We start from the raw sequence: 48925 nt of genomic DNA, 5'->3' as shown, positions 1-48925 counted from the left end.
CTGTTCGTACCCTTGAGGATTTCCCGATCGATAATGTATTAACATTAAATAACCTGGGCTGGGATTATCTCGCAAAACTAAACTACATCAACCAAGAAAAACCAGAAGACACAAACCAAAAAGCAGCAACTCTCCAAAGTGCCTACGATACCTTTAAAAATGCCATAACCGTCGCCGCCCAACTGCGGAAGTTGGAATCGCAAAATGAAACCAAGCAAAAACATGACTTGCAGTGGGATAGGCTTTACATGGGTATGGTGCAGGTATGTCTCGATCGCGAAAGCAACCAAGAAGCACTAGAATATGCCGAAGCCAACAAAGCCCGCAACCTTGCAGAAGTAATCGCCCAGAAACAGGAAATCCCCAAAACCCTAGAACCCATCACATTCAGCGAAATCACCCAACTCCTCACCCCAAACACCGCCCTCATTGAGTGGTACATCACCAACGAAGAAATCATCACCTTTGTCGTCACTTACCCCGACGTGCTGACAGTGCACCGCCACCGTCAATGGGATGAATTAACCGATTTAGTTGCTGAATACCGGGCAAACTACATAGTAAGCAAAACCGACTGGCAAAAACAACTTGCTACCTATCTCCAGCGCCTCGCAGATATCCTCGAAATCACCACAATTCTGCCGCCATCAAGTACCAGCTTAATCCTAATTCCCCACTGGTTGCTGCACCTGTTCCCCCTCCACGCCCTACCCCTAAGTGACGGCGAATTCTTATTAGATAAATACCTCGAAGGCATTCAATACAGCCCCAGTTGCCAACTCCTGCAACAGATTACCATCCACCCAAATTTTGACCAACTCCTCGCCCTGCAAAACCCCACCTCCGATCTGCGCTACACCGATTTAGAAGTCGCCAGCATCGCCCCCAAATTCGCGCTCAGTCAAATTCTCCCCGGCGATGAAGCGAGTAAAACAAATCTCCTAGAAAAGTATCTAGAACAGTTAGAAAACGCCCACTGCGCGCACTTTTCCTGTCACGGCTCCTTCAATCCCGACGATCCCCTAAAATCGTTTTTAATCTTGTCTGGCGGCATCATCGGCGGAGATTCCCAGTCGAGGGCGGGATCGGATTTAGATGAATCGAATCGTTACGTGGAATGGCGCGACGGCAAAACAGCCGACATTAACAAATGCCTGACATTAGCAGATATCTTGTTACTGCAATTCAAATATTGCCGCCTAGTCGTGCTTTCCGCCTGCGAAACCGCGCTAATTGACACCAACAATCGCTCCGATTATATTGGATTACCGACAGGATTTATCCACGCGGGAGCAATGGGAACCCTAGCCAGTCTTTGGGCTGTCAACGACCTCTCCACCGCCTTGATGATGGTAAAATTCTATGAATTGCTCAAACCAGGAGTGAGCATCGGTAAAGCCCTCCACGATACCCAGCGCTGGTTTAAGTCTGCCGCGACTTCCGATTTGCTATCATGGGTGCAGGAATCGGACAGTTTCGAGGCCGATAGAAAAAAACCGATCCTCAAGGAATTAAAAGGCTACAATGATGACGAACAACCCTATGGCGATGTTTATCATTGGGGAGCGTTTTGTGCGATAGGCTTATAATCCCAGGAAAGATTTAATTTAATCGATGAAAACCGATAGCATATTTTACAACATTTTCCAAGAATTCCCCTTTGTATTCTTTGCTCTTTTGGGCATACCCGCCGAGAGTGCCAACCAATACCAATTTACATCCCAAGAAGTCAAACAATTAGCTTTTCGCCTAGACGGTTTATTTCTACCAATTATTCCCGATCATCAACTACCATTCTACGTTGTAGAAGTCCAATTTCAACCAGATCCAACTCTCTACTACCGTCTCTTTGCCGAACTATTCATCTATCTCAAACAATACCAACCGCCGCACCCTTGGCAATTGGTAGTCATCTACCCAAATCGGCAAACCGAAAGACAAAGCAACATCCACTTTCAGGAAATGCTCGCCCTCCCACAAATCACCCGTATTTACATCAATGAACTAAGTGCATCAGAAACAGCATCTCTACCCATAAAATTGATTAAACTGGTAATCGAACCAGACAACACCGCCGAAAACTTTGCCATAGATTTAGCCAGACAAGCCGAAACCGAAATATCGGATACCACAGCCAGAAAAAACTTCATCAACTTACTAGAAACCATCATTGTTTACAAATTACCCCAAAAAACCAGAGAGGAAGTTGCCGCCATGTTTAGCCTAACTGACTTAAAACAAACCCGATTTTATCAAGATGTTTTTGCAGAAGGACAAGCAGAAGCAGAAGCCAAAGTACAAGTTGAAAAACAGCGACAAAAAGTTGCTATGTTCAGACTGTTTGGTCGAGGATTAACTACAGAAGATATTGCTACAATCTTTAACTTACCCCTAGCTGAAGTAACAGCGACTATCGCCGAATCTCAAAAAGAACAAGCTGAACAAGCCGAGCAAAATTAATCAAACTACGCTAAAATTAGTAGGGTGCGTCAGTTGCGAAAACCCTGATTTTTCGACCAACCTAAGACTGACGCACTTTACAAGTCGATCAAAGTGTGACACTTGCCTAATTGCTCATTCAAACAACATCCATTTGTGAGATAAAATTATGAACGAAGTCGATATTTAGTCCCAAATCTATAACGCCATTACCACCGCCCCGGCAATTTTGACTCCCCCTTTCATCGAAAGATTGCTCGCCGAAGTTCTCCCTTTAGCAGAATCTGGTGCTGATAATGATACTGTAGAAGATGCTATAAATACACTCTACAAACAATTTAAAGATGTTAGAGATGCCATCAAAAATCTGGTCATAAAAAATCTCGATGATGTAGAAGCAGAAGCCACGCCCGGTTATGAAACAATCGTCAATACCTATCCCGACATCAAAAAGCTAGAAGCAAGCTTGAAAAAACGCATTGACAAAGCCGATGCTAAAAATTGACCATCCCCAAATCTACATCTACAGCTACCAACTCAGCCAGGAAAGCAAAACCAAAGCTAACTCAATCTGGACTTGGGCTAATAGTATCTGGCAACATTTTAGCCCAGAAAAAGAGATAATTTTTTCCCAAGCCAACCTCGGTTATCCCCTCACTAAAGTCAAAAAATTCTCGCATTCCGATAAAATTGATGGTTCTTTTAAGTTTTGCCTTCTGGAGGATAGCGAAGGCATTTTAGCGAGAATTGGCAGCCCAGAAACCGAGGAAAATAAAAGCCTAGAAATTACAGAATTACAACAATTTAATCAAAATAATCTCCTAATTTCTGATAATTATCAAGATTGGCTAGGACAGACTATTTTTATTACCTACAAATTACAAACTGATTCATATCCAACCAAAGATTCCATCCGCCAAGTTGCAGATGAATGTTTAAAGAATCTGTTCCCCGAAGCATCTGTGCGTCCACCTTTTTACCGCGATACTGAGTTACTGGGTTCTCCAATTTTTGAGTATAGTTCGATAAAAAGTCAACTGCAAGTCTTTGTTTCTCTGGTTGATGATGATATTGAGGACAAATTAGGGCAAATTATTCAACCTTTGTTTGAACTGTTTTATTACCGCCATAAAATCACTAAAGCTTTTCTGGATAGCCGCAGCAATTATGATTTACTTAAGAAACTATATGTAGAAATTGAGGTGACAATCGCTAGCTTACAAACAAAAATCGCTGAGTTTGAATCGAACAATGATGTTGATTCCCAGGAAAATGTTAATCTAGATAAGTCTTTAACCTATCTCAAAATCAAACTAAAAGAGTTACTGGGAGAAAGTTTGAATTATGAAAGAGCCTTAGAATATCTCGAAGATTTTAATAATACGATAAATATTCATGTTTACAATTATCAGGAACAACTGTCTGAGATTTCTTATAAATGGCAATTTTCAACGGATAAATTGAGCGCATTTAATTTTTTTATTGAGAGAAGTTGTCCGTATTTTCAACGACAAATTCAGGGCGATTTAGGCTATTTTAAACATGGTACTGATTTGATTAAGATTGCGGTGGATTTGGTAGCGGGGATTGTGGATATCGAACAAGCAGAAATCGATCGCTCTTTAGAAAGAACTATTCAAATATGGGGTACTGGATTAGGGGCTGGAGGCCTTGTGGTGTCTGCGGTTTCAAATTATATCCAGACACCCCTAGTGTTCAGAATACCTCAAAAAGGGGATGTGCTTCATCCGGCTGTAGCTAGTCTGTTGTTGAGTCTTTTGGTTGTAATTCTGGTTTCTGGATTGATGGGCTGGATTAATGGTGCGTGGAAGATTAATCATTTGAGATGGTTTCGGCGCAAGTCTGAACCTCGGAGATTGCCCGATTCCCAACGTCCACCAGTTAATGATATTGTACAGGAAGCGGCAGAAGAAAGACTCGGCGGTTGAAACCGCGTCTATACAAAGAAAAACTCGGCGGTTGAAACCGCGTCTATACAAAGAAAAACTCGGCGGTTGAAACCGCGTCTACACAAACGATGTCCGCCTCCGCGGACTAAGAAATAAGAGAGAATTCAAAAGTGTTGAAATCCTCGATCGATCTTTAAGCCCACATCAGGACAAATACCGCTGCTATCACTCAACAAAATATCCTTGCTTTCGGTAGTGATTCCCACGATCGCAGCACCATCACCAATTCGATCGACCAATAGCTTAGCACGGGCGATCGGCAAAAACAACACTAACTCAAAATCTTCGCCGCCGTACAACGCCCAATCCAGAGCCTTTTCAGTAGATACGATTTCGCTTAAACTATGGGGAATTGGTATTTTCGTGCGATCGACTTTTGCACCCACACCGCTAGCCCGACAAACTTGCACAATCGCATCAGCTAAACCGTCGCTGCTATCCATTCCGGCGATGGAAAATTCACCCGCAGCATCTAAAATTTCCCAAACAACCGGCAAAACATCCAGTCTCGGTTTAGGCCGCTGATGAGCGAGAATTAGAGAAGTTCGATCGCCATTTTCCAGATTGAGTCCAAATTCTGGATTCAACAACAATTCTAATCCCGCGCGGGAGGCTCCGTGCACGCCAGTCGCCACAATCCCCCAATTCGATCGCGCATTAGACCGACAGATGGTACGATCGCACTCAACTTGTCCAAAAGCAGTAATCGCAACTGTCACCACGGGCGATCGCACCACATCCCCACCGACGATCGGCGTATGATAAACTTCCAAACAAGCCGTCATCCCCCGATAAAACTCTTCCACCCAATCCACAGCCGTATCCGCACTCACAGCCAGGGCTACCGTCACCGCCAGAGGGGTTGCTCCCATTGCCGCGAGATCCGACAAATTTGCCGCTGCGGCGCGCCAGCCTGCATAATAAGGGCCTGTGGTGCGATCGCTAAAATGCACACCATCCACCAACATATCCGTCGTCACCGCCAGAGATTGGTGAGGATTTGTCGGAAGTACCGCACAATCATCTCCCACAATTTCGGCGGGGCAGAATTTTTGCAGTATGCTTAAAAGACCTTGTTCTCCGATATCCTTAACTTTCATAATTAGCAATTAGTCTATCGAACTTTCGCACTTTAAATAAATCCACTTAATTAAATATAAAATATGACTCCCACTCAAGCTTACTGTGTATCTCTTCTGACTTCACGGCGCTAGATAACTAAACCTTTCTTCCTTCTTCCTTCTTCCTTCTTCCTTCTTCCTTCTTCCTTCTTCTTACCATTCCTTACCCGAACTCGGCGGCAAGCGCAACCTAGGAAATCGATAAAAAGTATCTCCTTCATCATCCACTTCTAAAATAGCCGAAAAAACTTTAACTTGCCGGTTTAAATACTCCTGAGCAACTTCAGCCTCCACCCTAGCGCTGGCGGCCAACTGAATCAGCGACATCTGACTGTTTTGATTTTCCAATAACTGATAAAAAGCCTCATCCAACTGTCGCTTTTGCTTGCTTTCATTCAGATTATTGACAATCAACAAGCCTGCGAATCCGCCCAAACCAATTACCAATAAAAATTCTAAAATTGCCATAAAATCGATTGCATTGCGAGTTTGAATAACGCTGAATAAAACTAAATGAAATAATGATGTTAATTCAACTTCTACTTATCTAATAAATTTTTGCAGCCTACGGAGGCAGGCTTTGTTTTTGTAGAAGCGATTTAAATCACCGTCTTAATTGATTCTTGCAGCCCGCAGAAGCGGGCTTTGTTTGTGCGATCGCGTTGCTAGCGATTTAAATCGCCGTCTTTGTTTGCGTGCCGATCAAACTTGAGGTTGAACTAAATTTTCCTTACCTTTAATCACCTTAGCAGATACAATCTTGTCTCCCTGCTTCAGTTGCTCCAAAACCTCTTTTCCTTCAGTCACGTAACCAAAAACAGCATATCTACCGTCCAACAGATTCAAACCAGCGGGCGTAAGTTCAGGTTCAAACAAGAAAAAGAAAAATTGAGAAGAACCGCTGTCGGGCTCGGCTTCTTCCCTAGCCATCGCCACAGTACCAAAAGCCGAAAAAGGCAAAACAGGTTCGTCGCGATAGCGCCCCGCATCTTCTAGAGTAATCCCGTAAACAGGTTCTTGGTCGTCTCTAACGAGCACTTCTAGCGGAATATTCCGATATTTGCCAGTAGCTGGGTCAATAAAACCCACTTCCTTGCCTTCGGGGTCTCCAGTTTGCAAAACATAGGATTCTTCCGATCGAATAAACGATAAACCGTCATAAAAACCTCGATCGACCAAATCCACAAAATTACCAGCAGTCACCGGCGCGCTGTAACCGTCAACCACAAGAGTCATTTTCCCCTTTTGAGTTTCCACAGCCACAGTAGCGCGCCCTTTCAGTTGAGGCAGATTAGCATACTTTGCCGGTACTTCAAACGGAAACTTTGTCACCATCAACTCTTGGATTTCGCCTACCGAACCGAGGATTGTGGCTTTCAAATCAATCACTTTTTCCCTGTCTTTAGCCTCAACAGCCTTTTCCAGTTGGGCAACTCCCTCCTTGACTCGCACGACTAGCGCCTCAGCTTCCGGCTTTTGCGCCTCGGGAATACTCGCTAAAATATCTGACTCCCGCAGGTTGAGAATCCTTGAAGCCTTGCTGACATCGCTGCTAATGGGCCCCCAACGCTTAGAACGTATGTGGTTGCCAATATCTTCGAGACTGATTTGCAATTCTCGCACAGTCTGATTGTCAATCGGTAAAGCTAAGCGCAGCAGCGCCCGGCCGTCGGTAATCGCATTCCCCGCAGGCATACTGCTGGGGCGTTTGGCATGGGATACTTCACTGAAACTCAGGGAGAGTGAGAACAGCAGGAGTGCTAAAGCGACGGTTTTGACCAAGCGCTTGCACCTATCGATCGAGAAATTCTGCAAATGCAACATAACTTTAACTTTTATTGCCTCTTTTATCTTCCCACAGCGCTGCCCGCCTTCTAACCGTTACATCCGTTCCCAAACTTCGTTCCTGAGAGAGCTTTTTAGCTTTCGGTACAGAAGTTGCTCCCTTTCAACGGTAAAATAAAATGCCAATTGCTTTTTGATGCCGTCGGCTAGACTGCGGCTTTAAGCTGACACTGCTCAAAAACTGATACAATCCCCAGACTCCTGTCGTGGAGAGATCGAACATTTTAGACCGAGGTTCCTGCTTTGGTGACTCACTCAGCCACCAGTAAATCTCAAATCGAAAAATGGCAAATCTAAAATCGACTGACTGTAGTTCCCCCGTGCCCTCCGGCGACGGGATTGCCCGCAAAAATTTTTTATATGATTTCCAGTAACGACTTCCGAACAGGTGTTTCAATTGAATGGAATAACGGCGTGTGGCGGGTTATCGAATTCCTCCACGTTAAGCCAGGAAAAGGCTCAGCTTTTGTGCGGACAAAATTAAAAAACGTCCAAACAGGAAGCGTAGTAGAACAAACTTTCCGGGCTGGGGAGAATATGCCTCAAGCCAATCTCGAAAAGAGCTCGATGCAGCATACCTATAAAGAAGGCGACCAGTTTGTCTTTATGGATATGGAAACTTACGAGGAAAGTCGCCTCAGTGCTAAGGAAATAGGCGATCGTGTCAAATATCTCACTGAAGGAATGGAAGTCAGCATCCTTCGCTGGAATGACCAAATCATGGAAGTGGATCTGCCCAACTCTGTCGTCTTGGAAGTGACGCAAACCGATCCCGGAGTCAAAGGAGATACTGCCACCGGTGGCAGCAAACCCGCCATCCTCTCCACGGGCGCTCAGATTATGGTGCCTCTATTTATTTCGATTGGAGAACGGATTCGGATTGATACTCGTGAAGACAAGTACCTCGGTCGAGAGTAGAAACGACGGAGGAAAAGGGAGTTTTGAGTTCGGGTTTTAGAGTTTTAAGTTAAATAGCTAAAAATTCCACACTTATCGCTCAAAGCTTAAAAACTATCCCTTTTATCTCCAAACTCGGTGAGTTTCCTGGCTGCGCCGGATTCCTAATTTTCAATTATCAATTCTCAATTACCCTTTAATTTGCTGTGGAATTAGACTTAAACCAGCTTTGCGAATTGCTAACTGTTTTAGACAAAACAGGCATTTCGGAACTGACGTTAAAAAGTGGGGAGCTTGAACTGACAGTACGCAAAGGCATTCTAGCCAGCGAACCAAGCACCGCTGCAGCGCTCCCTGCTGCTGCGACAATCGCTCCGATCGCCTTGGGTGCTGCTAGTAGCTCCACTGTGGCATCACCGGATGCTGTTGGCGAAAATTCAGGAGCGGCTCAGGCTCATCCCCCTGCTGCCGTTTCTGCTGCCGTTTCTCCTCCTGTCGATACCAAATGGGTGCCAATTATCTCGCCGATGGTAGGAACCTTTTATCGCGCTGCAGGCCCCGATGAGCCACCTTTTGTCAATGTGGGCGATCGGATCAAAGTCAGCCAGACAGTTTGTATTATCGAAGCGATGAAGCTGATGAACGAAATTGATGCTGATGAAGTGTCCGGTCAAGTGATGGAAATTTTAGTCCAAAATGCGGAACCTGTCGAATACGGTCAAGTTTTGATGCGAATTAATCCGGATTGAAAGATTACTTTATTGTTATGGAATAAATCCTAATATTTCCAAATCGCTTCTCTCCGGTGAGTTTGATGAAGTCATCCCAGCCTGTCCCGCAAGAGGTTGTGCAACAAGTTGCTGAGTATTTCAGCATCCTGAGCGAACCAATGCGTTTACGAATTTTGAACTTGCTTCGCGACGGCGAAAAATGCGTGCAAGAGTTGGTGGAAGCTACTCAAACGAGTCAAGCCAATGTTTCTAAGCACCTCAAACTTATGGTGCAAGCTGGTATCCTCACTCGCCGGAGCGAAGGGACTTCAGCTTATTATAAGGTGCAGGACGAGTTAATTTTTGAGCTGTGCAATATGGTGTGCGATCGGCTTGCTACCAGGATCGAAGAGCAAGCCCTGCACTTTAGAGCATTTAGCCTGACATCAAATACTAAAAATTAGTTTTTAGTTGTTAGTTGTTAGTCCTTAGTCCTTAGTTGTTAGTCATTACAGCAATCCTTGCAGGATTTGCAGGACTATTCCTTACCATGCTCTTCGAGAGCATGGCAGATGGTTCGGCTCTGGCTCGCTTACATGGGTTTCCAGGCTCTGGGAAAGCCACCAGTTAACGTCATTAGTCACAAGTGCGATCGCCCCCCAATAGCAAACCTCATTAGTCCCCAGCCATCAGTTATATCAAATCCGGTAACGGCGGAATTATATCTGACAAACGAGCGGGACACTTAGCTGCACGATCGCACTGCACTCAGAAAATATTATTTTTTGTAAAATATAAAAATATCATCAGTTATCAGTTATCAGTTATCAATCCCTACTTTTTTCATTCCGATCGATGATCTTCGCAAGCGGGGACAGCACTAATGACTAATAACTAATGACTCCTAATTTTTAAAGAGGAAAATTTTTGTCAAAACTTTGGCGGGTACTCGGCTGAGCAACCTCCAAACCTTCGCCACCCAAAAGTTCTAAAGGCTTGCCATCCACCGAAATCCAAACCTTAGCATTCGGTTTTAAACTCGTAGCCGTATAGATAACTTGCCCTAACCGGCCAGTCATCGAAGTGCTGCCTCCGCCCGAAGTAAATTCTGCCGACAAATCGACATAAACTCCGTCATTCTTGACACTCAAACTGCGGAGTTTTGTCCCCTGGGGAATTTCGCTATAAACAGTTGCATCCTTGGGCCCAGCCAACAAACTGTTAAAAGCAGCTTCTAAAGCTGTATTAGGCTCGTCAGCAGGTTTGACAGCTACTTTCGTAGGAACTGCTTCAAATTTACCACCGGCCCCTTTAACCCAGTAAACTTGGACTGTTGGAGCACCAGCCTCCGGCAAAGGCTTTGGCTGTGGCGACTTGGAAACCAGAGCCTGCTGTGGCAGAGTCTGTGGAGTCTGAGCCTGCGGCACCTCAACAGGATTGGGAGGAGGTACGGGAATAATTACAGCAGGGGATTCTGCAGGAGTTGGGGACAGCGCCGGAGCGGTAGTCGGAGCGGAGGAGTGCGTCTCTGCGGAGTTTGGCGAACGGTTCGCCGTCCACAAGGCAATACCCCCTCCCGCTGCTAAAGCGAACCCGCAAACACCGGCAATGACTGCTGTGGAGATGCGGCTTACTTCTGGTCCATCTTTCATAATACAAATCCTCCTTACAGATAGAGTGCTTCGGACGGTGAGGAGCGACTCCCGATCGGCTACATTTGTCTGTGGTTAGATTCTGGAATTGACACAATTGCATTGCTGCTAGCGAACTCTTTACGGCAAGTCTCACATATCCTGAATCCGACTATTGGAACCCTAGACCATTATATGAGGTTTCGCGCGTGGAGTATGTCACAGTATGTCGATCGGCCTAGTCGCCGCTATATTCTATAGTAGTCGTAAAAAATTCCAGCATGAAAGAAAGTCGGGCAACGATCGCGCGAACCCCGATTTAACGGATTCAACGGATAGAAGAGACCTCTTCCATAAATAGTTCGATCTGTTAACCGCAGAGTTCAACCGAAAGACACAGATGAACGCAAATAATTCACTAATTGAAAGCCAATGAGTGCAAAACGTCTAAGCAAGAATGAGGTCAAAAAAAAAATTTCCAAACAAAAAGCGCCCCTATTTCTAGGAGCGCTTTTTGTTAATCAAAAGCTAAAACTTAGCCGTTGATAGAAGGAGCAACCATTGCTACGGGAGTCGTTTGGGCCGCAGCCAAGTCGAGCGGGAAGTTGTGAGCGTTGCGCTCGTGCATTACTTCCATACCCAAGTTAGCGCGGTTGATCACATCAGCCCAGGTATTGATACCACGACCTTGAGAGTCGATAATCGATTGGTTGAAGTTGAAACCGTTCAAGTTGAAAGCCATCGTGGAGATACCCAAAGCGGTAAACCAGATGCCTACTACTGGCCATGCACCTAACAAGAAGTGCAAGGAACGGCTGTTGTTGAAAGAAGCGTATTGGAAAATCAAACGACCGAAGTAGCCGTGGGCTGCAACGATGTTGTAGGTTTCTTCTTCTTGACCGAATTTGTAACCGTAGTTTTGCGACTCGGTTTCAGTTGTTTCGCGAACCAAAGAAGATGTAACTAAGGAACCGTGCATGGCGGAGAACAAGCTACCACCGAAGACACCAGCTACTCCCAACATATGGAAGGGGTGCATCAGGATGTTGTGCTCGGCTTGGAACACGATCATGAAGTTAAATGTACCGGAGATACCCAAGGGCATACCGTCTGAGAATGAACCTTGTCCGATTGGGTAGATCAAGAATACTGCGGTTGCTGCTGCAACTGGTGCAGAGTAAGCTACGCAAATCCAAGGACGCATACCTAAGCGGTAGGACAGTTCCCATTCACGACCCATGTAGCAGAAAATGCCGATCAGGAAGTGAAATACTACCAATTGGTAGGGGCCGCCGTTGTACAACCACTCATCGAGGGAAGCTGCTTCCCAGATTGGGTAGAAGTGAAGACCTATAGCGTTAGACGAAGGAACAACTGCACCTGTGATGATGTTGTTACCGAACATCAAGGAACCTGCAACAGGTTCGCGGATGCCGTCGATGTCTACGGGAGGGGCTGCGATGAAGGCAGTGATGTAGCAGATTGTGGCTGTCAGTAGTGTAGGAATCATCAGGACGCCGAACCAACCTACATAGATGCGGTTGTCGGTGCTGGTGACCCAGTTACAAAACTGATCCCACAGGTTGGCGCTTTCGCGCTGCTGTAAGGTGGCTGTCATGTATTTATGATTGCGTTATTTGGTTTTCAATGTTCGTGACGGCTTTTTGTTCCGCCATGTATATAACATAAACCTTTTATTTCAGTTTGTAAAGGGTTTTTAACTACAGTTTTTCTTATATTAAATATAATTAAATCTTATTTTATCTTCTAATGCTTGCTGTGTGGGGATTTAATAAAGCAGAGTTCGGAGTTTGCAGGCGATCGCACGAAAAAAATAATCTTCATAATCTAGCTGGCAAGGCGATTCGGGACTGGCGTGAGTGTTAAGATAGATGAAGTTTTGCGATCGCCAACCGCAAAACTCGCACTTATATATATAGTTGTCGATCGAGTCCGATCGCTCAAAATCCCAAGGAATGTCCCGCACCGTCACCTACAGCCCCGCTTATACTCTGGTTCCCACCTACGAGTGTTTCAACCGCTGCACCTATTGCAATTTTCGGGCCCAACCGCTGCAAAGTCCTTGGCTGACACTCCCAGAAGCCGAAACACAGCTTGAGTTGCTGCTTCCTCAAGGTGTAATTGAAATTCTGATCCTCAGCGGCGAAGTACATCCCAATAGTCAACGGCGAAAAGCTTGGTTTCAGCGGATTTACGATTTGTGCGAACTGGCACTTAGTCTCGGATTTTTGCCGCATACTAATGTTGGGCCGCTCAGCTTTGAGGAGATGGCGCAGTTAAAACAGGTGAATGTTTCAATGGGGCTGATGCTAGAACAGTTGTCCCCCGATTTGTTACAAACTGTTCACCGACACGCACCGAGTAAAGTGCCGGCGCTGCGGCTGCAACAGTTAGAATGGGCTGGGGAATTACAGATTCCGTTTACGACTGGTTTGCTGTTGGGAATCGGGGAAAGCGAGGCTGATTGGATTGAGACTCTGGAGGCGATCGCCCGGATTCATTTCCGTTACAATCACATTCAAGAAGTTATCCTCCAGCCCCACAGCCCCGGAAATCAGCAAAGTTGGGACGGTGAAGTTTTTGATGCTACAAAAATGCCACAAGTAATTGCGATCGCCCGCAGCATTTTACCTGCAGAAATCTCCCTGCAAATCCCGCCCAATTTAGTTTCACAGCCGGACATATTGCTGGCTTGTTTAGAAGCCGGTGCGACAGATTTAGGCGGAATCGGGCCATTAGATGAAGTTAATCCCGATTATCCTCACCTGCAACATCAAACTTTAACAGAAATTTTAGCAGCAGCCGGATGGCAGCTCGTGCAACGTTTGCCTGTTTATCCTCAGTACGATGACTGGCTGCCGCAGACATTGCAAAATGCTGTTAAAAAATGGAGAGTTAGTCATTAGTCATTAGTCGGTTAACGGTTAACTGTAAACTGATTGAGACTTTAAATCAAAGAACCGCCGCCATCAATCCAGACTTCAGTACCCGTGATAAAACTGGAGGTATCCGATACGAGAAATAACACTAATTTCGCGATATCTAGGCTGGAACCAGCGGTATTATCAGTCAAAGGAATCATATCTTGAAGGCAATCACGGTCAACTGGAATGCGATCGAGATGGCGCTTAACAGTGCTTTCATTGATCGCAGTCAGCACCCCGCCCGGACAGATAACATTGACTCTGATGTGACTTGGAGAAAGTTCTAGCGCCAGCATTTTTGCTAAAGCTACTTGGGCAGCTTTGCTGCAAGCGTAAGCTGTAGCGCCAACTTTTTTGAAGCTTCTGGTGCCATTAATCGATGAGGTAATCACAATCGAACCTCCTTGTTTTTTTAAATAAGGAACTGCATATTTTACAGTCAAAAATGTTCCCGTCAGATTGGTGTTAATTGTCTGTTCCCACTCATCGAGTCCTATCTCTTCTACCGGCGACCAGATACCGTTAATCCCCGCATTGGCGAACACAATATCAATTCTTTGATATTCGTCAAAAATTGTTTGAAATGCCTGCTGCATTTGCCCAGAATGACCCACATCTGCGGCAATTGCCAGCCCGCTGCCTCCTTCATTTATTAGTTTGCGGACTGTTTCTTGCGCCGTTTCTAAACTTAGATCGATAATAGCAACTTTTGCGCCTTCCTTGGCCATTAAAATTGCTGCGGCACGACCAATTCCCGACCCGCCGCCGGTAATAACGGCAACTTTTTCTGCAAGTTTCATATTTTTTTATGTAATTTTTTTGGGGGAGATTTTTATAAATATAAGTATAGAGATATAGGACTGAAGTCATCACTACGAATAGGCTTGAGTCATCAAAAACAGCTAAGTAAAAATTTGTTTGCTGCGATAATTGTAGCGGTAAGGTGCGCCTAGCGCACCCTACTTTAGACAGAGGATTCCGTCAAGATTACGGTCATGCTTACTGCTGCGGAACCCAGACAGAAACTGAACCGGCGTTACACCTAAAATCTGCCCAACCATCGTCATTAGTTGCGATGGGTTCTTTGACGTGTTCCATGATGTCAATATAAGTTCGATTGGGCTGTCCGACTTCCATAAACTTAGTGCCATCGCCTCCATTACTTAGTACCACAGCCATGCCACCAGGGTGTTCTTCGTTTCCTAGTCGCGTCCAGCCAATTGTGTTAGCATGGTCGAAGTAATCGTATTGATTGCCGTAGGAATAGGTTTGGCGCGCAAACAGCAATTTATCTAGAATCCACTGATGTTTGTCTAACCAAATCTCGTATTCATTGCCATCATTTGCTGTATCTTTATAGCGATCGCCGTAATAATCCGGGTAAAAAATACAGGGATATCCTTCACTCCGCAGTAGAATTAAAGCGTAGGCAAGGGGTTTAAACCAAGACTCGACAACTGATTCTAAAGATTGTAAGGGTTGCGAATCGTGGTTGTCAACCAAAGTAACGGCTAGAGCGGGTTGCTGTTGAACGAGGGTGCCGTCAAAAATTGTTCGCAAGTCGTAGCTGTTGCCGGCCTTGCTAGCAGCGTGGAAGTTATAGTGGAGGGGTGCATCAAATAAGGATACTTTACCGTCCGTTGCTTGGATGAAGTAGTGCAAAGCTTCCACTTCGTAAGACCAATATTCGCCGACGGCAAATAGGTCGCGTTGGGCATAGTTGCGGACGTGTTCCAACCATTCTTGGAAAAATTCGGCTGCTACGTGTTTGGCGGCATCGAAACGAAATCCGTCAACGTTTGTTGTATCTACGTACCACTCGCCCCAGTATTTTAATTCCCCGGTGACTTCTGGGTTGTCCATATCTAAGTCGCAACCCATGAGGTAGTCAAAGTTGCCTTTTTCTAAGTCTACTCCGTAATCAAATTGTTTGCCTTTTAGCAAGTAAACTGCCTTGGCTTCTGTGTTGTAAACGTTGTAATCAATAGCGTCAAAATGCCACCAATGCCACTCCATGCTGGAATATTTTTTGTCGCGGCCTGGGAAAGTAAAATGCGTCCAAGCTTTAATTTTTTGATATTCGCCTACGGTGGCATTCCGGTTATCCATATTGAAGGGTGTGGCTTCGGCTTCTTCTTGGGCATCGGCACCTAATTTGTGGTTGAAGACAACATCGGCATAAATCCGAATTCCAGCATCTTGGGCAGCTTTGATTGCGCGCAAATACTCATCTTTTGTACCGTATTTAGTGCGTACTGACCCTTTTTGGTCGAATTCGCCTAAATCGAATAAGTCGTAGACACCATAGCCCACATCCATACCGCCGCCCGTTCCTTTATAAGCGGGTGGCAACCACAGAGATGTAACGCCAATTTTAGCTAAATCTTTTGCTGATTCGGCTAGCTGATTCCACAGGTTTCCGTCATCGGGGGTGTACCAGTGGAAATACTGCATCATGACGCCATTGACTTCAGACATATTAAGTTTTTCCTGTGTTTTAAAGTTGCCCGATCTATTGTTGTTAGTTGCCGATCGCTCTCGCTATTTCTGCAATCTACGGTCATTACAAATGATAAAATATATGAATGAATAATAAAATATATCTTTTGACAGATTGACAATTTTGTATATTGTCTACAAATATTTTTTAGCATATGTAACAGCGCAAAAAATATGTTCTAGGACTTGTGATTGTACGATCGCAAACCTGCTTGATATCATGTCACCTTGAACGCAGACTATTAAATCGGTTTGCAGTGAGGATAAATGGTTGGTAGTGAGGACTTCTGTTTTCTGAGTTTTGAGGCGCACACAAGTCCGAACGATCGAACTTGGTAACGGTTATTTTACGGGAAATAAGATAATTCTTCGATTGGGTCATCGCACAACGACCTCTAAACTGTCAAATATCAAGATTTTGCAGGTTCTCCGGCTACTCGCTCAATCTTAGTATCCCAAGTACCGTCGATCGCCAATTCGAGCAATCTAAATCCGGGCCCGATGGTGTCGAGGACAATCGGAGAGGTTTTGGGTAACAGTTGGATGCAGGTACTCGGTGTGCCCAAGTAGGAAACTCCGCCTCGCTGTTGGTGAAATTCTTGGTGAATATGGCCGCAAAGAACGATTTTGATTTGAGGATATCGATCGACAATTGCGAAAAATTCAGCGGCATTGTGCAGCATCATGCTGTCCATGATTTCACAGTCGATCGCCAGCGGATGATGGTGCAAAGCAATCGTAACAAATCGATCGCCCGTTTGTTGCAGTTGAGAGTCCAGCCAATCCAAACTCTCCGGGGAAAGCCGCCCGCCGTCGCATCCGGCTTCGACACTCGAAAGCAGCAGAAACTGCCAGTTTCCCAAGTGAAATGATTTTTCTGGGGAAATAGGCGGGTTATCTAATATTTGGTGCATAACTGGGATGTTGTCGTGATTCCCAGGTATCCAGTAAGCGGGGATGTTGAGGGGGCAAATCAAGGAGGCCAGGAGTTCGTAAGATTCGGCTGTTTCGTCTTGGGATAAATCTCCTGTCAGCAAAAGTAAGTCTGGCGGCGGCTGTATCTGTTGCAGGCGATCGAGAACTGTTTCGAGGGTGCGGGCTGTTGAAATCCCTTTCCATTGTCGATCGATGTGTGCAAACAAGTGAGTGTCGGTGATTTGGGCGACTCGGATGGGAGAAACTGTTGTCATGGCTGCTGTTGCGGGCGAAGCGGAGGCGATCGAGCTATTTATAGATTAGCCTGGGATGGGGTTGTGGGGGCGATCCTCTTCGAGGGCTTCGCTAACGAACTTCGGGCGATGGAAATTTTTGAAAGATATGTTGAAATAATCAGGATTTGGTGTATTATCGTATAACGTCAATTTTCTGACGTAACGGCGGCATAGCCAAGTGGTAAGGCAGAGGTCTGCAAAACCTCCACCCCCAGTTCAAATCTGGGTGCCGCCTTTGTTTTTATTAGTTTACACAAGCTCTAAACTGCCAATTTGGAAGGTTTTCGGGATTGTAACGAAGTGTATATCACACACAATCCACTACAATCAAACACGAGAATTAATACCGATTTAAGGCGTTGCTGAATTAAACTATGAATAGGAGAAATGTCACGTTGATCGATCGGAGTATGAGATCGCGTCCGGTAGATTAATAGCAAAAACCATTCGATCGCGCGTGCGGACTTTAGTTCGCTATACGAACCTGATTTAAATCGGTCAATCGACCGAACAGGAGATCAAAACTGTTGTTTACAAAAATCCAGAATCTTTGTAAACAATAGTTTTGGGATTTGTATATTTAGCCGTTCATACTCTAATTCAGCAACGCCTATTTTACCAGCTTTTGTCACTGAAGTTTTTTTGACCTAAATCCTTACAACTAGGTTTCTGAGATTGTGCGTGTGGCGAGAAACCGGGTTTTTGCCAAGATATTCGATTTGATGCGAAGATATCGGAAAAAACCAGGTTTCTGAGATTGTGCGTGTGGCGAGAAACCGGGTTTTTGCGAAAATTTTTAGTGAGAGGCGAAGATATTGGAAAAAACCAGGTTTCTGAGATTGTTTCTAATTCCTACACAATGCTACTTTGGGCATTAATCTATCTAATATTTGCCCGATCGCAATTACTGTCCAATCAATATCAGCTTCGGTTGTTTGGTGTCCCAGTGTCAAGCGAATTCCACAAACAGCATCATTTTCGCTATATCCCATTGCTAACAAAACTGGGCTTGCTGTTAGTTTACCGCTGTTGCAAGCGGAACCGGAACTTATGCCAATTCCTGCTAAGTTTAGCTGTCTCACGAGAGTTTTTCCTGTGATTCGCCCTGTATCTATTCCTTGGTAAGGGCTACATTGGGGGGAGACAATGCAAAAACTGGTGTGGTGCGGCAGTCGGTTATATCGATCGCCCGTTGGTACTAAACTGGGTATGTGGGCTAATTTGTCAAAAAGGCGATCGCGCAATTCAATCAATCTCGCTGTTTCTGTATCTATTTCCTGCAAAGCCAACTCCGCCGCCACTCCAAAACCCACGATTGCGGGCAGCGCTTGCGTCCCTGAACGCAGTTTCAACTCTTGTCCGCCCCCCCCCAACATTGGCGCTAATTCCAGTCCCGGACGCACGTAAAGCGCGCCTGCACCTTGCGGCCCGTAAAGTTTGTGACTCGAAAGCGAAAGCAAGTCTACGGGGAATTTCTGCACGTCTATTGGCAGTTTCCCGGCTACTTGAACTGCATCGGTATGAAATATGATATTGCGCGATCGGGCAATTTGTGATAATGCTTCAATTGGTTGCAGCGTGCCAACTTCACTTTGCCCGTAAACAATCGAAATTAACACTGTATTCGATCGCAATGCTTCTTGCAAATCCAAGGGGTGAATTCGCCCCAATTTATCCACCGGTAATCGCGTTACTTCCCATCCCCACTGTTCGAGTTGTCGCGCCGGTTCTGCGACTGCGGAATGTTCTACGCTGGAAATAATGATATGCTGCGGCTTTGTATAAAGACGGGCAATTCCCATAATTGCCAAATTGTCCGCTTCAGTGCCGCCGGAAGTAAAAATTATCGATTCTGGTAGTGCGTTAATTAGGCTAGCAACCTGCATTCTAGCTAATTCTAAAGCAGTGGCCGCCCTTTGTCCCCATTCGTGCAAGCTAGAAGGATTTCCCCAATATTGAGTTAGGGCTTTTTGCATAGCATCAATTGCTTCTGGGCGTGTCGGCGTTGTAGCGCTATAGTCGAGATAAATTTGCATAATTTTAAAGAACGAATAACTAATGACTAATGACCAATGACTAATGACTAATGACTAATGACTCCCAGGTTTACAGACATTGTAGTCTTCGTGGGACAAAACTTTTTGGGGGATTAAGAAAGTCCCGCAATCTTCACAAAGCATTCTGTAGTTGCGTGTTACAGGAATGCTCACAATCCATCGGTTGTGACGCAGGCGTTTGCCGCCGAAATCTCTGTAATTCTTATTTTCCCCCAAAGCTGCTATAATTGCGCGAGCTTTAGTAACTACATGGTCGGGTAGACCTCTGAGATCGATCGCATCTTTAGCAAATGATGCTTCCCTCTCTTGTTTTTTGGTTTGTTTTTCTGCCAGCATTTCAACATATTGCTGCTGCGCTGCCAACTCTTGCGTGCAGCGATGGCACGCTTTACCATATCCTTTGTGACCGCAATCAAAAATTGTTTTTCTTTTAGCCATAAAGCAGCAGTATCGGGTTTGACCCACGCCCCTGAATGCTGCTACCCTACCAGTGATGCTTCCGGCATCGAGGCAGTTCTACAAGACGTAAAATCTATTCCCTTTCATAAAATTTATAGGTTCTAAGTTGACTTTATCGAATATGTTTGAATTGTGGGTAAGCCTATAACCTCAATAAAATTTAAAATTTTGTGACTGTACTTTATGATAATTTACTCGGTTTGTGTTGTGCTGGACTGCTGGCGATCGCTCTGGCGGGTTGCGGACAACCAAAGCAAGAGGTGCAGAATTTGCCTCCGAGTCTGCCTCCGCTGCCTCAAGACGCCTTGTTGCAAGTATACTTCAATCAGTCCCTCACTTCTAATTATACAGAGCCTTACCGCGCGCAAACTAGACCTGGGGATGATTTAGAAAAGTTGGTCGCCGAGGCAGTAGCCAGTGCTGGATCGACGGTAGATGTTGCGGTTCAAGAGTTTCGCTTGCCCGGTATTGCGCGACAAATGGCCGATCGCGCGCGATCGGGCATTAAAGTCAGATTAATAGTCGAACATCTGTATACACGCCCTTGGAGCGATTATACAACCCTAGAATTAGCGAAATTACCCGAACGAGATCGCGATCGTTACAACGAATTCGTCCAACTTGCCGATACCAATAAAGACGGCAAATTAAGCCCGGAAGAAATCAAACAAAACGATGCTTTAGTAATTGTCAAAAATGCGGGAATTCCTGTCATTGACGATACTGCTGACGGCAGTAAAGGCAGCGGTTTGATGCACCACAAATTTGTAGTTATTGATAACAAAACAGTAATCGTAACTTCTGCTAATTTTACAACCAGCGATATCCACGGCGATTTCAAAACAGCAGCAAGTCGCGGCAATGCCAACAATTTATTAAAAATTGCCAGCCCTGAATTAGCAAAAATATTTACTCAAGAATTTAACATCATGTGGGGCGACGGGCCAGGAGGTAAACCGGACAGCAAATTTGGCATCAAAAAACCGTTTCGTTATGTCCAAAAAGTAATAGTAGGAAATGCCACTGTTGCGGTGCAATTCTCGCCGACAACTACGACTTTGCCTTGGGAAAATAGCGTCAACAGTTTGATTAACAAAAACTTGGGCAGTGCGAAAAAGTCAGTGGATTTGGCACTGTTTGTATTTTCGGCTCAGCGGTTGTCAAATACTCTGGAAATTACCGCTAGGCGGGGTGTTGCGGTGCGAGGTTTGATTGACTCAAATTTCATTTATCGCCCTTACAGCGAAGGTTTAGACATGATGGGGGCGACTTTTATGCAAGATTGCCGCTGGGAAGCGGACAATCGCCCGTGGAGAAAGCCGCTGACTACGGTGGGGGTGCCGCTGTTACCAATGGGCGATCGCCTGCACCACAAGTTCGGCGTTATCGACGGAAATACCGTGCTTACAGGTTCTCACAACTGGAGTGAGGCTGCAAATCACGGGAATGATGAGACGTTGCTGGCGATCGAGAGTCCGACAGTTGCGGCCCATTTTGAGCGGGAGTTCGATCGGCTTTACAAAGGTGCAATCTTGGGAATTCCCCACCGCATCAAAAAGAAAATCGACGCTAAGAAACAAGAATGCGATTCACTACAAGCAGCCTCAAAATCTGCGAATGCTAAACCTCAAATTGCAGGGAAAAAATTAGTTAATTTGAATGCAGCCACTAAGCAAGAATTAGAAACCTTACCGGGAGTAGGCCCGAAGTTAGCGGAAAAAATTATTGCAGCGCGAGAAAGGCAGCCTTTTCAGTCTTGGGAGGATGTCGAAAGGTTGCAAGGAGTCGGAAGAAAGACTGCAGACAAATGGCGCGATTTAGTCACATTTTAAAACGATTTAGTCGCATCTTCAAGATCTACCGACAATGATTGATTCAAGTAATGGGGTGAAAGTAAAATGCCGATGCTAACACAATATACGTTGCTAAAAGCAGCACTCCTTCCAGCCAATTAGAGCGCCCGTCGAGACTGATTAGATTAGCTATTGTCACCGCGATCGCAACTGCGACTACTTCAAACGGACTAAAGTTTAAATCCATCGGCTGATGAATCACTAATCCAATAATCACCAATATCGGCGCCACCAGCAAAGCCACTAGCAAACTCGAACCCATCGCGACAGAAACTGACAAATCCATATTGTTTTTCATCGCAACTCCCACCGCAGTTACATATTCGGCTGCGCCGCCCACAATCGGCAACAGAATAACCCCTGTAAACAGCGGTGTTAATCCCAATCCTTTGGTAGTTTCTTCGACAACGCCCACGAAAATTTCTGATTCAAAAGCAACGGCAACAGTTGAGGCAACTAACACCCCTACCCACAGCCACAAATTCGGTTTGTGCGCTGTAGTTTCATCGGTATTTTGAGGATTTTCTGACTCTAGTTCGACTAACCCAACATCGTAAAGATAGCTGTGAGTTTTTAAGGAAAATAGCAGAGTTAGGGCGTAAACTGCAATTAGGACGATCGCAGTTATTAAGGAAAGATTCTGAATGGCTGCTGGTTCCACTCCGTTTGAGGTGTAAATCACCATCGCCGGCAGCAGAATTGCAATCACCGCTAGAGTCATTGTGGAACCGTTCACCCGCGCGATGACTGGCTTAAATTCTTGTTCTTTGTACTTTAGTCCTCCTAGCAGCATGGACAATCCCATAACTAATAGCAAGTTGCTGATAATTGTGCCGGTGATGCTGGCTTTTACAATGTCAATCAAGCCGGCTTTGAGGGCAACTATGGCAATAATTAATTCCGTAGCATTGCCAAAAACTGCATTTAATAAGCCGCCTATGGATGGCCCTGTGACGATCGCCACTTCTTCTGTTGCTGTGCTCAACCAAATCGCCAAAGGTATAATACCTAAAGCGGATGTGATGAAAACTGTGAGGGAACCCCAGTGCAAATACTCAGCGGCGATGGAAATGGGGATGAAAACTAACAGGGCTATGGAAAGAATTTTTTTGATTGACATAGGGTGTCGGATGGTGTATTGAAGCGTGAAATCGAGCGATCGGGGCGATCGCAAAATTGATTTTACACTATTCAACTATTCTCTGACAATTCTGGTGGCGAGTGCGATCGATAATTGGGAATTTTTAACCGCAAATCCACGCAGATCGAGGCAGATTGAATATAATAGAATTATATCGACATCGGTGAAAAGATATGTCTCAATCTGTAGTGCCAGTTGTTAAATCAAAGCAAATTGATACTTCACCCACCTTAACCTTTGAAGAATACCGATTTTATCAAACTGATTCCGATCTACAATATGAACTGTACAAAGGCAAATTAATTCCGATGCCAACCGCAACAGTTTTACATATCAAAATTTGCGAATATTTAGTTTACAAATTGCAGCGTTACCTAGCTGAACACAATCTTGATTTAGTAGCAAAAACAGGTTTAGGAGTAAGAACAGAAGAAGATACTTCTCGGATTCCTGATGTAGTTGTTTGCACTCATAGTCTTTTGGAACAAGCTGCTGCTAGACCAGGTTCTGGTATCCTCGATTTTGAGGAAAAGCCCCTGTTAGTGATAGAGGTAGTGAGTCAAAATCGGCGCGCCGATTACGTGATTAAACGAGCTGAGTACGAACTAGCTAACGTGCCCGAATATATCATTGTTGACCCTACACCTAACAAAGAATTGGTGCGAGTCTTAGCCTTTCCTGAAGGGGAAGACATCTATACCCAGACTGATTTTAGGGCGGAGCAACAAATGGTATCTGTAGTATTTCCCAATCTGACATTATCAGTGAATGAAATACTGTCTCCGCCATTAGTTGAAGGGTTGATTAAAGCAGAACAAGCTCGGTTCCAGGAACTGGAGCAGCAAGCTGCGGTGGAGCGCCAACGGGCTGAAAGATTGGCGGCGAAGTTGCGAGAATTAGGAGTAGATCCCGATCGCATTTAGGAGCTTCGATGACCCCTAAATCATGAGTTAATTGTTATTAGTTATATCAAATCCGCGCTGGATCAGAATTATTCAGATATCTATTCTATTCATCTGCGTGAATCCGCGTCAATCGTTTGTCATCTACGGTGAAGAAATTATTTTTTTTGACCGCAGATACAGGCAGATTAACACAGATTAACGCAGATGAGTTAGATCTATTCCGGTTGCACAGTCCGTGATTGTTGACACTTTTTTGTGTCCGTGACTGCGATCGATCGGGCTTAATACTGTGCAGCTATTCTACCCAATGCACTCGCACAAAATGAGCTTCGCGTCCCCAGAAGTCCTGACTTACAGAAATATCAACTACACTCAAATTAAACGGAATAGCAGTTGTCACGTAGCGCTGAGCCAGAGAACCCGCGTCAGGAGCTAACTGAGCCGCAGCCGCAGCCGCAGCACCCAAACCTAAAAGTTGCAGGATGGGCCCTTTTGGCAGGGCTAAATTGATACCGACAGCAAGTCCAGCAGTCAGTAGCATTGCCACGGACAAATTTGTGCCGCAGCGGGGATGTACGGCTAAATCCCACTCTCCGCCAGCAATCCGGTGCAAAGCTTCGTCCACTGCGCGACGCAACTGTGTGATGTCAACGTGACCGTAAAGATAAAATCCTTCGTCTGTGGACATCCCGCCCAATAACTGATTATCGGCTTTTGCTGTCGCTGCAGGGCCAGATTGACTGAGTACCCAAACGGTAGCGTGTTCCAAGGCATGAACTTGACGCACAGTCAAGATTTGCTTCAAACCGGGCACGAAATCGAGTTGCCGCAACAAGTCAGCATCTTGAGTCGGCTGCGGGGCAAAGTCGAAAGGAAACTCGTTAGCGCGATCGGAAGCAGAAGCAGTATTTGTCGTCATTTCAAAACAGCTCCACTAATATCAGATATTAAATTTTAGGGTTGAACGCGCTTGCCTGCGCGAAACTCTCCTGAAAACCGTCTGCCTTTAGCATCTGTAATTACTCCTCTACCGTGAGGGAGTCCCTTACGCAGTTCGCCTTGGTAGCGAATGCCGTTTGGGAAACTGCAACTACCTTTGCCGTCTAGCTGTTCGTTAAAAAACTGACCGTCGCAGCGGGTGCCGTCAGTGCGGGTGAAGACTCCCCGACCAAACGGGTTTCCTGCGAAAAACTGTCCGGCGTAGCGATCGCCGTTAGCAAAGATAAATTGCCCTTGGCCGTGTGGCTGACTGCTAGCAGTCCCCCCGCCAATTTGTTCGACAATTTGAAATGTTCCCCGGTAGCGATCGCCATTGGCAAAAATAGCTTCTCCCCTAACGATCAGACCGTTGCGGAACTCTCCCACCATGCGGGCATCGCTGGCGAACAGAAACACGCCTTGACCGTTGGGCACGCCGTTACGAAACTGTCCTTCATAGCGATCGCCATTCGAGTAGACGTATATTCCTTGTCCTTGGGGTCTGCCGCTGACGAAACTTCCTTGATAATTGTCACCATTCGAGTAGTTGCACTTGACTTGACCGTTCGGGGGAGAGCCTTCGCAAACGGGAGGGCGGGTTTGGTCTGATTCTTGCGCCAATGAAGGCTGAGTGCTGGCTACCAACGAGAGGCATCCTACCCCCGAACTAACCAACATCAGGATTCCAAGTTTTTGAATTGAGCGAAGCATCAATGTTCTCAATTTTCGTTCCAAGGATTGAGGTAAATTTTTCATTTCACAGAGTTCTGGGCAACTTGGGGAGATTTTTCTCCCACAATTTTGGACACCTCTACACCGTTTTCTTCTAAAACCACAACAGGCTCGATTCCAGATTTGAAATCAACTCGTTTGATCAGCACCTGCCCGCTGGCGATCCGCTGTCCTACTTTGATATATCGACTGGTTGGCTCGTTAGGTGCTTTCACAATTACCAGTATGTCATTACCAACTCTGACTACGCCACTAACTTCAACTCCTCTGGCATTGTCTGTCGAAGGCGGAGGCGGTGGGGGTGCTGGAGTCGGTGGGGGCGGTGGCGGGTTTGGGTCTTGCCAAGAGGGCGGCGGCGTTAATCCTGGCAACTGTGGCAGACCGGGCAGTTCTCTGGTAGCGATGTTAGGAATTGTGGGAGGGCTGGGCGGGCGAGCCGCGATCGCTGGCGATCGTCCCGGTGAGGCTCCCGGTCGTCCCGGTGAGGCTCCCGGTCGTCCCGGTGAGGCTCCCGGTCGTCCCGGTGAGGTTCCCGGTCGTCCCGGTGAGGTTCCCGGTCGTCCCGGTGAGGTTCCCGGTCGTCCGGTAGTGCCTGTTGGGAAGCCCGGTATAGATGGCAGTCCGGGTATAGATGATGCGGGAACTCCTGCTATGTCTGGGGAGCCTGTCGGTCTGGTTCCGGGGCGTCCGGTAGTGCCTGTTGGGAAGCCCGGTATAGATGGCAGTCCGGGTATAGATGCCGGATCTCCTGCTATGCCTGGGGAGCCTGCCGGTCTGGCTCCGGGGCGTCCCGGTCTGGCTCCGGGGCGTCCGGGGGCTGCTTGGGGACGCGCTGAAATTGGCGGTCTCCATTGGGGTAAGGAGGTTAACGGCAGGTTGGGAAGACTCGACACCTGTACGGGGGTTTGAGATTGGGGAAGTTCGGCAATTTCACCGCCGCCCGGTGTGCTATTGCGCTGTGCTGGTCTCCACTGAGGCGGATTTCTCTCGTCTGGCAGCTTGGGCAGACTGGGCACTTGTCTGGCTGGCAGGGTTGGAAGTTCGTTGCCGCCCACGCCACCGTCTATTTTGAGCGGTTGAGGGGGAAGGACTGAGAATGGGTCGTTTCCTAAGCCGGGGATTGTGGTCTGTGGAATTCCCGTCCCGTTTACAATAGCTCCAGATGCTGTCTTTTTGCCTTGGATGTCTGCTTGAGCTTGTCTGGCCCGTTCGTCGGGGTTTGTAGATCGGATCAAGCCGGGGGGCTGGGCCGCGACTACGGGAGAAGGAAATGTCTGAGCTCCAGGACTGGGACTGGCGGAGGCGCCGGGAGTTCCGGGAGTGTTGGTGCCCGGTGACGGAGATGCTGCACCGGGAGTGGGAGTTGGACTGGGAGTGTTGCCGCCGCCGTCGCCGCCGCATCCTGCAGTCCAGAAAGCCAACATTCCTATAGTTGCAAAATATAAAAGTTTACGCATTGCCGATCGCCCTAAACGCCTGACTTTTAAGTGATCCAAATGAGTAGCGAAGTTGCTGCCATTTGCGGTTTTAAGTTTACCTGTGTTTGATGGTATGCGATCGCTTTTAAATTGCCAAGTTTTCCCGACGATCTGATGTTGCAGCGGGCGCTAGGTTTTCGGGAGCGGGTTAGGATATCAATGGCGGTCTTCTTTCGACATACTGAAATTACTAAAGGCATTTTATGGTGGCAAAAGTTTTTTCCAAGGGGATTTGGCGATCGGGCATTGTTTCTGCTGCTGTTTTGGCGGCAGTTGGCTTAGTAGGAGGTGGCGAACTACATTCTCCTTCACATCTGGCGGCATTTTCAACAAAACTTGAGAAACCGGGTTTATTGATGAAAAACCTAGAATATCGGGCGCTCCCGCAGCGTGAAACCAATGCGATCGCATTGGTGTCGGATCGGAGTTTCCAGCAGCTCGATCGCACTTTCACAGCAAGCTCGATCGCCACAACTGGCAATGTGTACTCTCAGTTTCGCCGAGGCCCGTCAAATCGCGTCCAACCGCCGACATCTCCATCTGCCAATCCAAAGGTATTTCAAGCTAAAATCAAGCGCCGCGATGGTGGAACGCCGGTGATTGACGTGGTATTTAACGGTGACAAGACTTTTGAGATGATTGTCGATACGGGGGCGAGCGGCACCTTGATTACTCAGCGGATGGCTGCTGTACTGGGAGTGAGGCCGGTACGCACCGTGAGGGCGGGGATCGCTGACGGTAGCGTTGTCGAGTTTCCGATCGGCTTAGTGCGATCGATTCGGGTTGGAGGTGCTGCGATCCAAAATGTCGAAGTGGCGATCGCCAAACAAATGCCAATTGGTCTGCTCGGTCACGATTTCTTTGGCAATTACGATGTGAAAATTAAAAAAGATGTTGTAGAATTTTATGTCCGCTGAGAGCGAGCCGATGCGGAAACCGATAGTCGATCGACTGTAAAGTTATTCGCAGCCCCCTCAAAGCTGTTTGATAGCAATTAGATTGAGGTATCGATCGATCAATTCCCCAATCCATCAATCTAAAATCTAAAATAGACGGGCTTCTCATTATTGTTGATATAGCGGTTCGATCGCGTGGTGAGGATTGCCCAATGCCCAATGCCCAATGCCCAATGCCCAATGCCCGATGCCCGATAGTACCTCATCGCTAGAACCCTATAAAAGCTCTATTTCTTGAGGCAGTAGTCAAACGCCGCCAAGTGTGGTACTTTATTGAGTGTTTGCAGAGCCGTAAACCGTTGAACTATTTCTGAAAATCCGGCCGCAAAAGCACGGCGGCTGTTGGTGAGATCGGTAACAGTCTCAGACTTTGGATTCAAAATTGTTGAAGGCAAGGCAATTCGCCAATCAGGTCGAAATCAGTTCCCAAAATGCTGCATCTGAGGGAATTTAGGTTGGCTTTGTTGGGCTAAAGCGTAGAAAGTATGTAAACTGATTTGCGGAAGATGTTCCCCAAACTCGGAACTCATGACGATCGAGAAATTAATTATTGTAAATAAGGTATTCGCATGGCACAAACGTCTGTATCTCCTGTAGTGCTGATTATTCTCGATGGCTGGGGTTATCGCGAACAAAAAGACGGAAATGCGATCGCCTCCGCGAACACGCCCGTAATGGACAGTCTCTGGGCCGCTTATCCCAGAACTCTGATTAGAACATCGGGCCGCGCAGTAGGGCTTCCTGACGGGCAAATGGGCAACTCCGAAGTCGGTCACTTGAATCTGGGCGCGGGCCGCGTGGTTCCTCAAGAGTTGGTGCGGATCTCGGATGCTGTCGAAGATAATTCTTTGCTAGACAACCGCGCCCTACTTCAACTCTGCTCCGAAGTCCGCAGTCGGGGCGGCAAATTGCACCTGACTGGTCTTTGCTCCGAGGGCGGGGTTCACTCGCACCTGAGTCACATTTTGGGTTTGCTAAAGCTAGCAAAGGCCCAAGGAATTTCTGAAGTTTGCATTCACGCCATTACTGACGGCCGCGATACTACTCCAAAAGAGGGCGTGGCAGCTCTCCGCAAGATTCAAGGTTATATCGAACAGGTGGGAATTGGTCGGATTGCTACCATCAGCGGCCGCTATTACGCGATGGACAGGGACAAACGCTGGGATCGGGTGCAGCGTGCCTATGAGGTGATGACGATTGAGGGCGCGCCTGATGGTCGATCGGCAGTTGATGTGTTGCAAGCATCCTATGCTGAAGGAGTCACCGACGAGTTTGCACTTCCGACTCGGATTGCTCCGGGCGCGGTGGCATCCGGCGATGGGATGATTTTTTTCAATTTTCGCCCGGACAGGGCTAGAGAATTGACTCAGGCCTTTGTAGCGCCGGATTTTAAGGGGTTTGAACGGCATTTAATTGAGCCGCTCAGTTTTGCGACTTTTACTCAGTACGACCCGAAGTTGTCGGTGTTGGTGGCTTTTGAACCGCAGAATTTGGACAATATTCTGGGCGAGGTGATTTCTCGTCACGGTTTGCGGCAGTTGCGGATGGCGGAAACTGAAAAGTACGCTCACGTAACTTATTTTTTTAATGGGGGTCTGGAAGACCCTTTTCCGGGGGAAGACCGCGAGTTGGTGCAGAGCCCGATGGTGGCGACTTACGATACGGCACCGGAGATGTCGGCGGCCCTGGTGACTGATGTGGCGCTGGCTGCTTTGGCTAAGCGGATTTATTCGTTTGTGGTGCTTAACTATGCTAACCCGGATATGGTTGGTCATACGGGGATGATGGATGCGACGATAATTGCGATCGAAACTGTGGATAAATGTTTGGGGCGGCTGTTGACTGGCATTAATAAGGCTGGGGGTACGGCAATTATTATTGCTGACCACGGCAATGCTGAGTTGATGTTCGATGAGAATGGCAATCCTTGGACGGCTCACACTACTAACCCGGTGCCGTTTATTCTGGTAGAAGGCGAAGGTGTGCAAATTCCGGCTCACGGCACTGATGTTCCTCTGAGGGAGGACGGTTGTTTGGCTGATATTGCGCCGACTATTCTGGATCTGTTGAGGTTGCCTCAGCCGCCGGAAATGACGGGACGTTCTATGATTGAACCGGCTGATTTTGAAGTTCGCGCCAATCGCACTCCGGTGCGGGTGCGACTTTAGCAGGTGTCAGGTTAAGGCTGAAAACCCTTGATAAGTCTCGTTTGTAGCCAAGGCCCGATCCCCCTAAATCCCCCTTAAGAAGGGGGACTTTGAGAAGAATCCTGTCCCCCCCCTTCTTAAGCTACGGTGTACACACATCTCTGTGTAGAACCAAAATCCTCGGAGATCCCCCTAAATCCCCCTTAAGAAGGGGGACTTTGAGAAGAATCCTGTCCCCCCCTTATTAAGGGGGGCTAGGCAGGGTGGATTAATTGTCATCCTAGAAATAGGTACGTAATTGGGCTTTAGCCCTCTTTAGACGTATATATAAAGAGGGCTAAAGCCCAACTACGTACCTTTATTAATATAACACTTGCGTCCCAGACGCGAGCTTTGAGCGGTGCTTTCTGTCGTTTCAGATTTCTTCTCCCCACAATAAAACCACCCTGCTTTTTAAGGGGGGCTAGGGGGATCGGGCTTCGGGTAAAAGCGAGATTTATCAAGGTTTTCAGGGTTAAATTGGCACGATGAAAGGCAATGCCGTGTCTAACCGAGGTTGTGCGCGATCGACCGAATTTGATATCATAATAAATTACTGATTACTAATTACCAATTACCCCCCGATTATGAATATTGTTTCTCTGTTACAAATGATCTGGTCTTTGTCTGCTCTAGGACTTGTGGTTTTGGTGTTGCTGCACAGCCCTAAAGGCGATGGTATTGGAGGGATTGGCGGACAAGCTCAATTGTTTACTAGCGCTAAGAGTGCGGAAACGACTCTGAATCGCATTACTTGGGGTTTGTGTATTGTTTTTATGGGTTTGACTGTAATTTTGAGTGCTGGTTGGTTGACTCCTGCGTCGTAAGATGAGGATTTTTAACCGCAAATAAACGCAGATTGACGCAGATATAAATTTGAGATAGTTTGCATTGATCTGCGTTTATTTGTGTTTATCTCCGGGCGGAACAATGCGGTTGTGGAAAGTTAGGATCAAAAATCGATTGCTGGCTGGTTTGGGATTGGCTTTATGTTGTTTTAGCCTGATAATTTTTAGTCAGGTTAATACTCCTGCTGCTAGTGTTTCTCTTCTGGAGAATAGTTGGCCGCCTCCACAGGTTCACCCTTTGCCGCCAATGCTGGAAAATTGGCAGGATTCAACAAATAGCGGTGATTATTTCGATCGGGTTAAGCCACCGAATGTTGGTCATTTGCTGTGGTCGAAGTTCCCGATTCAGGTTTATGTTGAGCGTCCCGCTGATGCTAATAAGTCTGAAGAATGGATGGCGGCTGTGTTGGATGTTGTGCGGGAATGGGGCGTTTATTTACCTTTGGAGGTGGTGGATAGTTCGGAGGTGGCTGATATTAGAATTTTACGTCGGGCTCCGCCTTTGCGTCAAGGGGTTTTGCGATCGCGCTCTGGGGAATCTACCTATAAGTTGTACACCCGTCAAGATGGTGATAAAACTGTTTTATCTCACCGATTTTCGGTTTATTTGAATCCCAATCAAGTGGGTAAGTATGTTGCGGCGACGGCGCGACACGAGTTAGGCCACGCCTTGGGAATTTGGGGCCACAGTTCGATGGAGACTGATGTGCTTTATTTTTCTCAGGTACGCAATCCTCCGCCTATTTCTGCGAGGGATGTTAATACTTTGAAGCGGGTTTATCAGCAGCCAACTCGGTTGGGGTGGGAATTGTAGTTTAAACCACAAATTCCCGGCGATTGGAAATCGCGTCTACACAAACGAAGTCCACCTGCGTGGACTAAGAGAAGATTCCGATTAGTTATTAATAGCAAAGAGAAGAAAGATGAAAGATGAAGCTTTTGGCATTGTGCCAGTTTTTGCGACAGAAACTGATAGTTTGTTTTTGTTGATTCAACATCAAGCCGGACATTGGGCGTTTCCTAAAGGTCACGCAAATCCGGGGGAATCAGCGCTAGAAACGGCGAAGCGGGAGTTTGAGGAGGAAACTGGCATCCGCGATTGTGAAGTGCTTGAGGAGCCTAGTTTTGTGGAACGTTATTCCTTTGTTAAGGAAGGGAAGCCTAGTTCTGTGCAACATTATTCCTCTGCGAAGGAAGGAGAATCAATTGAAAAGACTGTTACTTACTTTTTGGCTTTTGTAAATTCAATGGAAGTTCAGTTGCAAGTGGAGGAAGTTCAAAATTCGGCCTGGAGTTCCTTTGAGGATGCAGTTAAGCTGATTACTTTTGATGGGAATCGGCAGATTTTGAGGGAAGTTAAAGCATTTTTGGACGATAAAAAAAATAGTTAATATCAAATCCGCTTATCTAATCATAATTAAGTTTACAGTCAGGACTTTAGTTCTCTATTAAAACTTTAATTCGCTAAGGGCTGAAGTCCTGACTGCAAACAAATTGTTCTGTTAGATACCCGACTTCTTGAAGAAGTCGGGTATCTAGGTATTATGTGAGATTATTTGTGGGTTTTCTGGATTTTGGCGTGATGTTCTAGGCGAGCGAAAACGTTGTAGGCATCGGGGCCTGGATTGCCGTGTTCGACTGCGCCGTCGATGGGGCCGTCGATGGCTTTCCAAGCTGGAATTCCGCCTTTTAGTTCGGCTACTTTTCTAAAGCCGGCGGCGCGGAGAAGATTGGCGGCTTCTGCTGTTTGTTCGTCGGTTTCGCCGTAGATGTAGATGTCGCGAACGGTTTCTAGACTAGATTTTGCGCGCTCTACTAATTCGTCCATTGGCATCGGTACTGCGCCGGTAATGCGACTTTTGTTGAAGCTTTCAAAATCGCGCACGTCAATGATTGTAAGTCCTGGTTCGCCCCAATCTAAACGGGCTTTGAGGTCGTGGCTGGATACTTGGGCTCTTAAAGCGGGAGGGGTGGAAGTAAGGTCGGGAAGTTTTTCTTTGATGTCGGAAATTTGGTCGGGAATAGTTTTCATGGCTACATTTGTATTGAATGCTTTGATAGCAATGTAACGAGATGTGTAAGTTGAATGCGTCTTTCTAAAGGCATAATCGGGTATTTAACTAAAGTCGCAGTTGAGTTGAATTGCTGGTGGTTGACTGCTGTTGGGAACGCTATATTTGTTGAGCTTGTTAACCTGTTCATGCCCCGGCTGCGGATTGTTTTGATTGAAAAGTGCGATTTTATACCAGTTGTTTAAAACTATGCTAAAAAAGAAATCTTGTGTTTTTTTACTTTGTTGTTGAGGTGCGGATCTACTCGAAAAGTCGATCGACTGTGGGGATTTATTGCCGTATCCGCAGCCTGGGAATTCTCTGGTATGAATTTTGAAAATTGGTATTGTTTGCAGCGGATGTTTTGAAGTGCGATCGCCCTTTTGGTTGAGCATTGTATCAAATGATGACACTTTGGTCAATCCTAATTATTTTCAAATGAAAATTGCTGGATGCTGTGGGCGGTATCGTGCGCTATTTTGCTGAAAAATTGAGAGGTTTTTCTGCAAAAATTCTGGTAAGATTTGATACTAACAATAGGTATTTAAAGGTATGGATATGTCTGAAAACAGTGAAATTGCGGTGTCTAAAACTTTGACACCGGAACAGCAGGCGGTTTGGGATGCAAAGGCGAAGGTTCGGGTGTTGCTGAATTTGTGGGATTTGGGCGGCGGAAAGATGCAGGTGAAAAAGGGGGATTTGACTAAGCGGATTGTTCGCACTAATGAGACGAGTCAGAGATATCTGGGAGTGCTGGGTGAGTTGCAGTCCACTGGGGCGATCGAGAAATCGCTGGTAAATCGGGTGACGCTGGTGGAATTGACGGCGAAGGGGAAAGAAGTTTTGGCGGAGGGCTTGAAAAGTCGGGATTCTCTGTTTGAGTTTGATGGTTCTCAAATCGGTACTCGGCTGGGAAATGCTTTGTTGAAGTGGATTCGGCATCAGGATGGTGCTGCGGGTGTTGGGGTTGAGGCGGGGAAAGGGGATGCAGGGGCGATCGCCTCCTATGACAATTTTAAGACTGTGGCGATCGATGTGTACGACAAGTTGAACCGGGATTATAACTTAGACGATTTAGTGCCGATTTATCGGATGCGACGCGCGATCGGGGAAAGGGTAGGGCGATCGCAATTCAACGAGTGGCTGTTGGAAATGCAGGCTCAAGATATTCTCCAACTTATAGGCGGCAGTGTAGAAGACAGCGCCCCCGACAAAATCGAAGATTCTATCACCACAAAAGTGAACGGTTTGCGCTGCTATGTCAAGCGTTTAACCTAATTAACTTGAGTTAGTAGTGCATTCGCTCCTTTATCTTCACACACACACACAACGATGAATGACTTTCACTCCTCAATCCCCGACCTCAATCAAGCTATTTCTAGTCAAAACCCTTTTGACAGATCGTTAATAGTCAGGAGCAATGATATTTGGAAGCCAAGTTTTCCTGACGTTCCTTCTATCAATGCTCATGCCTCTGATGCTATCTTTCAGGCGATAGAGCAAATCCGCGCGGGGTATCGTACAGTTAGTGGCATCACGATCAAAGCTGAAAAAGGTCTAGGAAAAAGCCACCTAATTAGTCGGATTCGCAGCCGCCTTCTCGATGAAGGTGGTTCTTTCTTTGTTTATATGAGCGACGTAGACTATGGAAACTTAAACCGAGTCCACGCTAACTTTCTAAACACTTTGTCTTTAAGCCTGAAACAGATTGGTAACGAAGGCGTAATGCAGTGGCAAGAATTAGCAACTGCTTTGATCAATGAGGCATTAGGAAAAACTCACATACCTCAAAATTTAGTCAAGCAATTTTCGGGGGCATTAGCTAAAAATCCTAAATTAGTTGATGCCTTAACTGCAAAAGTGCTTCAAATTAAGCCAAACATCGAAAATCCTTATTTGATCCAGGCTATTCTGTGGACACTTGCTTCAGATAAAGTGAGCTTTGCAACCAACTGGCTGTCTGGAAAAGCTTTGGCACAAGCACAAGCTGATGCAATGGGTTTACCAAATTCCACGGAAGAGGATAAAGAAGGCGAAGCATTTCAGACTGTTTGCCAAATTTTAGACTTAATTGGTGATTACAGAACTTTAGTAATTGGCTTTGATGAGTTAGAGAGTGTAGATCGGAATGAAGCTGGTTTCAACAGGGCACAGGTCGTTGCGCTCTTAGTAAAAGACTTGTACGGTAAAATTAAACGAGGTGTCTTAATGACAGCTATGTTTGATGAAACTTGGACATTGCAGATCCGAGCATTACCGCAGGCAGAGTCAGTCACAGCTAGAATGGGTGAAAAGACTTTTGATTTAAAGTATCTGAATGCTGATGATGTAGTGACTCTAGTTTCTCAATGGCTCAAAGAATTTTATGACAGTAAAGGTTTAACTCCACCTTATCCAGTTTATCCTTTTGATGAAGGTGAACTGAGAGAACTGGGAAAAGAAAAGTTAATTGTCAGAAAGGTTTTAGAGGAGTGTGCAAAGAAGTGGAAAGTACCTGGTGATAATACTCCATCGCCAACAGCAGCAGATCCACTCCATCAAGTTGAACTTGCATTTAACAAGGAACTAAATGCACTTGAGACAACAATAGAGAAATATTTTGACGATAGCGATATTTTATCGGAGGCTCTATATTTTGGCTTCCTTTCAGTAAAAGGCGAGATTTTGGAACAAGTGCAAGTTGAGGAGATTGAAAAAGTAAAAACTAAAGCGGCAGACAGAGGTTATCTTCACTTTAGAATTAGAGGTAAAGAAAATGGACGGTCTGTCAAGATAGTAGTAGCAGTAGTTCAAGAATCGCGAGCAACATTTGTGACCGCGACATTAAAGCGGTTAATTCAGTATCAAAAGTTTGATATGACTCGTGGTTGTTTAGTTCGTTCTAAAGATGTTAAGTCGAATACTGTAGGAAAACAGTGTTTAGACCAACTTCTTTCTCCAGAACTAGGTGGAGAATTTGTCAAACTTACAAGTGAAGATATCAAGCCTTTATTAGCCATTTATTTTGTCAACAAGGCTCGCACAGATTACGATGTAACCGAAGACCAAATACAGCAGTTTATTGTTCAGAAAAAGCTCGCCGCTGAAAATTATCTAATTTGTGAAATTCTTAGCGATCCGTCGGGTCAGATTCCTGATGGGTTGCTTGATGAAGATGAGATGGCTGAACTTAATGAATGTGAGATGGCTGAACTGGATGAAGAAAGTATGGCTGAAAGTATCTTCATACCTGATACAACGGAAATTAACAACCTCGACGAAGCACTTGATAAATTATTAGCTCAATAAGTCGATGAGTTATTCTGTTTTTGTTGATACGGCTTTGCAGTTACCTGCCCCAGATGTGGAAGCCTTAATCGAAGGGCGAGTGATTGCAGCCATGCCTCGAATTTTCATCGAGCCTGGTAGGTCATTTGCCCTATATCCAGCCAATATCTCGATTAATTTGCTCCCCCATGAGCAATACTACCGATCGAGCTTTTTACCAATTGCTAAAAACTCATTTTCTCAGTTAAGTTCTGAGAAGGTTTTGATAAAAGCTTGGGCTAAATGCGAATGGTGTCAAATACTAAACGATCCAGAATCATTAGAGGCTGTGTCGCAGTTAACAGTCTGGACAACAGAGGCATTACAGCAAACTATCCTGCAACGACGTTATATTTTTCTAGCTCATCTTCGGGTTTATCTGCTACCTCAGCCGCTGGAAATGCCAGTGCATCCCAGTGGCAACTTTGTATCTTTACCAAAGTCTCTAAATCTTACTGATTCAACGCCTGTGGTGAGCGATACTATCTTTGCCAAACGCCGTCAAAAGCTGGAAAAACTAGAGCCTCCTGAACATCCAGAATTGGAAGAGTTGCAAAGTGCATTAGTGCATTTATCCGCCGCCAACCCAAAAGCCAAACAACTAGACGCAGAAATCAAAATATTTCTAGGTTGGAGTAGCGACAAGCCTGTAAAACCAATCAAACGCGATTTAGCTTGGATAAATACCATAGCAGCTTTGGGAAATCGCACCAAAGAACTAGATACAAACAAAAGCAACTATCAAGCAGGAACAGACTTTGAAATTGTAGTGCGCGATAGCCTTGAGTTTTTGGGATTTACCATAGATTATGCTCACAAAGGTGGTGCTGGCGGCTTAGATTTATTATGCTCCAAACCTTACCCATTAGTTGGCGAGTGCAAAGCCGGTAAAAAAATCCCTAACGATACAGCAGTTCAATTGCTGAATTTAGGAACGCTACGCCTCGAAGATAAAGAAACACTCGCAAAAGCAACTAAGTTGATTATTGGCCCTGGCGTTCCAACTACTCAACTTATGGATGCAGCAAAAAAACACGGTATGGCAATTATGAACCCTGAGACGCTTGAAAAACTGGTTAAACTTCAAAGCAACTATCCTAACTCGGTGGACTTATTTAAACTGAAAGAATACTTAAAACCGGGACAATCTGATGATGAAGTTGCTAAATATATTGAGCAAGTTGAACAAGAAATTAAAGTGCGATCGCACATTCTTGCTATTCTGAAAAAGTATCACGAAAATTCTGGTTCTGAACGAGCAAGTGTCGATGCTCTTAGCGGTGCGTATTCAATGTCTAACCCACCCAAGAAGTTATCCCGCGAAGAGTTACACGAAATGTTAGTAGAGCTTTCTTCTCCGCTGACAGGTTATGCAGGACGAATTAAAGGCGAGAGTTTAGGGCGCGATCGCTTTTATTTCCTGCGCGACTTGCCGATCGATGATTGAGACTAAAAAAGGGCGCTCGCACTTCATCCACTTTCCTAAACAGAATCAGGATCTACGCCCAACTCCCGCAACCTCGCCGCCAATCTTTCCGCTTTCTGCAATTGAGCTTGTTCTGCCTTAATTAACCCTTCCACCAATGGCGGATCTAAAATTTCATTGACTGATAATCTCAGATTGGGAAATACTACAGATACCATTTCTTCACCCGGCAAGTAATTTACCTCTGTATAAATGTCATCACCTTCGAGAAATGCCATAACTCGCACCCGTTGTCTGTTTTCTGTTGGGTCAACAATTACATATTCCGGTACGTTAGCTAGTTGGTACTCTCCTCGTTTAGTTATATAATCTGCCCGCCGATCTTGGCTGACCACTTCTATTACTACTAACGGCGTTTCATCAAAGCCAAGGATGCCGGAACCGGGTCTTGCAAGAGCTTGTTCCCACAAACTTTGAGTGCAGACAACTACATCGGGAATGCGGGATGTAGCATCTTCTGTTCTCACTCCTACAGAAGTTTTTACTACTAAATCGAGATTGTGTTCAGCGAGATAACGCTGTAATTTGTAAACCCAAAATTCGCAGATGCTTGTGTGTAATGCGCTAGCCGTTGCCATCGGGATTAATTTGCCTTTGTACAGTTCGTATTTTACATCAGGATCTCCTTGATAAACTCGGTATTCTTCAAAGGTTAAAGTTGGGGAAGTATCAATTTTCTGGTCGAGTACAACTGGGGCGATCGATTGAGACATAGGTTTTGATATTAGTTGGCCTTGATACATTTCCTATTGTAGATCGGATTACCATTTGGGCGATCGCCTCAATAAGTCTGTAGCTGCCTCACTGTCGAGTGGTTTAGAGAAAAAGTACCCCTGACCGTACTCGCAGCCGATCGCCCGCATTTGAGCCAATTGCACGGCGGTTTCCACACCTTCTGCCACTACCTCCATCCCCAAACTGCGGGCCAGCATGACGATCGCCCGCACAATTTCCAAATTTTCCCCAGCAGAGCCGATGCGGCCGATAAAAGAGCGATCGACCTTCAAAATATTAATCGGGAACTTGTGCAAATAACTCAGAGACGAATAACCAGTACCGAAATCATCAATACATAACCCGATTCCCAACTCTCTCAACTGCGAAAGCATAGCCGCCGCCGCTTCCCCATCTGCCATCACCACAGTCTCAGTAATCTCCAACTTCAAACAGCGAGCATCAACACCAGTTTTCTGCAAAACTTGCTTCATTTGCTCGATCGAATCGGTTGCCGAAAACTGTCTCCCCGAAAGATTTACAGCTACTGTCAGACGCGAATTTCCAGCAGGTAAATTCAAACTTTGCCACTGAATAATTTGGCGACAACTTTCATTCAAAACCCACAAACCCAAAGGCATAATTAAGCCTGTTTCCTCAGCCATCGCAATAAATTCCATCGGGGAAACCAAACCCCGTTCCGGGTGCAGCCAGCGCACCAGCGCCTCAAATCCAATAACTGAGCCGCTTTTTAAACAAACGATCGGCTGATAATAAACAGTAAAAGGACATTCCAATTTAAGAGGAGGAGCCAATTGTGATTTCAAACGATCCCGCCGGCGATCGATTTCGGATACAGGAGAGTTTTCACCCACCATTCCACATCCGAAATTCACAATTGAATATGTCAAATTTAGTTCTTCGATCGACTCCCTAAAATCATGTTCCAAGTGCATCAAAGCCACAGCCCGAGTGTGCATCGCACTGGTAAACACTTCGTAACGAGCTTTACCCAGAGCTTTTGCCCGGTACATCGCAATATCAGCATCGCGCAAAATATCTCCCGGTAACTGATATTTTTCGGTACTCAAAGCAATGCCGATACTAGCAGTAATTAAAACTTTATGACCTTCAAGATAAAGCGGTCGTTCGATCGCCCTGAGAATTTCCTTTGCTTGGGCGATAGCCTCATCAACACCGTGAATTTCCTCCAGCAAAATCACAAACTCATCTCCTCCCAGACGAGCCGCCGTATCGCCAGGGCGCAAACAAGTCAAGAGACGGCGGGCCACAGCCACCAACAGCCGATCGCCCGTACCGTGTCCCTGGCTGTCATTAATCACCTTAAACCTGTCCAAATCCAGAAACAGCACCGCAAACTGATAGTTCGGATGCCGTTTGACGCGGGCAAAAGCTTGCCCCAACCTGTCAGTCAACAAAGCACGGTTCGGCAACTCCGTCAGCGCGTCGTGCAAAGCATCGTGCAACAATTGGTCTTCAGCCGCCTTGCGCTCAGTCACGTCGTGACAGTTGACGACAATTCCCCGCACCGAAGGTTCCGCGAGCAAATTCGTCGCCACCGCTTCCAAAACGCACCAGAAACCGTCCTTGTGCCGCACTCGGTATTCCGCCAATCCTATGCCAACTTTCGGCATTTCCATGACACCTTGGAAAACTTGAGCCACCATCGGCAATTCGTCAGGGTGAATCAAATCAAATACAGAGCGGCCGAGCACTTCCGCCGTCGGGTAGCCCAAAATCCGCTCGGCGGAAGGAGAGACATAGCGGCAAAAGCCTTTCTCATCCAGAATTACAATAATGTCTCTAGCATTTTCAATCAGCGAGCGAAAACGCTTCTCGCTTTGTCGCAGTTCTTGTTCCGTGCGCTTGCGATCGGTAATGTCGGTATTCAGGTAAATCAGACCGACAATTTTCCCCGTGGGGTCTTTAATCGCATCGGCCCGCAGCAGCACTTGCACAATTTCGCCGCTTTTTGTGCGGTTGGTAACTTCACCAGACCAAGAATAACCTAGGGCGATCGTATCCAGTACCTCCCTAGCGACGGCGGGGTCTACAAAAACTGTCGGTATACCTCCAGCGAGTTTCAATTCCTCTGCGGTGTCCCATTCAAATAGCTGAGAAAACGCTTGATTTTGATAAATGTGAGTGCCGTTGGCATCGCTCATGCCGATCGCGTCGCTCGAACTTTCCACCGCCTTGCGAGTCAGCACCAGAGCTTCTTCTGCCCGCTTGCGCTCGGTAATGTCAATCCCTACCAGACAAGCGGCGTTCCCGCGATCGTACTTTTGAGCCACAATCAAATAATGTCCCGCCGACTTTCCGCCGCCGGTTTTCACCTTAGCGCTGAGTTCTTTAACCGCTTCCGTAGCGTCGCCGGCAAAAAACTCCACCACAAAAGAATGAAAATCCTCACTCGCGCCCAGAAAACCGATATCTTGACCGACAAAAGCCGAGGGCGGCAAACCGTGCAGTTTGGCTAGGTGCTGGTTAACCCCCAAATAGTGCAAATCCGAGCTAATCCAAGACACTGTTCCCGGAACTGCTTCCAAAATCGTTTGCAGTTGGTCGTTAGCTTGCTGCAAAGCTTCCTGTACTTCTATGCGTTCCGACAAGTCCGACTGAACGCCTACGAAGTGAGTCAATTTACCGCTGTCCTCTCGCAGGGGATATAGAGACAATTTGCTCCAAAAAGGAGTGCCGTCTTTGCGATAATTTTTGATTGTTGTCTGGATTTCTCGACCTTGGCGCAAGGCCTCGCGGATCTTAGCTACCGTAGTGCGATCCGTATCGGAACCTTGCAAAAATCGGCAGTTGCGGCCCAACACTTCATCGGCGCAGTAACCCGTGATCCGCTCAAAGGCAGGATTGCAATAAAGTATGGGACAGTCTGGTGCAATGGCATCAGCAATGATAATAGCGTTGCTAGTAACTGCCAAAGCTCGATCGCGCAGCCACAGAGGATCTGAGGCCGTATGGCGATCGGCCGCACTTTCCACTTCACCTAAATTAGAAATTGACTGGTTCTCCCGATCTCCCATCAGCCGAACTTTCAAGCAAACCTTTACAATTTCCGAGTTGTTTCTTACTCTAACGTTTTTCTGGATGCCCGCCACGTAATTTGTATCTTGGCGTTAAAATACGCAGGATTTCACCCAGGGTTGTTAGCTATATTTTCTACTATTGGTGTTGCGCCTTTAAAAAAAGCACATTTTCGCGAACGCAGCAAAGAACCCTGAATTTTTCCCCCCTCGTGCCCTCAGACCCTCACCCCTTCTCCCCCTTTTCTCTTCTCTCCTTCTCCCCGCGCCCCGGCTATCACAATCTGCAGCAGTTTATTTAACATTAGTTGCAGCTTGAGAACTGGGCGGCGCAATATTAATTAACGGCAAAGTTCCGCCTCCTCCCATTACTGTCGGAAACTGGCCGTTCCACTTTTCAATCGCTTGCTGCTGCAAAATTTCTGAAGTTAAAGTTTGCCGCTGCAAGCGTTGAGCTTCGGCTTGCCCCTTAGCGCGGTTAATTTGGGCTTGAGCATCTTGGGTTGCTTTTTTAACTGTAAATTCTGCTTGTTTGGCTTCTTGTTCTGCTATTTGTTTGGCTTCGATGGCCTTGCTAAATTCTGGCGAAAAGCCAAAATTTATTAAGGAAACATCTCTGACAATGACGCCGTAAGGTTCCAAACGCTTTTTGAGGCTGTTGTCGATTTCTGTTTTGAGTTCCGTCCGTTTAGTGATAATTTCTTCGGCTGTTTTTTTAGAAGTTGCTGCTTTGAGAACTTCGGAAATAGCCGGACTCAGGATGCTGGAAACAATTTGTTCTTCATCTCCTATTTGTTGGAAAATTTGATTAACTTTTGCGGGGTCAACATTCCAGTTGACTGCCAAATCTGTGGTAATGCTTTGCAAATCTTTGGATGCTGCATCTGCTTTCGCATCTGTTTTTTGTACTCGCACGCTGAGAGTTTTGACAGAGGTAACAATCGGTAAAATCGGGTGGATGCCTTCATCTAAAATCGCGTCTTGAACTTTGCCGAAGCGCATCATTACGCCCCGTTCCCCTGGGCCGACGATGGTAAAAGGTTTGAAAATTAAGGCGGCGATGATGAAGACGATGCCACCGACGATGTAGAGAGCGAGGTTGTACCGAACATTTGGCAGGGTTTTCATATGTTAATTCACCTATGTTGTGTTACTGGATGTTAGTTTTCTCTTCGCTATCTAAGATGATAACTTTATATTAATGATGCAACAACTCATAAATTCATTTATTTGATTCATAAAAGTCATAGGAATTTTCCGATCGGAGAGCCTCTAAAATGCAAAAGCATAATATTTCCGTTAGCTTAATGTTGTGATATTAATTATGGGACTTGTGCCAGGTTTAATTTATTGATAAATAAATGTTTCAATATCTTGACAAGGGTGATGATTTTAGATCCAGAATTGAATAAATAGCTCGATCGCTCTTTAGCAGGTTATCAAAGGGCGCTGGAAGCTCAAAAGCTTTTGAGAAAGCTCAAAAATCCGGCTCGAACAGGTAATTTTTGTGAAGATCGGACTCTATTTGTAGAATGGGTCTGGGCCCGCCTTACTCAAGCCTTACGGGTATAAAAAAGACTCCGTATATCAGTAGTGAATTTATAGCGACCAAGGATCAAAATCCGAGATGAAAAATGGCAGAAAATAAGTTAAACTTAGATGAGAACGGTTGAATCAAGATATCTAATGTGGCAGCGACACCCTTGGCCCGAAACAATTGAAGAGGCGATCGCCATTCAAGAACACCTCCGGCAATTGGTAATTACCGAAAATCAACTTGAGACAGTTCGGTATGTCGCAGGCGTAGATGTCGGCTACAACAGTGCAGACAGCGTATCGCTGGCGGCTGTCACAGTTCTGAGCTTTCCCGACTTGCAATTGCAGCAGCAGTCTGTGGTTCGCAGTCCTACAGCTTTTCCTTACATTCCCGGTTTCCTGTCTTTTCGAGAAGTGCCTGCAGTGCTGGACGCTTTAGAAAATATCAGTTTGAAACCAGATTTGATATTGTGCGATGGTCAAGGACTCGCTCACCCCCGCAGGTTCGGTCTTGCCTGCCATTTGGGAGTTTTGACAGGAATTGGGACGATCGGAGTTGCCAAAACTCGATTTATTGGAGAACATTCAGAAGTAGGACTCGAACGGGGCAGTTGGCAGCCCTTGCTGGAGGATGGATCGATCGTAGGGGCAGCGCTGAGGACGCAAACAGGGGTAAAACCGATTTATGTATCGATCGGTCACAGAATAAACTTGATAAGTGCGATCGAGTACGTCCTGCGCTGCACCCCAAGATATCGCTTGCCTGAAACAACTCGATCGGCCGATCGACTAACAGCGGAATAACTGACAAGCCCGGAAGGACTAGGTGAATTTTCGCATTTCTAGCATTTTCGATTGGGGATTTGACTTGCAGCGCCGTGAATCACCGGAGATTGAACTCTTGTCTAAAATTTCGATCTCGACCGGGGTGAAGTCGGAAAGCAAGTATCGATTTTTGGGTGGGAACATAAAAAAAGAAAAGTAAAAAGACAAAAAAAGTATCCGTCTTTAGACTTGAAATTTTTGAAGTGTCGCCCCCTTGTCGAAAAATCCTCTGAGTTTACCGCCAATAGGCTTTCGGTTCCATCCTTCTAGCGAACTAAAGAATGACTATACCTGAGAAAGAGGTATAAAAGTTGAGGAATTTATAGAATGATTGAAAGACGGTAAACTGCTTAAACATGGGCGGCTCTAATTACAGTGCCCGGGCGTGAACTATTTTTAGTTCACATTTGTAAATTACAAAACAGTCATTCTGCGACTTAAACCAACAGTTTAAATTCGCGCGATGGTGTTTGATAATTTACCGTCTGATATCTCACCACTGACTGGAAATACCAATTACAGTGGGAGGCGAAGGCGCGATCTAGCTAAAAAATCAGAAAAAACACAAGGAGACAGTCATGGCTGAGAAAAGCAAACGCGGATTCGCTTCTATGGATGCCGAAAAACAGCGCGCAATTGCTAGCAAAGGCGGAAAAGCTGCACACGCGAAAGGAACAGCCCACGAATTTACTTCGGAAGAAGCCAGACAAGCTGGTCAAAAAGGTGGTGAAGCTGTCAGTAGAAATCGGGAACACATGGCTCAAATTGGTAGAGAAGGTGGTAAGAAAAGCCGCAAGAGCGAAAGTTAATTCTCTTAAACCTTTGCCTGCAACAAAACGAGCAAACGCTCGCGTTTGAGGAAGTAGGGCGATCGAATTCCCGCAATCAGCGAGTTTGATCGCCACATCAAAAAATCGCAAACAGCGCCTCGCTTGACAACTGCAAAAACCCCGCAGCCATTAGTGATTAGCAAGCAATCGCCGGCAAATCAATAACAAAGCGCAAGTCTGGTGCAGAATTTTTCAGAAAAAAAAAGCTGGCAAACTGCGCGATTCGGTTTCTCAAACAAAGCCGATAGGAATACGAAAAGCCCCAAAGTAGGGGCTTTTTTGTTGAAGTTAACAAAATATTTTTTCACATCAAGTCCGATCGATTACCATAATAAAAACCGTACTACGAACCTTACTAATTGCGGTTAATCTGCCGAAAATGATATCAGAGGTATACATTGGGCGATCGCCCTTGTGATATCAAATCCGGTAGCATCGGAATTATAAAATCGAGTCAGATCAAATCCGCGCTTCATAGTTCTGTATTCATCTCTCTCTTGTCTTCCTCTGTGTTCTCTGCGCCCTAGCGCCGGTTAAATCACCTGACGATGCTACCGGAAACGATATGACGTCAGAAACCCGGTTTCTTTGCAGACATTCTGATTACCAAACCCAAAACTCGTCGTAGAAACCTGGCTTTTATGCCCGATCGCGCGAACCCAAAAACGAGCAGAAGTCTTGATAGAAATTAAGTAAAATATTTTATATGTTCAGGAAACAATAGAACCATGATAAACCAGCTAACTTTAACATGGACAGAGGCTGGGGTGCGTCAAACTCACACGATTCAACACGGACAGCCGAGCAAAAATCCGGGAACCGTAAGACTGGGGCGCGATCGGGCAAAATGCGATCTAGTATTGGACGATCGCAGCGTATCGGGACTCCACATCGAAATATTTTTTGATCGAGAATTGCAAGAATATGCAGTGCGGAATTTGCGCCCCACCAATCCCCCGCTGGTAGACGGAAAAATTCTCGCCTCCGGCGAAGCAACATTGAGATCCGACAGCCGGATCCATTTAGGCCAAGTGCAAATCGATGTGGTGTCTGCGCCTGCGGTACAAGTAGCCGCGCCGCAGACAGTTTTACTCGGCCCGGCGGTTCCAACTTCTTCCCCGCCGACAGGGCCTTCAAAATATGGTTTGCAGTGTCCCAAGTGCAGCCGCGTTTCGCCTTACGCGCAGTTGAGTGCGGGGTGTCCGTGGTGCGGTACTTCTCTGGCGGCGGCGATGAGTGTGGTGCTTTCTCCTTAATGGCTTTTGATTTTTGATTTTTGATTGTAGCTAGATTTTTAATTTTTGATTTGAGACAGAGCTAGGGCGATCGCCGATGCTAGGATCTGGTACATCTGTGCTTTGCATTTGAGGTGCGATCGCTCTCAAAAAAACATCCTTTTTGCCATGTCCCAGATGCTCTCGCTAAAATCCTAGCGTTTCCCCCAGCTCATTTTCCCTTCAAAATCTCGCGGGTAAAGTGAACCGAAGCCGCCCACACTTAAATATATCCGCGCATTTACCTTACTCATACCAATTTTCCAAATTAATGCAACAGTATATGTAGGATGTGGATACATCGACAATCTCTAAAAAAAAGTGACAATCTAATAGCGACGCACCTTAATACATTGGGTGAACTAAACAACCCTCCGTTTCACTGCGTCCAACAATTTTATTGTTGCAACATTTTTTATAAATGGTATAAACCCGGTTTCTAGGGAAATGTCGGGCCCAGCAACCAGAATATTTCTAGACGGACGGGGGGTCATAAACCGGTTTTTTTTTACCAAAAAGCGCGTTTTCACCCAGAGTAAGGGCAAAAAACCAGGTTTCTTTGGTTTTAATGCGTAATTCCTGCATAAGTCTACCGAACTGCGTAGTTTCTAACTCCCCGTGCGCCTAAAAATACTAAAGTTTGTGATATCAGCTCTCATCTCAAATCAATTCCGGTTGCACTCATACATGATGTTAACTGTTAACGGTTAACAGTCAACAGTCAACAGTCAAGAGTGAATTTACTATTCCGATGAAGAGAGGATTTGATATCAAACCATAACCCTCAAATTCAAAAATCTTTGGTCAAAGAAAGCTCAAAGCCGACGGCTAATGTTTAAAAAATCATCATAATGAATCCTCAACCCTTGCGCCTGCGACTGACTTGGAAAGACACAACTACCGGGGATTGTCACTCTCCGATACTCGACTTGCCGATCGCCTTGGGACGAATTTTTGAAGCTATGCCCGCCACAATCAACGGGAAACGAGTTTCTCGAATTGCCCTCAGCAGCAGTCAAATTTCTCGCTTTCACGGAGTGATTGCTACCGAAGGCGACAGTATCGTAATTACTGACACCGGCAGCCGCAACGGTACTTTTGTCAACGGTACCCGCCAAAACCGGTGCGTGCTGGCCAACGGGGATATGCTGCAAATCGGGCCCTACGCGATCGGCATTTCCTTTGCTGTGAATTCCGCAGAAATCCACTCTGTCAATTCTCACATTTTCTTTAACCCGCAGACCAATGGGCCAGACCCGTCGATCGCGCCGCCAATGGTTTCGCCACATCCTCAAACAGCTAGTAGCGGAGAATTTCCGCCGATCGCATTTTTGCAGGCGAATCAAATAACCGTGCGATCGCTCCAATCGATGGGACTCCCTCTAGTCGAAGTTGATTGGGCCGCCCTTGGGGGCGGCTTGGGCAGCTTTATTTGGGTGGATTTGCTGAGAATTTGCGGCGTGAAAGTCGATCGAATTGCGGTTTTGGGCATGGAAGAGCAGCCTTACGCTCGCTACCGCCGGTTATGCCTAAATTCTCAAATTCCGCTGCAGGAAAGGCTGCGATCGAATTCTGACGCTTGCCCAGACAACATTTGGGGCTGGCCTCCCTATGCTTTGCGGGAAGCTTGGCAGGAATTGCTCAAAGGGCGTTTGGGGATGTCGCTGAAGTTGATGTGGCGGGTGTTTGCCGAACCGACTTTTGCCGAAACTTATACGCCTCGGGCCGGAAATGTGTTTGATGCGATTGACAGGGAAACTCTGCGAATTGGGTGGAGTCAGATGTTTCGCTACGGGAGAGTGCGGGCCATTCGCAAAACAGATGACGGCAGGTACGCGATCGCTTATTCTCGATCGAATGCCAACCAACGAGATCATGCTTTTTTAATCGCCAAATACGTACACTTAGCCACCGGCTATCCCGCGATTCAATTTTTGCCAGACTTGCAGGAATACCGCGAACAAACCCAGGATTTTGAGTCGGTTGTCAACGCCTATGAAAACCACGACAGCGTTTACCAAAAATTGGAGGCTAAGGGCGGCAGCGTGTTAATTAGAGGCCGGGGGATTGTAGCTTCTCGCGTTGTGCAGCGAATTTACGAAGCCAGACAGCGCAACCGCAACATTCAAGTATTGCATTTGATGCGATCGGCCAAACCCCAAGGCAACAAATTTAACCTCGCTCAGCGCAGCGTCGAAAATCACTACGAATTTCAACCTTTCAACTGGCCGAAAGCTTGCTGGGGCGGGGAACTCCGCGTACTTTTAGAAAAAGCCGCCCCCGAATTTCGCCCGCAGTTGCTCGCAGACTGGGGCGGCACCACTACAGCCAACCGCAGCGACTGGCGGCGGATAGTCAAAGAAGGTTTAAGTCAAGGATGGTATCAAATTACCTTCGGCGAAGTCGAGCGAGTCGAGCGCGACATTCAAAACCGCACCGTGACGTACATTCAGGAAAAAGAACTCAAGGGGCAAATTAAGTTAGAAGCTGATTTTATTATTGATGCTACGGGTTTGGACGCTAAAGTAAAAACCAGTCCCCTGTTAAACGATTTGGTAGTTCAATACAATCTTCCCCTCAACAATTTGGGGCGGCTGAGTGTGCACAAAAATTTTGAAGTCCCCGAATTGCGTAACACTTCCCCCACCCACGGAGAAGGGCGAGTGTACGCAGCGGGCGCGATTACTTTGGGCGGGGCTTACGCGCCTGTGGACAGCTTTTTGGGCTTGCAATACGCCGCCCTGCGTTCTGTTGAAAGTCTCGCGGTTGACAGAGTTCCGGGTGTCGGCAAATTGAGCGTTTGGCGATCGTTCATGCAATGGTTAAAGTGGATTTTAAATAAATCTCCCGGCTAATTTGAAGAAGTCAGTAGTTATTAGTTATTAGTTATTGGTTATTTGTTATTTGGTAAGGATTCAGGTCAAAAAAACTTCAGTGGCGGCATCTGGTAAAATAAACGAATGAAAAAGCCCGCAGCCACCAG

43 protein-coding genes and 1 tRNA gene are annotated in these 48925 nt (G+C 46.2%); 24 read left to right on the top strand and 20 right to left on the bottom strand.

Annotated elements, in window-relative coordinates:
• The 4 genes from QUB13_RS21135 to QUB13_RS21120 form a co-directional block, all read left to right on the top strand.
• Positions 1-1589, top strand: a 1589-nt coding sequence (locus QUB13_RS21135; protein WP_333384350.1) for a CHAT domain-containing protein, incomplete at its 5' end; no start/stop codon positions are given.
• A 25-nt stretch (positions 1590-1614) separates the two neighbouring features.
• Positions 1615-2460, top strand: a complete 846-nt coding sequence (locus QUB13_RS21130) for an Rpn family recombination-promoting nuclease/putative transposase (protein ID WP_333384348.1) — start codon at positions 1615-1617, stop codon at positions 2458-2460.
• Positions 2461-2668: 208 nt separating this feature from the next.
• Positions 2669-2944, top strand: coding sequence for a hypothetical protein (locus QUB13_RS21125; protein ID WP_333384344.1), 276 nt, complete (start codon positions 2669-2671; stop codon positions 2942-2944).
• A complete protein-coding gene (locus QUB13_RS21120; protein ID WP_333384341.1) occupies positions 2931-4388 on the top strand; it encodes a hypothetical protein in 1458 nt (485 codons plus the stop codon). The genes QUB13_RS21125 and QUB13_RS21120 overlap by 14 nt, the downstream gene beginning before the upstream one ends.
• A 125-nt stretch (positions 4389-4513) precedes the next feature.
• Here the strand turns inward: QUB13_RS21120 and thiL are convergent, their stop codons facing one another.
• From thiL to QUB13_RS21105, 3 genes are all read right to left on the bottom strand, one after another.
• Complete coding sequence (gene thiL, locus QUB13_RS21115; RefSeq protein WP_333384338.1) at positions 4514-5509, bottom strand: thiamine-phosphate kinase; 996 nt, start codon at positions 5507-5509, stop codon at positions 4514-4516.
• 174 nt (positions 5510-5683) lie between these two features.
• Positions 5684-5998 (bottom strand): hypothetical protein, encoded by a 315-nt coding sequence (locus tag QUB13_RS21110; protein WP_333091710.1) that lies wholly within the window; start codon positions 5996-5998, stop codon positions 5684-5686.
• A gap of 234 nt (positions 5999-6232) precedes the next feature.
• Positions 6233-7354, bottom strand: a complete 1122-nt coding sequence (locus QUB13_RS21105; protein WP_333384335.1) for a peptidylprolyl isomerase — start codon at positions 7352-7354, stop codon at positions 6233-6235.
• Positions 7355-7735: 381 nt separating this feature from the next.
• Here QUB13_RS21105 and efp point away from each other — a divergent pair, with 381 nt between their 5' ends.
• The 4 genes from efp to QUB13_RS21085 all read left to right on the top strand — a co-directional run bounded on the left by efp (position 7736) and on the right by QUB13_RS21085 (position 9731).
• Entirely contained in the window at positions 7736-8293 is a 558-nt protein-coding gene (gene efp, locus QUB13_RS21100; protein ID WP_333091714.1) for an elongation factor P, read from the top strand.
• Between the two features lie 185 nt (positions 8294-8478).
• Positions 8479-9021, top strand: coding sequence for an acetyl-CoA carboxylase biotin carboxyl carrier protein (accB, locus tag QUB13_RS21095; protein WP_333384330.1), 543 nt, complete (start codon positions 8479-8481; stop codon positions 9019-9021).
• A gap of 65 nt (positions 9022-9086) precedes the next feature.
• Positions 9087-9446 (top strand): ArsR/SmtB family transcription factor, encoded by a 360-nt coding sequence (locus tag QUB13_RS21090; RefSeq protein WP_194011574.1) that lies wholly within the window; start codon positions 9087-9089, stop codon positions 9444-9446.
• 108 nt (positions 9447-9554) lie between these two features.
• On the top strand, positions 9555-9731 hold the full coding sequence (locus QUB13_RS21085; protein WP_333116699.1) for a hypothetical protein: 177 nt from the start codon (positions 9555-9557) through the stop codon (positions 9729-9731).
• Between the two features lie 162 nt (positions 9732-9893).
• Here the strand turns inward: QUB13_RS21085 and QUB13_RS21080 are convergent, their stop codons facing one another.
• The 3 genes from QUB13_RS21080 to QUB13_RS21070 all read right to left on the bottom strand — a co-directional run bounded on the left by QUB13_RS21080 (position 9894) and on the right by QUB13_RS21070 (position 12600).
• Positions 9894-10634: a GerMN domain-containing protein gene (locus tag QUB13_RS21080; RefSeq protein ID WP_333384325.1), complete on the bottom strand. Its 741-nt coding sequence runs from the start codon at positions 10632-10634 to the stop codon at positions 9894-9896.
• 514 nt (positions 10635-11148) lie between these two features.
• Entirely contained in the window at positions 11149-12231 is a 1083-nt protein-coding gene (gene psbA, locus QUB13_RS21075; protein WP_333384322.1) for a photosystem II q(b) protein, read from the bottom strand.
• Between the two features lie 171 nt (positions 12232-12402).
• Positions 12403-12600 carry a hypothetical protein gene (locus tag QUB13_RS21070; RefSeq protein ID WP_333384320.1) on the bottom strand — a complete coding sequence of 66 codons (198 nt, stop codon included), beginning with the start codon at positions 12598-12600 and terminating at the stop codon, positions 12403-12405.
• On the opposite strand from QUB13_RS21070, the gene cofG reads away from it, so the two are divergent.
• Positions 12590-13540: a 7,8-didemethyl-8-hydroxy-5-deazariboflavin synthase subunit CofG gene (gene cofG, locus QUB13_RS21065; RefSeq protein ID WP_333384317.1), complete on the top strand. Its 951-nt coding sequence runs from the start codon at positions 12590-12592 to the stop codon at positions 13538-13540. The two genes, QUB13_RS21070 and cofG, sit on opposite strands and share 11 nt — an antisense overlap.
• A gap of 41 nt (positions 13541-13581) precedes the next feature.
• On the opposite strand, the gene QUB13_RS21060 is transcribed toward cofG, so the two are convergent.
• The 3 genes from QUB13_RS21060 to cpdA form a co-directional block, all read right to left on the bottom strand.
• Entirely contained in the window at positions 13582-14358 is a 777-nt protein-coding gene (locus QUB13_RS21060; protein WP_333384314.1) for an SDR family oxidoreductase, read from the bottom strand.
• Between the two features lie 199 nt (positions 14359-14557).
• Positions 14558-16036, bottom strand: a complete 1479-nt coding sequence (locus QUB13_RS21055) for an alpha-amylase (RefSeq protein WP_333384311.1) — start codon at positions 16034-16036, stop codon at positions 14558-14560.
• A 431-nt stretch (positions 16037-16467) separates the two neighbouring features.
• A complete protein-coding gene (gene cpdA, locus QUB13_RS21050) occupies positions 16468-17247 on the bottom strand; it encodes a 3',5'-cyclic-AMP phosphodiesterase (protein ID WP_333384308.1) in 780 nt (259 codons plus the stop codon).
• A 185-nt stretch (positions 17248-17432) separates the two neighbouring features.
• On the opposite strand from cpdA, the gene QUB13_RS21045 reads away from it, so the two are divergent.
• A tRNA-Cys gene (locus tag QUB13_RS21045) sits at positions 17433-17503 on the top strand.
• Positions 17504-18113: 610 nt separating this feature from the next.
• On the opposite strand, the gene QUB13_RS21040 is transcribed toward QUB13_RS21045, so the two are convergent.
• Entirely contained in the window at positions 18114-19304 is a 1191-nt protein-coding gene (locus tag QUB13_RS21040) for a cysteine desulfurase family protein (RefSeq protein WP_333384305.1), read from the bottom strand.
• Positions 19305-19358: 54 nt separating this feature from the next.
• Complete coding sequence (locus QUB13_RS21035) at positions 19359-19763, bottom strand: DUF7682 family zinc-binding protein (protein WP_333384302.1); 405 nt, start codon at positions 19761-19763, stop codon at positions 19359-19361.
• Positions 19764-19954: 191 nt separating this feature from the next.
• Between QUB13_RS21035 and QUB13_RS21030 the strand changes: the two genes are divergently transcribed.
• A complete protein-coding gene (locus QUB13_RS21030) occupies positions 19955-21616 on the top strand; it encodes a DUF655 domain-containing protein (protein WP_333384299.1) in 1662 nt (553 codons plus the stop codon).
• 43 nt (positions 21617-21659) lie between these two features.
• Here QUB13_RS21030 and cax read toward each other — a convergent pair whose 3' ends face one another.
• Positions 21660-22757: a calcium/proton exchanger gene (gene cax / locus QUB13_RS21025; protein ID WP_333384421.1), complete on the bottom strand. Its 1098-nt coding sequence runs from the start codon at positions 22755-22757 to the stop codon at positions 21660-21662.
• A gap of 194 nt (positions 22758-22951) precedes the next feature.
• Between cax and QUB13_RS21020 the strand changes: the two genes are divergently transcribed.
• Entirely contained in the window at positions 22952-23701 is a 750-nt protein-coding gene (locus QUB13_RS21020) for a Uma2 family endonuclease (RefSeq protein ID WP_333384295.1), read from the top strand.
• Positions 23702-23978: 277 nt separating this feature from the next.
• Here QUB13_RS21020 and QUB13_RS21015 read toward each other — a convergent pair whose 3' ends face one another.
• The 3 genes from QUB13_RS21015 to QUB13_RS21005 are packed head-to-tail and all read right to left on the bottom strand — an operon-like array spanning position 23979 to position 26850.
• On the bottom strand, positions 23979-24602 hold the full coding sequence (locus QUB13_RS21015; protein WP_333384293.1) for a DUF6391 domain-containing protein: 624 nt from the start codon (positions 24600-24602) through the stop codon (positions 23979-23981).
• Between the two features lie 35 nt (positions 24603-24637).
• On the bottom strand, positions 24638-25372 hold the full coding sequence (locus tag QUB13_RS21010; protein ID WP_333384418.1) for an MORN repeat-containing protein: 735 nt from the start codon (positions 25370-25372) through the stop codon (positions 24638-24640).
• Positions 25373-25413: 41 nt separating this feature from the next.
• Positions 25414-26850 (bottom strand): hypothetical protein, encoded by a 1437-nt coding sequence (locus QUB13_RS21005; protein WP_333384289.1) that lies wholly within the window; start codon positions 26848-26850, stop codon positions 25414-25416.
• Positions 26851-27074: 224 nt separating this feature from the next.
• Here QUB13_RS21005 and QUB13_RS21000 point away from each other — a divergent pair, with 224 nt between their 5' ends.
• From QUB13_RS21000 to QUB13_RS20980, 5 genes are all read left to right on the top strand, one after another.
• Complete coding sequence (locus QUB13_RS21000) at positions 27075-27788, top strand: retropepsin-like aspartic protease family protein (protein ID WP_333384286.1); 714 nt, start codon at positions 27075-27077, stop codon at positions 27786-27788.
• Positions 27789-28396: 608 nt separating this feature from the next.
• The gene (gene gpmI / locus QUB13_RS20995) at positions 28397-29995 is read left to right on the top strand and encodes a 2,3-bisphosphoglycerate-independent phosphoglycerate mutase (RefSeq protein ID WP_333384283.1); all 1599 of its coding nucleotides are present in this window, start codon (positions 28397-28399) and stop codon (positions 29993-29995) included.
• Positions 29996-30600: 605 nt separating this feature from the next.
• The gene (gene secG, locus QUB13_RS20990) at positions 30601-30840 is read left to right on the top strand and encodes a preprotein translocase subunit SecG (protein ID WP_194065723.1); all 240 of its coding nucleotides are present in this window, start codon (positions 30601-30603) and stop codon (positions 30838-30840) included.
• A 103-nt stretch (positions 30841-30943) separates the two neighbouring features.
• On the top strand, positions 30944-31675 hold the full coding sequence (locus QUB13_RS20985) for a peptidase (RefSeq protein WP_333384280.1): 732 nt from the start codon (positions 30944-30946) through the stop codon (positions 31673-31675).
• 109 nt (positions 31676-31784) lie between these two features.
• A complete protein-coding gene (locus QUB13_RS20980) occupies positions 31785-32252 on the top strand; it encodes a bis(5'-nucleosyl)-tetraphosphatase (protein WP_333117429.1) in 468 nt (155 codons plus the stop codon).
• 161 nt (positions 32253-32413) lie between these two features.
• Here the strand turns inward: QUB13_RS20980 and QUB13_RS20975 are convergent, their stop codons facing one another.
• Positions 32414-32893, bottom strand: coding sequence for a rhodanese-like domain-containing protein (locus tag QUB13_RS20975; RefSeq protein ID WP_333384276.1), 480 nt, complete (start codon positions 32891-32893; stop codon positions 32414-32416).
• Between the two features lie 84 nt (positions 32894-32977).
• A complete protein-coding gene (locus QUB13_RS20970) occupies positions 32978-33325 on the bottom strand; it encodes a hypothetical protein (protein WP_333384273.1) in 348 nt (115 codons plus the stop codon).
• Positions 33326-33470: 145 nt separating this feature from the next.
• On the opposite strand from QUB13_RS20970, the gene QUB13_RS20965 reads away from it, so the two are divergent.
• Genes QUB13_RS20965 through QUB13_RS20955 form a run of 3 tightly spaced genes read left to right on the top strand, consistent with a single transcriptional unit; the run spans position 33471 to position 37665 of the window.
• Positions 33471-34190 (top strand): hypothetical protein, encoded by a 720-nt coding sequence (locus QUB13_RS20965; RefSeq protein WP_333384270.1) that lies wholly within the window; start codon positions 33471-33473, stop codon positions 34188-34190.
• A gap of 54 nt (positions 34191-34244) precedes the next feature.
• Positions 34245-36200, top strand: coding sequence for a hypothetical protein (locus QUB13_RS20960; RefSeq protein ID WP_333384268.1), 1956 nt, complete (start codon positions 34245-34247; stop codon positions 36198-36200).
• 4 nt (positions 36201-36204) lie between these two features.
• On the top strand, positions 36205-37665 hold the full coding sequence (locus QUB13_RS20955; RefSeq protein ID WP_333384266.1) for a DUF1802 family protein: 1461 nt from the start codon (positions 36205-36207) through the stop codon (positions 37663-37665).
• A 35-nt stretch (positions 37666-37700) separates the two neighbouring features.
• Here QUB13_RS20955 and QUB13_RS20950 read toward each other — a convergent pair whose 3' ends face one another.
• The 3 genes from QUB13_RS20950 to QUB13_RS20940 form a co-directional block, all read right to left on the bottom strand.
• Positions 37701-38417 carry a Uma2 family endonuclease gene (locus tag QUB13_RS20950; RefSeq protein WP_333384263.1) on the bottom strand — a complete coding sequence of 239 codons (717 nt, stop codon included), beginning with the start codon at positions 38415-38417 and terminating at the stop codon, positions 37701-37703.
• Between the two features lie 48 nt (positions 38418-38465).
• The gene (locus tag QUB13_RS20945; RefSeq protein WP_333384260.1) at positions 38466-41477 is read right to left on the bottom strand and encodes an EAL domain-containing protein; all 3012 of its coding nucleotides are present in this window, start codon (positions 41475-41477) and stop codon (positions 38466-38468) included.
• Positions 41478-41771: 294 nt separating this feature from the next.
• Complete coding sequence (locus QUB13_RS20940; protein WP_333384256.1) at positions 41772-42605, bottom strand: prohibitin family protein; 834 nt, start codon at positions 42603-42605, stop codon at positions 41772-41774.
• 558 nt (positions 42606-43163) lie between these two features.
• Between QUB13_RS20940 and nfi the strand changes: the two genes are divergently transcribed.
• The 4 genes from nfi to QUB13_RS20920 all read left to right on the top strand — a co-directional run bounded on the left by nfi (position 43164) and on the right by QUB13_RS20920 (position 48797).
• Entirely contained in the window at positions 43164-43817 is a 654-nt protein-coding gene (nfi, locus tag QUB13_RS20935; protein ID WP_333384253.1) for a deoxyribonuclease V, read from the top strand.
• A gap of 599 nt (positions 43818-44416) precedes the next feature.
• Positions 44417-44647, top strand: a complete 231-nt coding sequence (locus tag QUB13_RS20930) for a KGG domain-containing protein (protein WP_194012612.1) — start codon at positions 44417-44419, stop codon at positions 44645-44647.
• A gap of 749 nt (positions 44648-45396) precedes the next feature.
• Positions 45397-45924: an FHA domain-containing protein gene (locus QUB13_RS20925; protein WP_333384250.1), complete on the top strand. Its 528-nt coding sequence runs from the start codon at positions 45397-45399 to the stop codon at positions 45922-45924.
• Positions 45925-46793: 869 nt separating this feature from the next.
• The gene (locus QUB13_RS20920; protein WP_333384247.1) at positions 46794-48797 is read left to right on the top strand and encodes an FHA domain-containing protein; all 2004 of its coding nucleotides are present in this window, start codon (positions 46794-46796) and stop codon (positions 48795-48797) included.
• The last annotated feature ends 128 nt before the right edge of the window (positions 48798-48925 follow it).

The organism is Microcoleus sp. B4-D4 (genome assembly GCF_036705185.1).
Classification (GTDB): Bacteria; Cyanobacteriota; Cyanobacteriia; order Cyanobacteriales; family Microcoleaceae; genus Microcoleus.
The sequence above is the reverse complement of the archived record's forward strand: the minus strand, read 5'-3'. Positions and strand labels throughout refer to the sequence as shown.

Coding starts and splice junctions, on each gene's coding strand:
- thiL (WP_333384338.1), bottom strand. CDS start 5,509: ATGAAAGTTAAGGATATCGGAGAACAAGGTCTTTTAAGCATACTGCAA.
- QUB13_RS20945 (WP_333384260.1), bottom strand. CDS start 41,477: ATGGGAGATCGGGAGAACCAGTCAATTTCTAATTTAGGTGAAGTGGAA.
- QUB13_RS21060 (WP_333384314.1), bottom strand. CDS start 14,358: ATGAAACTTGCAGAAAAAGTTGCCGTTATTACCGGCGGCGGGTCGGGA.
- QUB13_RS20955 (WP_333384266.1), top strand. CDS start 36,205: ATGAGTTATTCTGTTTTTGTTGATACGGCTTTGCAGTTACCTGCCCCA.
- QUB13_RS20920 (WP_333384247.1), top strand. CDS start 46,794: ATGAATCCTCAACCCTTGCGCCTGCGACTGACTTGGAAAGACACAACT.
- QUB13_RS21090 (WP_194011574.1), top strand. CDS start 9,087: ATGAAGTCATCCCAGCCTGTCCCGCAAGAGGTTGTGCAACAAGTTGCT.
- QUB13_RS21080 (WP_333384325.1), bottom strand. CDS start 10,634: ATGAAAGATGGACCAGAAGTAAGCCGCATCTCCACAGCAGTCATTGCC.
- cofG (WP_333384317.1), top strand. CDS start 12,590: ATGTCCCGCACCGTCACCTACAGCCCCGCTTATACTCTGGTTCCCACC.
- QUB13_RS21040 (WP_333384305.1), bottom strand. CDS start 19,304: ATGCAAATTTATCTCGACTATAGCGCTACAACGCCGACACGCCCAGAA.
- QUB13_RS21000 (WP_333384286.1), top strand. CDS start 27,075: ATGGTGGCAAAAGTTTTTTCCAAGGGGATTTGGCGATCGGGCATTGTT.
- QUB13_RS21005 (WP_333384289.1), bottom strand. CDS start 26,850: ATGCGTAAACTTTTATATTTTGCAACTATAGGAATGTTGGCTTTCTGG.
- QUB13_RS20940 (WP_333384256.1), bottom strand. CDS start 42,605: ATGAAAACCCTGCCAAATGTTCGGTACAACCTCGCTCTCTACATCGTC.
- QUB13_RS21110 (WP_333091710.1), bottom strand. CDS start 5,998: ATGGCAATTTTAGAATTTTTATTGGTAATTGGTTTGGGCGGATTCGCA.
- QUB13_RS21130 (WP_333384348.1), top strand. CDS start 1,615: ATGAAAACCGATAGCATATTTTACAACATTTTCCAAGAATTCCCCTTT.
- QUB13_RS20975 (WP_333384276.1), bottom strand. CDS start 32,893: ATGAAAACTATTCCCGACCAAATTTCCGACATCAAAGAAAAACTTCCC.
- QUB13_RS20930 (WP_194012612.1), top strand. CDS start 44,417: ATGGCTGAGAAAAGCAAACGCGGATTCGCTTCTATGGATGCCGAAAAA.
- QUB13_RS21055 (WP_333384311.1), bottom strand. CDS start 16,036: ATGTCTGAAGTCAATGGCGTCATGATGCAGTATTTCCACTGGTACACC.
- secG (WP_194065723.1), top strand. CDS start 30,601: ATGAATATTGTTTCTCTGTTACAAATGATCTGGTCTTTGTCTGCTCTA.
- QUB13_RS20960 (WP_333384268.1), top strand. CDS start 34,245: ATGAATGACTTTCACTCCTCAATCCCCGACCTCAATCAAGCTATTTCT.
- QUB13_RS21015 (WP_333384293.1), bottom strand. CDS start 24,602: ATGACGACAAATACTGCTTCTGCTTCCGATCGCGCTAACGAGTTTCCT.
- QUB13_RS21010 (WP_333384418.1), bottom strand. CDS start 25,372: ATGCTTCGCTCAATTCAAAAACTTGGAATCCTGATGTTGGTTAGTTCG.
- QUB13_RS20965 (WP_333384270.1), top strand. CDS start 33,471: ATGTCTGAAAACAGTGAAATTGCGGTGTCTAAAACTTTGACACCGGAA.
- cax (WP_333384421.1), bottom strand. CDS start 22,757: ATGTCAATCAAAAAAATTCTTTCCATAGCCCTGTTAGTTTTCATCCCC.
- QUB13_RS20925 (WP_333384250.1), top strand. CDS start 45,397: ATGATAAACCAGCTAACTTTAACATGGACAGAGGCTGGGGTGCGTCAA.
- QUB13_RS20950 (WP_333384263.1), bottom strand. CDS start 38,417: ATGTCTCAATCGATCGCCCCAGTTGTACTCGACCAGAAAATTGATACT.
- QUB13_RS20980 (WP_333117429.1), top strand. CDS start 31,785: ATGAAAGATGAAGCTTTTGGCATTGTGCCAGTTTTTGCGACAGAAACT.
- QUB13_RS20985 (WP_333384280.1), top strand. CDS start 30,944: ATGCGGTTGTGGAAAGTTAGGATCAAAAATCGATTGCTGGCTGGTTTG.
- gpmI (WP_333384283.1), top strand. CDS start 28,397: ATGGCACAAACGTCTGTATCTCCTGTAGTGCTGATTATTCTCGATGGC.
- QUB13_RS21085 (WP_333116699.1), top strand. CDS start 9,555: ATGGTTCGGCTCTGGCTCGCTTACATGGGTTTCCAGGCTCTGGGAAAG.
- nfi (WP_333384253.1), top strand. CDS start 43,164: ATGTGGCAGCGACACCCTTGGCCCGAAACAATTGAAGAGGCGATCGCC.
- efp (WP_333091714.1), top strand. CDS start 7,736: ATGATTTCCAGTAACGACTTCCGAACAGGTGTTTCAATTGAATGGAAT.
- QUB13_RS21105 (WP_333384335.1), bottom strand. CDS start 7,354: ATGTTGCATTTGCAGAATTTCTCGATCGATAGGTGCAAGCGCTTGGTC.
- cpdA (WP_333384308.1), bottom strand. CDS start 17,247: ATGACAACAGTTTCTCCCATCCGAGTCGCCCAAATCACCGACACTCAC.
- QUB13_RS21120 (WP_333384341.1), top strand. CDS start 2,931: ATGCTAAAAATTGACCATCCCCAAATCTACATCTACAGCTACCAACTC.
- QUB13_RS21020 (WP_333384295.1), top strand. CDS start 22,952: ATGTCTCAATCTGTAGTGCCAGTTGTTAAATCAAAGCAAATTGATACT.
- psbA (WP_333384322.1), bottom strand. CDS start 12,231: ATGACAGCCACCTTACAGCAGCGCGAAAGCGCCAACCTGTGGGATCAG.
- QUB13_RS21035 (WP_333384302.1), bottom strand. CDS start 19,763: ATGGCTAAAAGAAAAACAATTTTTGATTGCGGTCACAAAGGATATGGT.